This window comes from Streptomyces sp. NPDC016309 (assembly GCF_043077235.1).
Lineage (GTDB): Bacteria > Actinomycetota > Actinomycetes > Streptomycetales > Streptomycetaceae > Streptomyces.
In genome coordinates, this window is record NZ_JBIBSG010000001.1 from 344,391 (window position 1) to 399,521 (window position 55,131).

Annotated in this window: 57 protein-coding genes, 1 pseudogene and 1 riboswitch (2 of these 59 running past the window's edge); of the genes and pseudogenes, 29 read left to right on the forward strand and 29 right to left on the reverse strand. The window is 72.1% G+C overall.

Annotated features, from left to right (window positions below; genetic code table 11):
• On the reverse strand, window positions 1–74 hold the beginning of the coding sequence (locus tag ACF068_RS01485) for a zinc-binding dehydrogenase (protein WP_392272110.1). 892 nt of this gene lie to the left of the window's left edge; only the first 74 of its 966 coding nucleotides appear in the window; its start codon is at window positions 72–74; its stop codon lies beyond the left edge, outside the window.
• Between the two features lie 230 nt (window positions 75–304).
• Window positions 305–1,522, reverse strand: coding sequence for an NADP-dependent malic enzyme (locus ACF068_RS01490; protein WP_392272111.1), 1,218 nt, complete (start codon window positions 1,520–1,522; stop codon window positions 305–307).
• Between the two features lie 561 nt (window positions 1,523–2,083).
• Between ACF068_RS01490 and ACF068_RS01495 the strand changes: the two genes are divergently transcribed.
• The 3 genes from ACF068_RS01495 to ACF068_RS01505 all read left to right on the forward strand — a co-directional run bounded on the left by ACF068_RS01495 (window position 2,084) and on the right by ACF068_RS01505 (window position 5,377).
• The gene (locus ACF068_RS01495; RefSeq protein ID WP_392272112.1) at window positions 2,084–3,064 is read left to right on the forward strand and encodes an ABC transporter substrate-binding protein; all 981 of its coding nucleotides are present in this window, start codon (window positions 2,084–2,086) and stop codon (window positions 3,062–3,064) included.
• Window positions 3,065–3,713: 649 nt separating this feature from the next.
• Window positions 3,714–4,619 (forward strand): amino acid ABC transporter permease, encoded by a 906-nt coding sequence (locus tag ACF068_RS01500; protein ID WP_392272670.1) that lies wholly within the window; start codon window positions 3,714–3,716, stop codon window positions 4,617–4,619.
• Complete coding sequence (locus tag ACF068_RS01505) at window positions 4,616–5,377, forward strand: amino acid ABC transporter ATP-binding protein (protein ID WP_392272113.1); 762 nt, start codon at window positions 4,616–4,618, stop codon at window positions 5,375–5,377. Before ACF068_RS01500 ends, ACF068_RS01505 begins: the two co-directional genes overlap by 4 nt.
• Before the next feature lie 58 nt (window positions 5,378–5,435).
• Here ACF068_RS01505 and ACF068_RS01510 read toward each other — a convergent pair whose 3' ends face one another.
• On the reverse strand, window positions 5,436–6,197 hold the full coding sequence (locus tag ACF068_RS01510; RefSeq protein WP_392272671.1) for a class I SAM-dependent methyltransferase: 762 nt from the start codon (window positions 6,195–6,197) through the stop codon (window positions 5,436–5,438).
• Window positions 6,198–6,276: 79 nt separating this feature from the next.
• On the opposite strand from ACF068_RS01510, the gene ACF068_RS01515 reads away from it, so the two are divergent.
• Entirely contained in the window at window positions 6,277–6,906 is a 630-nt protein-coding gene (locus ACF068_RS01515; protein ID WP_392272114.1) for a CGNR zinc finger domain-containing protein, read from the forward strand.
• Here the strand turns inward: ACF068_RS01515 and sodX are convergent.
• Window positions 6,810–7,247: a nickel-type superoxide dismutase maturation protease gene (gene sodX, locus ACF068_RS01520; RefSeq protein WP_392272115.1), complete on the reverse strand. Its 438-nt coding sequence runs from the start codon at window positions 7,245–7,247 to the stop codon at window positions 6,810–6,812. The genes ACF068_RS01515 and sodX overlap by 97 nt on opposite strands.
• Before the next feature lie 173 nt (window positions 7,248–7,420).
• Here sodX and sodN point away from each other — a divergent pair, with 173 nt between their 5' ends.
• The gene (gene sodN / locus ACF068_RS01525) at window positions 7,421–7,816 is read left to right on the forward strand and encodes a superoxide dismutase, Ni (RefSeq protein WP_392272116.1); all 396 of its coding nucleotides are present in this window, start codon (window positions 7,421–7,423) and stop codon (window positions 7,814–7,816) included.
• An 84-nt stretch (window positions 7,817–7,900) separates the two neighbouring features.
• Here sodN and ACF068_RS01530 read toward each other — a convergent pair whose 3' ends face one another.
• Entirely contained in the window at window positions 7,901–8,428 is a 528-nt protein-coding gene (locus ACF068_RS01530) for a GNAT family N-acetyltransferase (protein WP_392272117.1), read from the reverse strand.
• A gap of 15 nt (window positions 8,429–8,443) precedes the next feature.
• Window positions 8,444–9,433 (reverse strand): LysR family transcriptional regulator, encoded by a 990-nt coding sequence (locus tag ACF068_RS01535; protein ID WP_392272118.1) that lies wholly within the window; start codon window positions 9,431–9,433, stop codon window positions 8,444–8,446.
• Between the two features lie 174 nt (window positions 9,434–9,607).
• Here ACF068_RS01535 and snpA point away from each other — a divergent pair, with 174 nt between their 5' ends.
• Window positions 9,608–10,279, forward strand: coding sequence for a snapalysin (gene snpA, locus ACF068_RS01540; protein WP_392272119.1), 672 nt, complete (start codon window positions 9,608–9,610; stop codon window positions 10,277–10,279).
• Between the two features lie 69 nt (window positions 10,280–10,348).
• Here snpA and ACF068_RS01545 read toward each other — a convergent pair whose 3' ends face one another.
• Window positions 10,349–10,807, reverse strand: a complete 459-nt coding sequence (locus ACF068_RS01545) for a DUF6304 family protein (RefSeq protein ID WP_392272120.1) — start codon at window positions 10,805–10,807, stop codon at window positions 10,349–10,351.
• A gap of 495 nt (window positions 10,808–11,302) precedes the next feature.
• Window positions 11,303–12,718 carry a family 2B encapsulin nanocompartment shell protein gene (locus tag ACF068_RS01550; protein ID WP_392272121.1) on the reverse strand — a complete coding sequence of 472 codons (1,416 nt, stop codon included), beginning with the start codon at window positions 12,716–12,718 and terminating at the stop codon, window positions 11,303–11,305.
• 253 nt (window positions 12,719–12,971) lie between these two features.
• Between ACF068_RS01550 and ACF068_RS01555 the strand changes: the two genes are divergently transcribed.
• Both ACF068_RS01555 and ACF068_RS01560 read left to right on the forward strand, forming a co-directional pair.
• Window positions 12,972–13,562 (forward strand): N-acetylmuramoyl-L-alanine amidase, encoded by a 591-nt coding sequence (locus ACF068_RS01555; RefSeq protein ID WP_392272122.1) that lies wholly within the window; start codon window positions 12,972–12,974, stop codon window positions 13,560–13,562.
• Between the two features lie 10 nt (window positions 13,563–13,572).
• Window positions 13,573–14,496 carry a 1-aminocyclopropane-1-carboxylate deaminase/D-cysteine desulfhydrase gene (locus ACF068_RS01560; RefSeq protein ID WP_392272123.1) on the forward strand — a complete coding sequence of 308 codons (924 nt, stop codon included), beginning with the start codon at window positions 13,573–13,575 and terminating at the stop codon, window positions 14,494–14,496.
• Here the strand turns inward: ACF068_RS01560 and ACF068_RS01565 are convergent.
• The gene (locus ACF068_RS01565) at window positions 14,472–16,070 is read right to left on the reverse strand and encodes a Na+/H+ antiporter (protein ID WP_392272124.1); all 1,599 of its coding nucleotides are present in this window, start codon (window positions 16,068–16,070) and stop codon (window positions 14,472–14,474) included. The genes ACF068_RS01560 and ACF068_RS01565 overlap by 25 nt on opposite strands.
• A gap of 98 nt (window positions 16,071–16,168) precedes the next feature.
• Between ACF068_RS01565 and ACF068_RS01570 the strand changes: the two genes are divergently transcribed.
• The 3 genes from ACF068_RS01570 (at window position 16,169) to ACF068_RS01580 (ending at window position 17,989) form a co-directional block, all read left to right on the forward strand.
• Window positions 16,169–16,429, forward strand: a complete 261-nt coding sequence (locus ACF068_RS01570; protein WP_392272125.1) for a UBP-type zinc finger domain-containing protein — start codon at window positions 16,169–16,171, stop codon at window positions 16,427–16,429.
• 241 nt (window positions 16,430–16,670) lie between these two features.
• Window positions 16,671–17,084 (forward strand): hypothetical protein, encoded by a 414-nt coding sequence (locus ACF068_RS01575; RefSeq protein WP_064068524.1) that lies wholly within the window; start codon window positions 16,671–16,673, stop codon window positions 17,082–17,084.
• A gap of 17 nt (window positions 17,085–17,101) precedes the next feature.
• Window positions 17,102–17,989 (forward strand): RNA polymerase sigma factor SigF, encoded by an 888-nt coding sequence (locus ACF068_RS01580; protein ID WP_392272126.1) that lies wholly within the window; start codon window positions 17,102–17,104, stop codon window positions 17,987–17,989.
• Between the two features lie 56 nt (window positions 17,990–18,045).
• Here the strand turns inward: ACF068_RS01580 and ACF068_RS01585 are convergent, their stop codons facing one another.
• The gene (locus tag ACF068_RS01585) at window positions 18,046–18,477 is read right to left on the reverse strand and encodes a hypothetical protein (protein WP_392272127.1); all 432 of its coding nucleotides are present in this window, start codon (window positions 18,475–18,477) and stop codon (window positions 18,046–18,048) included.
• A 92-nt stretch (window positions 18,478–18,569) separates the two neighbouring features.
• Here ACF068_RS01585 and ACF068_RS01590 point away from each other — a divergent pair, with 92 nt between their 5' ends.
• Window positions 18,570–19,538: a diacylglycerol/lipid kinase family protein gene (locus ACF068_RS01590; protein ID WP_392272128.1), complete on the forward strand. Its 969-nt coding sequence runs from the start codon at window positions 18,570–18,572 to the stop codon at window positions 19,536–19,538.
• 318 nt (window positions 19,539–19,856) lie between these two features.
• Entirely contained in the window at window positions 19,857–20,114 is a 258-nt protein-coding gene (locus ACF068_RS01595) for a WhiB family transcriptional regulator (protein WP_003953983.1), read from the forward strand.
• A 192-nt stretch (window positions 20,115–20,306) separates the two neighbouring features.
• Here ACF068_RS01595 and ACF068_RS01600 read toward each other — a convergent pair whose 3' ends face one another.
• Both ACF068_RS01600 and ACF068_RS01605 read right to left on the reverse strand, forming a co-directional pair.
• Window positions 20,307–21,776, reverse strand: coding sequence for a sensor histidine kinase (locus ACF068_RS01600; RefSeq protein ID WP_392272672.1), 1,470 nt, complete (start codon window positions 21,774–21,776; stop codon window positions 20,307–20,309).
• A gap of 378 nt (window positions 21,777–22,154) precedes the next feature.
• Entirely contained in the window at window positions 22,155–22,772 is a 618-nt protein-coding gene (locus ACF068_RS01605; RefSeq protein WP_392272129.1) for a TetR/AcrR family transcriptional regulator, read from the reverse strand.
• Window positions 22,773–22,859: 87 nt separating this feature from the next.
• Between ACF068_RS01605 and ACF068_RS01610 the strand changes: the two genes are divergently transcribed.
• Window positions 22,860–23,612, forward strand: coding sequence for an SDR family oxidoreductase (locus tag ACF068_RS01610; RefSeq protein ID WP_392272130.1), 753 nt, complete (start codon window positions 22,860–22,862; stop codon window positions 23,610–23,612).
• 15 nt (window positions 23,613–23,627) lie between these two features.
• Here ACF068_RS01610 and ACF068_RS01615 read toward each other — a convergent pair whose 3' ends face one another.
• Window positions 23,628–24,677 (reverse strand): SIS domain-containing protein, encoded by a 1,050-nt coding sequence (locus tag ACF068_RS01615; RefSeq protein ID WP_392272131.1) that lies wholly within the window; start codon window positions 24,675–24,677, stop codon window positions 23,628–23,630.
• Between the two features lie 101 nt (window positions 24,678–24,778).
• Here ACF068_RS01615 and nagB point away from each other — a divergent pair, with 101 nt between their 5' ends.
• Window positions 24,779–25,564: a glucosamine-6-phosphate deaminase gene (gene nagB / locus ACF068_RS01620; RefSeq protein ID WP_392272132.1), complete on the forward strand. Its 786-nt coding sequence runs from the start codon at window positions 24,779–24,781 to the stop codon at window positions 25,562–25,564.
• A gap of 87 nt (window positions 25,565–25,651) precedes the next feature.
• On the opposite strand, the gene ACF068_RS01625 is transcribed toward nagB, so the two are convergent.
• From ACF068_RS01625 to ACF068_RS01640, 4 genes are all read right to left on the reverse strand, one after another.
• On the reverse strand, window positions 25,652–27,166 hold the full coding sequence (locus ACF068_RS01625) for a glycoside hydrolase family 3 protein (protein WP_392272133.1): 1,515 nt from the start codon (window positions 27,164–27,166) through the stop codon (window positions 25,652–25,654).
• A 9-nt stretch (window positions 27,167–27,175) separates the two neighbouring features.
• Window positions 27,176–27,952, reverse strand: a complete 777-nt coding sequence (locus tag ACF068_RS01630) for a carbohydrate ABC transporter permease (RefSeq protein ID WP_392272673.1) — start codon at window positions 27,950–27,952, stop codon at window positions 27,176–27,178.
• A 107-nt stretch (window positions 27,953–28,059) separates the two neighbouring features.
• Window positions 28,060–29,082 (reverse strand): carbohydrate ABC transporter permease, encoded by a 1,023-nt coding sequence (locus ACF068_RS01635; protein WP_392272134.1) that lies wholly within the window; start codon window positions 29,080–29,082, stop codon window positions 28,060–28,062.
• A gap of 136 nt (window positions 29,083–29,218) precedes the next feature.
• On the reverse strand, window positions 29,219–30,505 hold the full coding sequence (locus ACF068_RS01640; RefSeq protein ID WP_392272135.1) for an extracellular solute-binding protein: 1,287 nt from the start codon (window positions 30,503–30,505) through the stop codon (window positions 29,219–29,221).
• A 294-nt stretch (window positions 30,506–30,799) separates the two neighbouring features.
• Here ACF068_RS01640 and ACF068_RS01645 point away from each other — a divergent pair, with 294 nt between their 5' ends.
• The 6 genes from ACF068_RS01645 (at window position 30,800) to ACF068_RS01670 (ending at window position 37,856) form a co-directional block, all read left to right on the forward strand.
• Window positions 30,800–31,564 (forward strand): GntR family transcriptional regulator, encoded by a 765-nt coding sequence (locus tag ACF068_RS01645; protein ID WP_366127527.1) that lies wholly within the window; start codon window positions 30,800–30,802, stop codon window positions 31,562–31,564.
• A 120-nt stretch (window positions 31,565–31,684) separates the two neighbouring features.
• Window positions 31,685–31,963 carry a DUF3311 domain-containing protein gene (locus ACF068_RS01650; RefSeq protein ID WP_392272136.1) on the forward strand — a complete coding sequence of 93 codons (279 nt, stop codon included), beginning with the start codon at window positions 31,685–31,687 and terminating at the stop codon, window positions 31,961–31,963.
• Entirely contained in the window at window positions 31,960–33,588 is a 1,629-nt protein-coding gene (gene mctP, locus ACF068_RS01655) for a monocarboxylate uptake permease MctP (protein ID WP_392272137.1), read from the forward strand. The genes ACF068_RS01650 and mctP overlap by 4 nt, the downstream gene beginning before the upstream one ends.
• 75 nt (window positions 33,589–33,663) lie before the next feature.
• A complete protein-coding gene (locus ACF068_RS01660) occupies window positions 33,664–34,167 on the forward strand; it encodes a GNAT family N-acetyltransferase (protein WP_392272138.1) in 504 nt (167 codons plus the stop codon).
• Between the two features lie 19 nt (window positions 34,168–34,186).
• A riboswitch (cobalamin riboswitch) is annotated at window positions 34,187–34,344 on the forward strand.
• Window positions 34,345–34,482: 138 nt separating this feature from the next.
• A complete protein-coding gene (locus tag ACF068_RS01665) occupies window positions 34,483–36,840 on the forward strand; it encodes a ribonucleoside-diphosphate reductase subunit alpha (protein WP_392272139.1) in 2,358 nt (785 codons plus the stop codon).
• Window positions 36,840–37,856 (forward strand): ribonucleotide-diphosphate reductase subunit beta, encoded by a 1,017-nt coding sequence (locus ACF068_RS01670; RefSeq protein WP_392272140.1) that lies wholly within the window; start codon window positions 36,840–36,842, stop codon window positions 37,854–37,856. Before ACF068_RS01665 ends, ACF068_RS01670 begins: the two co-directional genes overlap by 1 nt.
• 13 nt (window positions 37,857–37,869) lie before the next feature.
• Here the strand turns inward: ACF068_RS01670 and ACF068_RS01675 are convergent, their stop codons facing one another.
• Window positions 37,870–38,058, reverse strand: a complete 189-nt coding sequence (locus ACF068_RS01675) for a hypothetical protein (RefSeq protein ID WP_392272141.1) — start codon at window positions 38,056–38,058, stop codon at window positions 37,870–37,872.
• 93 nt (window positions 38,059–38,151) lie between these two features.
• Here ACF068_RS01675 and ACF068_RS01680 point away from each other — a divergent pair, with 93 nt between their 5' ends.
• Window positions 38,152–39,117: a helix-turn-helix domain-containing protein gene (locus ACF068_RS01680; protein ID WP_392272142.1), complete on the forward strand. Its 966-nt coding sequence runs from the start codon at window positions 38,152–38,154 to the stop codon at window positions 39,115–39,117.
• A gap of 4 nt (window positions 39,118–39,121) precedes the next feature.
• On the opposite strand, the pseudogene ACF068_RS01685 reads toward ACF068_RS01680, so the two are convergent.
• The 9 genes and pseudogenes from ACF068_RS01685 to ACF068_RS01725 all read right to left on the reverse strand — a co-directional run.
• Window positions 39,122–39,696, reverse strand: a pseudogene (locus tag ACF068_RS01685) (D-Ala-D-Ala carboxypeptidase family metallohydrolase); the annotation flags it as partial.
• A gap of 57 nt (window positions 39,697–39,753) precedes the next feature.
• The gene (gene def, locus ACF068_RS01690) at window positions 39,754–40,386 is read right to left on the reverse strand and encodes a peptide deformylase (RefSeq protein ID WP_392272143.1); all 633 of its coding nucleotides are present in this window, start codon (window positions 40,384–40,386) and stop codon (window positions 39,754–39,756) included.
• A 99-nt stretch (window positions 40,387–40,485) separates the two neighbouring features.
• Window positions 40,486–41,466, reverse strand: coding sequence for a hypothetical protein (locus ACF068_RS01695; RefSeq protein ID WP_189553039.1), 981 nt, complete (start codon window positions 41,464–41,466; stop codon window positions 40,486–40,488).
• 105 nt (window positions 41,467–41,571) lie between these two features.
• Window positions 41,572–42,855 (reverse strand): HD-GYP domain-containing protein, encoded by a 1,284-nt coding sequence (locus tag ACF068_RS01700; protein ID WP_392272144.1) that lies wholly within the window; start codon window positions 42,853–42,855, stop codon window positions 41,572–41,574.
• Between the two features lie 17 nt (window positions 42,856–42,872).
• Window positions 42,873–44,429, reverse strand: coding sequence for an HD-GYP domain-containing protein (locus tag ACF068_RS01705; protein ID WP_392272145.1), 1,557 nt, complete (start codon window positions 44,427–44,429; stop codon window positions 42,873–42,875).
• A 233-nt stretch (window positions 44,430–44,662) separates the two neighbouring features.
• Window positions 44,663–44,962 (reverse strand): mycothiol system anti-sigma-R factor, encoded by a 300-nt coding sequence (gene rsrA / locus ACF068_RS01710; protein WP_392272146.1) that lies wholly within the window; start codon window positions 44,960–44,962, stop codon window positions 44,663–44,665.
• A complete protein-coding gene (locus tag ACF068_RS01715) occupies window positions 44,959–45,615 on the reverse strand; it encodes a sigma-70 family RNA polymerase sigma factor (protein ID WP_198944053.1) in 657 nt (218 codons plus the stop codon). Before ACF068_RS01715 ends, rsrA begins: the two co-directional genes overlap by 4 nt.
• A 293-nt stretch (window positions 45,616–45,908) precedes the next feature.
• A complete protein-coding gene (locus tag ACF068_RS01720; RefSeq protein ID WP_392272147.1) occupies window positions 45,909–46,547 on the reverse strand; it encodes an alpha/beta family hydrolase in 639 nt (212 codons plus the stop codon).
• A 25-nt stretch (window positions 46,548–46,572) separates the two neighbouring features.
• Window positions 46,573–47,394: an SOS response-associated peptidase gene (locus ACF068_RS01725; RefSeq protein WP_392272148.1), complete on the reverse strand. Its 822-nt coding sequence runs from the start codon at window positions 47,392–47,394 to the stop codon at window positions 46,573–46,575.
• A gap of 52 nt (window positions 47,395–47,446) precedes the next feature.
• Here ACF068_RS01725 and ACF068_RS01730 point away from each other — a divergent pair, with 52 nt between their 5' ends.
• From ACF068_RS01730 to ACF068_RS01745, 4 genes are all read left to right on the forward strand, one after another.
• Window positions 47,447–48,139, forward strand: a complete 693-nt coding sequence (locus tag ACF068_RS01730) for a M50 family metallopeptidase (RefSeq protein ID WP_392272149.1) — start codon at window positions 47,447–47,449, stop codon at window positions 48,137–48,139.
• Window positions 48,140–48,176: 37 nt separating this feature from the next.
• Window positions 48,177–49,493: a 3-phosphoshikimate 1-carboxyvinyltransferase gene (gene aroA, locus ACF068_RS01735; protein ID WP_392272150.1), complete on the forward strand. Its 1,317-nt coding sequence runs from the start codon at window positions 48,177–48,179 to the stop codon at window positions 49,491–49,493.
• A 4-nt stretch (window positions 49,494–49,497) separates the two neighbouring features.
• Window positions 49,498–50,511 carry a ribosome small subunit-dependent GTPase A gene (gene rsgA, locus ACF068_RS01740; RefSeq protein ID WP_392272151.1) on the forward strand — a complete coding sequence of 338 codons (1,014 nt, stop codon included), beginning with the start codon at window positions 49,498–49,500 and terminating at the stop codon, window positions 50,509–50,511.
• 188 nt (window positions 50,512–50,699) lie between these two features.
• Entirely contained in the window at window positions 50,700–51,023 is a 324-nt protein-coding gene (locus ACF068_RS01745) for a DMT family transporter (RefSeq protein ID WP_392272152.1), read from the forward strand.
• On the opposite strand, the gene ACF068_RS01750 is transcribed toward ACF068_RS01745, so the two are convergent.
• Entirely contained in the window at window positions 50,989–51,639 is a 651-nt protein-coding gene (locus ACF068_RS01750; RefSeq protein WP_392272153.1) for a TetR/AcrR family transcriptional regulator, read from the reverse strand. The two genes, ACF068_RS01745 and ACF068_RS01750, sit on opposite strands and share 35 nt — an antisense overlap.
• Before the next feature lie 109 nt (window positions 51,640–51,748).
• Here ACF068_RS01750 and hisN point away from each other — a divergent pair, with 109 nt between their 5' ends.
• A complete protein-coding gene (gene hisN / locus ACF068_RS01755; RefSeq protein ID WP_392272154.1) occupies window positions 51,749–52,549 on the forward strand; it encodes a histidinol-phosphatase in 801 nt (266 codons plus the stop codon).
• Window positions 52,550–52,769: 220 nt separating this feature from the next.
• Window positions 52,770–53,174, forward strand: coding sequence for a cyclic nucleotide-binding/CBS domain-containing protein (locus ACF068_RS01760; RefSeq protein ID WP_392272155.1), 405 nt, complete (start codon window positions 52,770–52,772; stop codon window positions 53,172–53,174).
• Window positions 53,175–53,249: 75 nt separating this feature from the next.
• On the opposite strand, the gene ACF068_RS01765 is transcribed toward ACF068_RS01760, so the two are convergent.
• On the reverse strand, window positions 53,250–54,701 hold the full coding sequence (locus ACF068_RS01765; RefSeq protein ID WP_392272156.1) for a catalase: 1,452 nt from the start codon (window positions 54,699–54,701) through the stop codon (window positions 53,250–53,252).
• A gap of 153 nt (window positions 54,702–54,854) precedes the next feature.
• Here ACF068_RS01765 and ACF068_RS01770 point away from each other — a divergent pair, with 153 nt between their 5' ends.
• A protein-coding gene (locus ACF068_RS01770; RefSeq protein WP_392272157.1) for a Fur family transcriptional regulator crosses the window boundary here: on the forward strand, window positions 54,855–55,131 show its 5' portion. It continues 140 nt past the right edge of the window; 277 of the gene's 417 nt are visible here — the first part of the coding sequence; it begins with the start codon at window positions 54,855–54,857; its stop codon lies beyond the right edge, outside the window.

Consider the following 55,131-nt stretch of genomic DNA (forward strand, 5'->3'; position numbering starts at 1 on the left):
GCGGGGCGTTCGCCCAGCTCAAGGCCGTTCAGGGGCTGGTCGCGGTCGATTCGGGCGGCATAGGCAGCGAACATGACCTTGACCATAGGGCGGGGCGGTGCGCGGCGGTACCGGGCGCCGGTGTGACGTCAGTCCCGTCCCCCGTCCGTCCGGTGGGCGCGGCCGGCCGCCGCCCGCCCACCTTCCCGGACGCGGGTGCGTCCCGGGGGCGACCCCGGGTGCCGGGCGGACGCCGAAGGGCCCCGCTCCGTTCCCCGGGGGGCGACGGAGCGGGGCCCTCGTCCGTACGGGCACCCGCCGGGTGTCAGCGGCGCGCGACGCCCTCCGCACGGGCGGCGGCGGCGACGGCGGCCGTGACGGCGGGGGCGACCCGCTCGTCGAACGGCGACGGGATCACGTAGTCGGCGGCAAGCTGGTCACCGACGACGTCCGCCAGCGCGTTGGCGGCGGCGATCTTCATGCCCTCGGTGATCCGGGAGGCCCGGACCTGGAGCGCGCCCGCGAAGATGCCGGGGAACGCGAGCACGTTGTTGATCTGGTTCGGGTAGTCCGACCGGCCGGTGGCCACGACGGCCGCGTACTTGTGCGCGACGTCGGGGTGGACCTCCGGGTTCGGGTTGGCCATCGCGAAGACGAAGGCGCCCGGCGCCATCGACGCGACCGCCGGCTCCGGCACCGTACCGCCGGAGACGCCGATGAAGACGTCCGCGCCGGCCAGCGCGCTCTCCAGCGAGCCGGAGAGCCCGGCCCGGTTGGTGAGCTCGGCCAGCTCGCGCTTGACCGGGGTGAGGTCCTCGCGGTCCCGGCTGACGATGCCCTTGCGGTCGGCGACCGCCACGTCGCCGAGTCCGGCCTCCAGCAGGAACTTGGCGATGGCCACACCGGCCGCGCCGGCGCCGGAGATCACGGCGCGCAGGTCGCCGAGGCCCCGTCCGGTCAGCTTCGCGGCGTTCCGGAGGGCGGCCAGGGTGACCACGGCGGTGCCGTGCTGGTCGTCGTGGAAGACCGGGATGTCGAGCCGCTCCTGGAGCTTGCGCTCGATCTCGAAGCACCGGGGCGCCGAGATGTCCTCCAGGTTCACGCCGCCGAAGGACGGGGCGAGGCGGACGACGGTCTCGACGATCTCGTCCGTGTCGGTCGTGGCGAGCGCGATGGGCACCGCGTCCACGCCGCCGAACTGCTTGAAGAGGATCGCCTTCCCCTCCATGACCGGGAGGGAGGCCTCCGGGCCGATGTCACCGAGTCCGAGCACGGCCGTACCGTCCGTCACGACGGCGACGACCTGGGACTTCCAGGTGTAGTCGTGCACGAGCTCGGGCTGCTCGGCGATGGCGCTGCACACCTTGGCGACGCCGGGCGTGTACGCGAGGGACAGGTCGTCCTTGTCGCGGATCGGCACCGTGGCCTGCACGGCCATCTTGCCGCCGCGATGCAGCGCGAACGCCGGATCGAAGGGCTCGTCGGCGGCACCTTCGGTGCTGTTGTCGCTGTCGCTGCGAGGATTGACGATCTCCGCTGCCATTGTGTTGACCCCTTAAGTCATTTCGTTCGAGGGTGGCCACTCCTGGTTGAGGAGGGGTGGGCGGGCACCGCGTCCGTGCCTGCGCCAGGTGGTTGGCCCGCCCGGGCAGGGGAGGTACGTACGCGTCGGGCGCGCCGCACACGCGCCCTGAGCCCCGGATGAGGGGTGTAAGGATCCTTCTTACCGGACGGACCGCTCTGACGACGAGTCGGTATCTCATATGAGCCTCGACACGGACCACAGCCCGGATCCGGTGACATGACTCATAGCTGAATTTCTGGACAAGTCCGTACGCAACCCGCTTTGCGGCCGCTATCGCGTCCGAATGACGAGATCAACCGGAGATTTTCCGGCCGGAAGAAGGCAACCCCGTAGAAGGTCCGGCCTTGATGTACCGGCCTGTTGGGGTTCGGGGGTCTCCCGTTATCCGATTTTGACATGCGGGCCCCCCTGTTTGGGCTAGTCCGAATGGCAAGATGCCGTAATCACACGCGGTCGAAGCACCCGATGGTGCGTGCGCGACCGTTTGGCAACTCCCTCACCCGCCGGAGGAACCCGACCATGACCGCAAGCACCACCCGCTGTACGACCGCCGCGAAGTCCGGGTCGCTCCGGACGTCCCGGATAGCCGCGGTCGCCGCGATCGCGGTCGCCGGCTCCATGCTGCTGACCGCCTGCGGCGACCAGACCGAAGCCGGCAAGGCGAAGGACTCGGGCGCCGTCTCCCAGGGCAGCTCGGCCCCGCTGTTCGCGAAGCTGCCGGAGAAGTACAAGAAGTCCGGTGTCATCAAGGTCGGCACGGACGCCGCCTACGCCCCCATGGAGTCCATGGAGGGCAACAAGGTCGTCGGCATCGACCCGGAGATCGGTGAGGCGCTCGGCAAGAAGCTGGGTGTGACCTTCACGTTCGAGAACGGCAAGTTCGACGGTCTGGTCGGCTCCCTGTACTCGGGCCGCGTCGACATCGTGATGTCCGGCATGACGGACAACAAGGACCGGCAGCAGGGCCTGGACGAGGGCAAGAAGACCGGCAAGGGCGTCGACTTCGTCGACTACTTCCAGTCCGGCACGGCCATCCTGGTCAAGAAGGGCAACCCCAAGGGGATCAAGACCCTCGACGACCTGTGCGGCAAGAAGGTCGCGGTCCAGCTCGGCACGACGTACGCGGACGCCGCCAAGGCGCAGTCCGCGAAGTGCGAGAAGGACGGCAAGCCCAAGATCGCCATCGAGACGCCGGACACGGACGCCGAGGCGCAGGTGCGCGTGAAGGCGGGCGGCGCGGACGCGGACCTGAACGACTACCCGGTCGCCGTCCACGTCGCGAAGACCGCGGACGCCGGCAAGGCCTTCGAGGTCGCCGGCGACCCGGTCGACGCGGGTCCGTTCGGCATCGCCGTGGACAAGGGCAACACCCAGCTCCGTGACGCGATCAAGGAAGCGCTGGACGCGATCATCGCGGACGGTTCGTACCAGAAGATCCTGGACAAGTGGGGCGCTTCGCAGAGTGCGATCGACAAGGCCGTCATCAACGGCGGCAAGTGATCCACCCCGCGCTCTGTGAAAGGCAGTCATCGTGACTGAAAAGCTCAACCCGGGATCCTCCGACACCCCGTCGGAGGAGCCCGGCAGCGGCCCGGCGAAGGCCGCTGCCGCGAAGAAGACCTCGACCCCGAGGAAGACGGCGGCCAAGAAGACGGCCACTCCCCGTAAGGCGGCCGCCGCGAAGACCACCACCGCGCGCAAGACGACGCCGGCCAAGAAGGCCCCCGCCAAGCGCGCCACGGCCGCCGCCAAGGCGACCGAGGCGGCCGAGGCCACCGCGACCGCCGCCACCGCGGCCGACGCGGTGAAGACGGCCGAGGCCACCGGGACCGCCGGGGCCACCGGCGCCCCGGAGACCGCCCCGGCCGCCGCCGAGGCGACCGAGGCCATGACCGAGACTGCGGCCGAGGCCGGTACGGCCCCGGCCGGCGACGCCACCGAGGCCGCCGCCAAGGCGACCGAGGCGGCCGAGGCCACCGCGACCGCCGCCACCGCGGCCGACGCCGTGGCGACCGTCAAGGACTCCCCGGCCGACGAGCCCGCGGCCACCCCCGCCGCGGCCCCCGAGGACGCCCGTCCCGCGACGCTCACCAAGGAGCCCGCCACCGGCGACGCCGGGAACGCGGGCGGGTCCGGGGGCACCCCCCGGATCGCCAAGGAGGACGGCGACGCCGCCGAGCCGATCCGGGCGATCCCCGTCCGTCACTACGGCCGCTACGTCAGCGGCGCCCTCGTGCTGGCCGTCCTGGTCTGGCTGGTGTCCGCCTTCGCCGGCGGCAACGTCCGCTGGGCGACCGTCGGCGACTACATCACCGACGGCGACATCCTGGCCGGCGCCGGCCGGACCCTGATGATCAGCGTCATCTCGATGGTCATCGGTCTGGTGCTCGGCGTCGTCCTGGCCGTGATGCGGATGTCCAAGAACCCGGTCACCGGTAGTGTCTCCTGGCTCTTCATCTGGTTCTTCCGGGGCACCCCGGTCTACGTCCAGCTACTGCTCTGGTACAGCCTGTCGCTGATCTTCCCCTACTTCGAGATCCCGTTCATCTACAAGGACGAGATGTCGGACGTCATGACCCCGCTGGTCGTGGCGCTGCTGGGCCTGGGCCTCAACGAGGGCGCCTACATGGCGGAGATCGTCCGCGCCGGTATCCAGTCGGTCGACGAGGGCCAGACGGAGGCCGCGCACGCGCTCGGCATGACCCAGGCGCAGACCATGCGCCGCGTGGTGCTGCCGCAGGCCATGCGGGTGATCATCCCGCCGACCGGCAACGAGTTCATCAACCTGCTGAAGACCTCGTCGCTGGTGGCCGTGGTCTCGTACCCCGACCTGCTGCGCAGCGCGCAGATCATCTCGGGCCGTACGTACGCGGTGATGGAGATGCTGTTCGTGGCCTCCTTCTGGTACCTGACGCTGACCAGCATCTTCAGCGTCGGCCAGTACTACCTGGAGCGGCGTTACGCCCGCGGCTCGCTGCGTGACCTCCCCCAGACCCCATGGCAGAAGGTCAAGGCCAATCTGTCCACCCTGCGACGCCCGGAGGTGGCGCGATGACCGCCATGGTGAAGGCCGAGGGCGTGCACAAGTCCTACGGCGCGGCCCACATCCTCAAGGGGATCGACCTGGAGGTGGCGCCCGGTGAGGTGTTCTGCCTCATCGGCCCGTCCGGGTCCGGCAAGTCGACCTTCCTGCGGTGCATCAACCACCTGGAGAAGGTCAACGCCGGCCGGCTGTACGTCGACGGCGAGCTGGTCGGCTACCGCCAGAAGGGCGACAAGCTGTACGAGCTGAAGGACAGCGAGGTCGCGCTCAAGCGCCGGGACATCGGCATGGTCTTCCAGCGCTTCAACCTGTTCCCGCACATGACGGCTGTCGAGAACGTCATGGAGGCTCCGGTCCAGGTCAAGGGCGAGTCCAAGGCCGTGGCCCGCGAGCGGGCGCTGAAGCTGCTGGACCGGGTGGGGCTGGGCGACAAGTCCGGCAACTTCCCCTCCCAGCTCTCCGGCGGCCAGCAGCAGCGGGTGGCCATCGCCCGGGCGCTGGCGATGGAGCCGAAGCTGATGCTCTTCGACGAGCCGACGTCGGCGCTCGACCCGGAGCTGGTGGGCGACGTGCTGGACGTGATGCGGGACCTGGCCGAGTCGGGCATGACGATGGTCGTCGTCACGCACGAGATGGGCTTCGCCCGTGAGGTCGGCGACTCGCTGGTCTTCATGGACGGCGGGGTGGTGGTCGAGTCCGGTCACCCGCGGGACGTCCTGACCAACCCGCAGCAGGACCGGACGAAGGCGTTCCTGTCGAAGGTGCTGTAAGGACGGGGGAAGGGGCGGTACGGGACTCCTCCCGTACCGCCCCTTCCCGTGCTCCCGGCTACCTCAGCGCCAGCACCAGCGCGTCCGACGGCGAGGACCACACGGCCCGCGCCTCGGCGAACCCGGCCTCCCGGAGGGTGCGCGCGTGCCATTCCAGGGAGGGCGTGTCGCCCTCGGCGTGCTCGCCGTAGAGGGCGAAGCGCTCGGCGGTCGGCGCGGCCAGGACCGGGTCCTCGGCGGCCAGCTCCCACCAGGCGGCCCAGTCGAGCGCGCCGGCCTCCCTGGCGCGGTCCATGGCGGCGTGCCGGTGGGCGCGCTCGGCGGCGTTGATGCGGGGCGTGGTCGCGTCGCGCATGTGGTCGGCGTTCATGAACACGCCGCCCTCCCGGACGAGCCCGCCGAGCTGTCCGTACAGCGCGGCCAGGGGCTCGGTGCGGAGCCAGTGCAGGGCGGTGGCGGTGAGGACGGCGTCGTACGCGTCGTACGGCAGGGCCGCGGTCCAGCGCGGATCGGTGAGGTCGGCCCGTACGAAGGTCACCCGCTCGTCCCCGGCGAAGTACCCCTCGGCGATGGTGAGCAGGGCCGGGTCGAGGTCCACGCCCGTGCTCACGGCGTCCGGGAACCGGTCGAACAGCCGCTTGGTGATGCTGCCCGTGCCGCACGCGAGGTCGAGGACCCTCGGCGCGGGGCCGACGAGCGCCTCGACCATGTCGAGCATGACCCGGAACCGCTCCTCGCGGTCGGGCATGTACCACTCCTGCTGCCGGTCCCAGCTGTCCTGCCAGGCCTGCCAGTCGGTTCCCGCCGCCGTCTCCGTCACCACGACCTCCGCCCTCCGTAATACCCTCGTATCAGACCCGTCTCTTACTGAGCCTAAATCGTCGCCGTAAGGACTACAAGTGGAACTGGCCTATTACTCGGACTACGCCGTACGTCTGGTCAACACCGAGGAGCCGGCGCGCAACAAGGACTCCCTGACCTCCGTGGAGGTGGTCCGCGATCTGTTCGGCGAGGCCTCGCAGATGGCGCGGCGCGCCACCGACGCGGACGTCACCCGGTTCCGCTCGGTGCGGGCGCGGCTGCGGGCGGTCTTCACCGCGGCCGACGCGGGCGACCAGACGCGGGCCGTGGACCTGCTCAACTCACTGCTGCTGGAGTTCCCGGTCAGCCCGCAGATCTCCGGCCACGACTTCCTCGACGACGAGGGCCGGCCGCGCTGGCACATGCACCTCGCCGACCACCCGTCCAACGCGACCGCCGGGTACGCGGCGATCGCCGCCATGGGCCTGGCCTTCCACCTGACCGAGTTCGGCGCCGACCGGCTCGGGCTGTGCCAGGCGGCGCCGTGCCGCAACGCGTACCTGGACACCTCCACCAACCGGTCCCGGCGCTACTGCTCGGACCGCTGCGCCACGCGCGCGAACGTCGCCGCCTACCGGGCCCGCAAGCGCCTGGAGACGGAGCGGTCGGCGAGCACCGGCCGCACCGCCGAGACCAGCCAGGAGAGCACCACCCCGGCCGACCGCTGACGCCCCGGCCGTATCCCCCGGTACCGCGCCCGCACCCGTCCCAGCACCAGGTCCGGCGGGACGGGGCCGAAGGCACGGCTGTCCACGGCCTCGACGGCCCGGTTGTCCCCCAGCACCCACCAGCCGCCGTCGCGCCGCTCCACCAGGCGCTTGACGATCAGCAGGTCCTGCTGGAGGGGATGCCGCAGCACGGCCACGTCCCCGGCCCGCAGCGGCGCCCCGTAGTGCACCAGCAGCTGGTCGCCGTGGTGCAAGGTGGGCACCATCGACGGCCCCGTCACCTCGGCGATCCCGAACGCCACCTTCGGCCCCCGCCCCTGCTCGGGGCCCCGCTCCGTCATCCGGCACACCTCCCGTACCTTCGTGGACCTTCGTGGACCTTCCTGGACCTTCCTCCACGAGTCCCATGGTCACCCTGGACTTTTGTCGTAAGCCCATGGGGGCACCCGCGAAAAGCCGTCTGTCACGGAGTAATGTCCCACCTGAGAAGACGATCACGAGGAAGGACAGCTCAATGCTCTCCCGCCTGTTTGCCCCGAAGGTGAAGGTCAGCGCGCACTGCGACCTCCCCTGCGGTGTCTACGACCCCGCCCAGGCCCGTATCGAGGCCGAGTCGGTCAAGGCCACCCAGGAGAAGATGCAGGCGAACGACGACCCGCACTTCCAGGCCCGCGCCACGGTCATCAAGGAGCAGCGCGCGGAGCTCGCCAAGCACCACGTCTCGGTGCTCTGGAGCGACTACTTCAAGCCCCCGCACTTCGAGAAGTACCCGGAGCTGCACCAGCTGGTCAACGACGCCCTGAAGGCCCTCTCGGCCGCCAAGGCGTCCACCGACCCGGCGACGGGGCAGAAGGCGCTGGACCACATCGCTCAGATCGACAAGATCTTCTGGGAGACCAAGAAGGCCTGAGCCGCTCCTCCAGCGGCACAGCGCGATCCAGCGACGGCCCGGCCCGGGCGGCGACTCCGGGGCCGGGCCGCCGTGCGTCCGGGCTCAGGACGCGGCGGGGGCGGTGTGGGCCCAGGTGAGGAGCGGGTGGGTGCGGCCGTTGCCGCGTACGGTCACGGGCGGCTCGGCGGTGAGGCGGAAGCCGGCCGCGCGGGCGACGGCCGCGCTCGCGGTGTTGTCCGGCTCGATCAGGAGGACCACCCGGGGCAGGCCCAGCACCTCGTGGGCGTGGCGGGTCAACAGGCGGGTGGCCCCGGCGGCGAGGCCCCGGCCGCGGTGGGCGGCGCCCACGGCGTACCCGATGGCGCCCTGGCCGACGCCGAGCAGGACCTCGCCCAGCGGGGGGCCGCCGTGCTCGGTGATCGCCAGATGGAGCCGGGTGCCGTCGGCGCGGGTGCGGCGGATCATCGCCAGGTAGGCGGTCGCCGCGGCCCGGTCGAAGGGGGAGGCGAGGGGCGTGCGCTGGGCGACGTCGGGCTCGTCGAACAGCTCGCTCATGGCGGGGAGGTCCGCGTCCGTCCATTCGCGCAGCACGAGGTGGCCGTCGGTGAGGGAGGCAGGGGTGGGGGGCACGGGCGGCTTCCGGGGTCAGGCGGCGTGGGTGAGGGGGCTGCCGTGGCGGAGGAGCCACTGGCGGTACGCCGAGGTGCGGAGTGCCGCTTCGCGGTAGGCGGCCGCGAGGTCGGCGTACAGCAGGTCGGTGCGGGCCGGTTCCCGGTACGCCGGGCCGCCGGCGTCATCGGGGTCCGGCCCGGGGCGGCTGTAGAGCAGCAGGCGCACCGCCAGCGGGTCGCCCCGTAACGGCCGTATCGCCATGTCGTCGCGCGGCCCCGACGTCGGCTGGCAGGGCGCCACGACCTCACCGGCCACGATGAGGGACGCGGCCGTGTGGTAGTCGCCGTGCAGGACGGGCGGGTCGATGCCGGCCGCCCCCAGTACCCGGCGCAGCCCGTCCCACTCGCCGTCCACGGTGGGGTCGACCATCCAGCGGTCACCGGCCAGGTCGGTGAGTTCGACGACGGGCGCGGCGGCGGCCGGGTGGTCCCGCGCCATGGAGATGAACTGCGGCTCCCGCTCGACCAGGACGCGCCGCTCCAGCCCGTCCGGTACGCGCAGCGGGCAGCCCTCGACCTCGTGGACGAACGCCACGTCGAGCCGCCCGGCCGCCAGGGCCCGCAGCAGGGCGCCCGCCGAGACGTCCATGTGCAGGGTGATGTCCGTGCCGGGCAGCCGGTCCCGCAGCCGCCGCAGCCAGCCCGCCAGCGCCCGGCTCGCGGTGGAGCCGACGCGCAGCCGGGCGCCGTCGGCGCGGGAGGCGGCCGCCCTGGTCTCGGTGACGAGCGCGGCCATCTGGGTCACCAGGGGGCGGGCGCGGCTGAGCACCGCGTGGCCCAGCGGGGTGGGCCGGCACCCGGTGCGCTCGCGCGCGAACAGTTCGGCGCCCAGGGCGTGTTCGATGCGCCGTAGCTGCGTCGTCAGGGACGGCTGGCTGACGCCGAGCAGGCGGGCGGCCTTGTGCAGACTGCCCGTGTCGGCGATGGCGCACAGCGCCCGCAGGTGCCTCACCTCCAGCTCCATGCCCCGAGAGTAAGGCGGTTGACGGCCGAACCACCAGATACGGAAGGGGACTTGGGGCCGGGTGATGCGCCGGTGCTATCGCCCGCTGACATCATCCGTACGGGACGCCGACTCCCCGACACTCTCCCCAACCGAACGGCCCACCCAGCCGTTCAGGATCACGAGGAGCCCCCCATGAGACACCCCAAGGCCGTGCTGTCGGCTGCCCTGAGCCTCGCCGCCGCCCTGGCCGCCGTACCGGCCGCGACCGCCACCGCCGCCCCCGCATCCGCGTCCGCCCCGGTGGCCGCCTCCGCCCCGGTGCCGTCGTCGTACGCGGCGTACGCCGGTTCCGCCGAGGAGGCCAGGGCCAACCGGGCCTTCTTCGAGGCGGTCATGGAGTCGGTCGCCGAGAAGCGCGCCGCGAACCCCGGCGCCCTGGCCGTCACCGTCGTCTACTCGTCGACAGGCGCCCCGAGTTTCCGCACCCAGATAGCCCGCTCCACCCAGATCTGGAACAGCTCCGTCAGCAACGTGAAGCTCCAGGAGGGCAGCAACCCGGACTTCCGGTACTACGAGGGCAACGACTCCCGCGGTTCGTACGCCAGCACCGACGGCCACGGCCGGGGCTACATCTTCCTCGACTACCGGCAGAACCAGCAGTACAACTCCACGCGCGTCACCGCCCACGAGACCGGTCACGTCCTCGGGCTGCCCGACCACTACTCCGGGCCGTGCAGCGAACTGATGTCCGGCGGCGGGCCCGGCACGTCCTGCCAGAACGCCCAGCCGAACACCCAGGAACGCGCCCGCGTCGACTACCTGTGGCGCAACGGCCTGGCGGCCGCCGTGGCCCCGGTGTCCTGACCCTCGCCACACCCCGGTGGGCCCGCGGCGAGCCGCCCCGGGCCCGCCTCCGGGGGCCGTACCGGAAGGTCAGGCCGCGGCCCCGGCGCCCTCCAGGAGGGTGCGGCCGAACCGGGTCCCCGGCGGCAACTGGCGCAGGATGCGGTCGAGGGCGTGGTCGACGTCCCCGCCGGCCAGGCCCGATTCGTACGCCGCTCCCCCGCAGTGCAGGGTGAGCTGGAGGTCCACCCGCTCGGGCGAGCCGTCGGACAGGGCTTCGCCCAGCGCCAACAGGCAACTGAGCGTGGCCCGTTGGGCGTCACCGTCGAGGAGGACCGGCAGCGGCAGGTCCCACTCCAGTACGCAGCCGGCCAGGGGCAGGCCGCCGTTCTCCTCCGCCGCGCTCAGCGCGTCCAGGCGCGCGCCCGCGTACTCCACGCCCCTGACGCGGGTGGCGATCCGCCGCCCATCCGCCGTGATCGCGATCGCTTCCGCACCGCGGCGGTCCCGGTACCAGCCGGTCCAGACTTCCGTCGACTCCGATGACATGGCGCGGACTGTAGCGCTACGACCGCCCCCGGCGTGCGCCGGTCACCCCAGGAGCCGGACTTCATCCGGTCTTGGCGCCCTTGCCCGGGTCGTCCTCCCTCTCCGCCGCGGTGTACCGCACGCACACGGGGTTGTGGCAGGGCCGTGGGCGCCACACCGGGACCCAGGCTCCGAGCACCTTGTGTCGTTCGATGGCCGTACCGACAGGCTGTCCGCAGGCCGGGCACACGGGCTCGCGCGCGGCCTGCGGGCGGCGGACGGTTCGGCGTCCTTCGCTGCCCATACCCCCAGGGTAGGACGGTTCCGGGATGCGGGACAGGCTCCGGTCACCGCTCGCGGCCGCACCGGCGGACCGGGGTGCGGGACAGGCCCCCGTCCCCGCTCGCGGCCGCACCGGCGGCCGGAGGCCACCCGGCGGCCCGCCCTCCGGGCCGGGCCGGCTCGTGCCCGCCCGGTGGGCATCCGCCACCGGGCGGGCACGGGGCACGGTCGGCCTCAGCGCCAGCGGCTGACCTCCACGTTCTCCAGGACGCCGAGGGCGTCCGGCACCAGGATGGCCGCCGAGTAGTAGGCGGTGACCAGGTAGGAGATGATCGCCTGCTCGTCGATGCCCATGAAGCGGACCGACATGCTGGGCTCGATCTCGTCCGGGATGCCGGTCTGGTGGAGGCCGATGACGCCCTGGTCCTCCTCGCCCGTACGCATGCAGAGGATGGAGGTCGTACGCGCCTCGGAGACCGGGATCTTGCTGCACGGGAAGATCGGCACGCCGCGCCAGGCCGGGATCTGGTGGCCCGCCACCTCCACCGAGCCGGGCACCAGCCCCCGCTTGTTGCACTCGCGGCCGAACGCGGCGATGGCGCGCGGGTGGGCGAGGAACATCTTGTTGCCGCGGCGGCGGGAGAGCAGCTCGTCCATGTCGTCCGGGCCGGGCACGCCGTCGTGCGGCTGGAGCCGCTGCCCGTAGTCGCAGTTGGCGAGCAGCCCGAACTCCTTGTTGTTGATGAGCTCGTGCTCCTGGCGCTCGCGCAGCGCCTCGACCGTGAGCCGCAACTGCTGCTCGGTCTGGTTCATCGGCTGGTTATAGAGGTCGGCGACCCGGCTGTGCACCTTCAGTACCGTCTGGGCCACGCTCAGTTCGTACTCGCGCGGCGAGGCCTCGTAGTCGACGTAGGTGTGCGGGACGACCGCCTCGCCGACGTGGCCGGCCGACAGGTCGATGGCCTTCTCGCCGTACTTGTTGGTGCGCTGGTGCGGCAGGGAGGCCAGCGCGGCCAGGTGCCCGGCCAGCGACTGGGCGCGCTCGGCCAGGTTGGTGACGTCGGCGCGGGTGAGCTCCAGCACGGTGCAGGCGGTCGCGGCGCGGGCCGTCCACTCCCAGGTGGCGTCCCGGTCGGCCAGGCACGCGTCGCCGAAGTACGCCCCGTCGGCGAGGACGCCGAGCACCGCCTCGTCCCCGTACGGCCCGGTGCCGACCTGCTCGACCCGGCCGTGCGCCAGCAGGAACACCCGGTCGGTCTGCGCGCCGGCCTCGGCGATCACCTGGCCGGGCGCGAACTCCCGCTGCGCGCAGCGCTGCGCCAGCTCCGTGAGCGCGGCGTCGTCCTCGTAGGAGCGGAGGGCCGGCAGTTCCCGCAGCTCGTTCGGGATCACGGCGACCTGCTCACCGGTCTGGACGAAGGTGACCCGGCCGTCACCCACCGCGTAACTGAGTCGCCGGTTCACCCGGTACGTACCACCCTGCACCTGCACCCACGGCAGCATCCGCAGCAGCCACCTGGAGGTGATCTCCTGCATCTGCGGCACCGACTTGGTGGTGGTCGCCAGGTTCCGCGCGGCGGCCGTGCCGAGACTCTGCTGCGGCCGCCCTACCTCGTCGCGGACTTCCTCGCCAACCGAACCAACCGACATGAACATCCCTCTCGACCATGAACCGACCTTCAGAGGAAAAGCCTTTCATCACGGTGTGTGGCGGCGCCATTACACAAAAGAGCGAGACTGGATCTTTCACCCACTGGGCATGACAGGGATTTCGCCCTCCCCAGCAGCCTCACCCGTCGCTGTCCGGATCGGCTCGCACGCCATCCGAACACCGCGAACACCCCATGACCCGTTCCCGCCGGCGGGGTAGCACCCCGGCACGGCACAACCAGAAGGAGGCGGCGTGGCCCCACCCATGTCCGCGAACGGCTTTCTCGACGCGCTGCGCGACGAAGGCCTCACGGTCGTCGAGGTCGGCGACTGGCGCACCCACAACCGCAACCACAAGGGCCCCTGGGGGCCGGTGCACGGTGTGATGATCCACCACAGCGTCACCGAGGGCAGCGACCACACCGTGGATCTCTGCCGCAAGGGCCGCCCGGGCCTCCCGGGCCCGCTCTGCCACGGCGTGATCACCAAGGACGGCCGCGTCCACCTGGTCGGCTACGGCCGTGCCAACCACGCCGGTCCGGGCGACCGGGACGTGCTGCGCGCCGTGATCGCCGAGAAGGCGCTGCCGCACGACAACCAGACGAACGCCGACGGCAACACCCACTTCTACGGCTTCGAGTGCGAGAACCTCGGCGACGGCGAGGACCCGTGGCCCGAGGCGCAGCTGCTGGCCATCGAGAAGGTGGCGGCGGCCATCTGCCGCCGGCACGGCTGGACGGCCCGCTCGGTCATCGGCCACCTGGAGTGGCAGCCGGGCAAGGTCGATCCGCGCGGCTTCTCCATGAACACCATGCGGGCACGCGTCGAGGAACGGCTGAAGTGACAATGGCCGGGTGAACGCGCTGCCCCCGTCCTCCCTCGGTCCCCGGCTCCCCTCCCCCCTGGAGCCGGTGGAGGACGAGCGCTTCACCCGGCACGGCGTGCGGCTGCTGCTCAAGCGCGACGACCTGATCCACCCGGACCTGCCCGGCAACAAGTGGCGCAAGCTCGCACCCAACCTGACCGCCGCGGCCGGGCGCCCGGTGCTCACCTTCGGCGGCGCCTACTCCAACCACCTGCGCGCCACGGCCGCCGCCGGCCGGCTGCTGGGCTTCCCCACCACCGGGGTGGTGCGCGGCGAGGAGCTCGCGGACCGGCCCCTGAACCCGTCGCTCGCGCGGTGCGCGGCGGACGGGATGCGGTTGCTGTTCGTGGACCGCGCCACGTATCGCGCGAAGGGCGATCCGGAGGTGCTGGCGCGCCTCCTGGGCGAGGCCCCGCCGGACAGCGTCGTCGTCCCCGAGGGCGGCAGCAACGCGCTCGCGGTGCGCGGCTGCGCCGAACTGGGGCGCGAGCTGGCCGCGCGGGGCGTGGACGTGGCGGCGGTCGCGTGCGGGACGGGCGGCACGCTCGCCGGGCTGGCGGCGGGGCTGGGCGCCGGCCGCCGCGCGCTCGGCGTACCGGTCCTCCGGGGCGGGTTCCTGGGCGGAGAGATACGGGCCCTCCAGGAGGCGGCGTTCGGCGGGCCGGCGGGCGACTGGAGCCTGGACGAGCGGTTCCACTTCGGTGGCTACGCCCGTACCGCGCCGGCCCTGGAGGCGTTCGCCGCCGACTTCGGGGCGCGGCACGGGGTCGCCGTCGAGCGCATATATGTCGCCAAAATGCTGTACGGGCTCGTCACGCTCGCCGGGGAGGGAGCCTTCCCACCGGGGACCGTCCTCGCCGCGGTCGTCACCGGCCGTCCGGACCCCGTTCAGCCGTCGGCGGCCTCGCGGTAGGCGGCCGCCTCCTCCAGGTCCAGCCGGCGCAGCAGGGTGCGCATCATCTCGTCGTCGATGCGCCGCTCGTCGCGCAGCCGGACGAAGACCTCGCGTTCCGCTTCGATCATCTCGCGGGCGAGCCGCCGGTAGGTGTCGTCCGCCGACTCGCCGGTGACCGGGTTGGCCGCGCCGAGCCGCTCCCAGACCGCGTTGCGGCGCCGCTCCAGGACGGTGCGGAGCCGGTCGGCGAGCGGCTGCGGCAGGGCGTTGTGCTCGTCGGTCAGGAGCTGCTCCAGGCGCTCCTCGGCCGCCCGGGACGCCTCGCTCTGCGCCTGGGCCTCGGCGAGCGTCTCGGCCTGGGTGTCCCGGCCGGGCAGCTTCAGCGCCCGGAGCAGCGGCGGCAGGGTGAGGCCCTGTACGACCAGGGTGCCGATGACCGTGGTGAACGTCAGGAACAGCACCAGGTTCCGGGCCGGGAAGGCCTCCCCCGCCGTACTGACGGGAATGGAGAAGGCGATCGCCAGGGACACCACGCCCCGCATCCCGGCCCAGCCGACGATCACCGGTGCGGTCCGGTCGACGGCGGGCTCACGCTCCCGCACCCGGCGCGACAGCGCCCGCGGCAGGTAGGTGGCGGGGAAGACCCAGACGAACCGGACGACGACCACCGCGGCGAACACACCGGCCGCGTAGAGGGCGGCCTCCCCCGTCCCGTACGTGCCGAGCTCCCGCACCACGTGGGGCAGCTGGAGCCCGATCAGCGCGAAGACGGACGTCTCCAGCACGAAGGCGACCATCTTCCACACGGCCTCCTCCTGGAGGCGGGTGGCGAAGTCGACCTGCCAGGAGCGGTGCCCCAGGTAGAGGGCCACCACGACGACGGCGAGGACGCCGGAGGCGTGGACGCGTTCGGCGGCCGCGTAGGCGACGAACGGGATCAGCAAGGACAGGGTGTTCTGCAGCAGCGGTTCGCGCAGCCAGCGGCGCAGCCAGTGGATGGGCACCATCAGCACCAGGCCGACGCCGATCCCGCCGAGCGCCGCGAGGGCGAACTCACCGATCCCGCCGGCCCAGCTCACGCCCTCCCCGACGGCCGCCGCGAGCGCCACCTTGTACGCGGTGATCGCGGTCGCGTCGTTCACCAGGGACTCGCCCTGGAGGATCGTGGTGATCCGGCCGGGCAGTCCCAGGCGGCGGGCGATGGCGGTGGCGGCCACCGCGTCCGGCGGGGCGATCACCGCGCCCAGCACCAGGGCGGCGGTCAGCGGCAGGTCGGGCACCATCAGGTGGGCGAGCCAGCCGACGGCGAGGGTCGCGAACAGCACGTACCCGACCGACAGCAGGGCGACCGGACGGATGTTGGCCCGCAGGTCCAGGTAGGAGGAGTCCAGGGCGGCGGTGTGCAGCAGCGGCGGCAGCACCAGCGGCAGCACGACGTGCGGGTCCAGGGTGTAGTCCGGCACCCCGGGCACGTACGAGGCGGCCAGCCCGGCGGCGACCAGCAGCAGCGGTGCCGGAACCGGCGTCAGCCGGGCCGCGCCGGCGATCACGGCGCTCACCGCGACCAGGGCCACCAGTGACAGTACGTCCATCGTCTCCCCACTCCCGGGCGGGACGGCCGTGCGCGTTCCGCCCCGGCTCCACCCGTGATCACCGACCACCGAGGCCCCGCCTCGGTACCCTGGCCATCATGCGTGAGTGTCTGCACCTGGCCGAACTGCCACGTCCCGAGCCCGTCCCGCTGTCGGACACCTGTCCGGAGTGCGCCGCCGACGGCACGCACCCGGTGCAGCTCCGGCTGTGCCTGCTGTGCGGGCACGTCGGGTGCTGCGACTCCTCGGCCGGCCGGCACGCGACGGGGCACTTCGAGGAGACCGGTCATCCGGTGATGCGGACGTACGAACCCGGTGAGAAGTGGCGTTGGTGCTTCGTCGACGGTTCGATCGTGTGACGTCTGGGTACGTCAACCCTCCGCCGGTTTCTCGCGATTGGGCCCCGCACGACACTAGCCACTGAGCGTACCCATGTGCTTACCATGAGTGACAGGCGCCGGACCGGGGGTCCCGGCGACACGGCACCATGGATCGCGATAGCGTCACGGCGGACTACGCACACCTGCGTACCGCACCGGTTCCGCGGAGGATCTGCCTTCCCGGAGCCCCGAAAGAGCTTGTGCCACCTTGGAGGTGAGGGTGTCCCAGATCGCAGGCGAGCCCGGGACCCAGGACTTCGTGGAAGTCCGGCTGCCCGCTGCGGGTGCCTACCTGTCCGTGCTGCGTACGGCCACGGCCGGTCTCGCGGCGCGTTTGGACTTCACCCTCGACGAGATCGAGGACTTGCGCATCGCGGTCGACGAGGCATGCGCGATCCTGCTCCAGCAAGCGGTGCCCGGCTCGGTCCTGAGCTGCGTGTTCCGCCTCGTCGACGACTCCCTGGACGTCACGGTCTCGGCGCCCACCACCGACGGCAGGGCGCCGGAGCGGGACACGTTCGCCTGGACGGTGCTCTCGGCGCTGGCCGGCAAGGTCGACTCGTCCGTCGCCGACGACCGGACGGTCTCCATCAGCCTGTACAAACAGCGCGGCGCGGGACCCGGGCCGGCGTGAGGAACGGGGACGGTCCGGTGCGAGACGAGGAGCGCGGCCCACGGGCACTGAGCTCGGTCCCGGAACAGCAGGCGCGGCCGCACCCGGTGGACGGTCTTTTGGATGAGCGGGCGGACCGGATGAACGAGCAGCAGCAGAACCACCACGATCCGAACGACCGCAGTGGCGCGAAGGCCCTGTTCGTGCGGCTGCGCTCACTGCCGGACGGTTCGCCCGAGCGGGCCGAGCTGCGCAACCGGCTCGTGCGGATGCATCTGCCGCTGGTCGAGCATCTGGCGCGCCGGTTCCGCAACCGCGGTGAGCCGCTGGACGACCTGACGCAGGTCGCCACGATCGGCCTGATCAAGTCCGTCGACCGCTTCGACCCCGACCGGGGCGTGGAGTTCTCCACGTACGCGACCCCGACCGTGGTCGGCGAGATCAAGCGCCACTTCCGCGACAAGGGCTGGGCGGTGCGGGTGCCCCGCCGCCTCCAGGAGCTGCGCCTCTCCCTGACCACGGCCACCGCGGAGCTCTCGCAGCAGCACGGCCGCTCCCCGACCGTGCACGAGCTCGCCGAGCGCCTCGGGATCTCGGAGGAGGAGGTCCTGGAGGGCCTGGAGTCGGCGAACGCGTACTCGACGCTCTCGCTGGACGTCCCGGACACGGACGACGAGTCCCCGGCGGTCGCCGACACCCTCGGGGCGGAGGACGAGGCGCTGGAGGGAGTCGAGTACCGCGAGTCGCTCAAGCCGCTGCTGGAGGACCTGCCGCCGCGCGAGAAGCGCATCCTGCTGCTGCGGTTCTTCGGCAACATGACCCAGTCGCAGATCGCCCAGGAGGTCGGCATCTCGCAGATGCACGTCTCGCGTCTGCTGGCCCGCACGCTGGCGCAGCTGCGCGAGAAGCTCCTCGTGGAGGAGTGACCTCCGGCTCCGGCACCCGGGTTCCCTCGGCGGCCCGGCCCCGCGATGCCCCGGGGTCAGGCGCGGGGCCGGATGCCCAGGGCCCGGGTGGTGGCCGGGTGGACCAGCAGGACCAGTCCGGTGACCGCGGCGGCCGCCAGGGCGATGCCGGCCGGGACGGCGGCGCCGGAGGACCGGAGGAGCGTCCAGGCCACCGGCACGGCCATGAGCTGGGTGATGATCGCCGGCCCGCGGCTCCAGCTACGGCAGCGCAGCAGCCCGCGGGCGGCGGCGAGCGGGATCAGGCCGAGCGCGACGAGCGTGGCGCCGCCGGTGAGCGCCTGCGTCAGGTCGTCCGGCCGGCCCGTGAGGCTCGTCACGAGCAGGTAGGCGCCGCCCGCGAGCAGGGCGAGCGCCTCCAGCGCGGCCACGGCCGCGGCGCCGGTCACCCGGCCCGGGCGGGAGGCGGAAGGGGAGGGGGTGGCGGGGGTCTGCTCCGTACTGCTCACCCCCGCAGGGTAGCCCGCCGGGCGCGTCCGGCCCGTGGACAGGGGCGGGGACCCACTGCGCCGGGTACCGCGCGGTAGGTAACCTGGCGGGCATGCGCGCACTCCTCGTGGTCAATCCGGCAGCCACCACCACCAGTGCCCGCACCCGTGACGTACTGATCCACGCGCTGGCCAGCGAGATGAAGCTGGAGGCGGTCACGACGGAGTACCGTGGGCACGCCCGTGACCTCGCGCGCCGGGCCGCCGACTCCCAGGACATCGAGCTGGTCGTCGCCCTCGGCGGTGACGGCACGGTCAACGAGGTCGTCAACGGTCTGCTGCACCACGGCCCCGATCCCGACCGGCTTCCGCACCTGGCGGTGGTGCCCGGCGGGTCCACCAATGTCTTCGCCCGCGCGCTGGGCCTGCCCAACGACGCGGTCGAGGCGACGGGCGTGCTGCTGGACGCGTTGCGCGAGCGCCGCGACCGGACGGTCGGTCTGGGGCTGGCGGCGGGGACGCCCGGTACCGAGGACGAGTCCGTTCCGGCCCGCTGGTTCACGTTCTGTGCCGGTTTCGGATTCGACGCCGGTGTGATCGGCCGGGTCGAGCAGCAGCGGGAGCGCGGCAAGAGATCGACCCACGCGCTCTACATCCGGCAGGCCGTCCGTCAGTTCCTGGACGAGCCGCGCCGGGGCCGCGGTGCGATCACGCTGGAGCGCCCGGGCCACGACCCGGTCCACGACCTCTCGCTGTCCATAGTCTGCAACACCGCCCCCTGGACCTACCTGGGGAATCGTCCCGTGTACGCGTCGCCCGGGGCGTCCTTCGACACCGCGCTCGACGTGCTCGCGCTGAGCCGGCTGTCGACCGCTTCGGTGGCGCGGTACGCGACCCAGTTGCTGACGTCCAGCCCGGAGCGCGGACCCCAGGGCAAGCACGCCCTCTCCCTGCACGACCTGACCGACTTCACCTTGCATTCGAAGGTGCCGCTGCCCTTCCAGATGGACGGAGACCACCTGGGTCTGCGCAGCAGCGTGACGTTCACAGGCGTTCGTCGTGCACTGCGTGTGATTGTGTGAGTGGAAGGGCCCTTGGTCCTTTATCTCGAACGTATGGGCCAGGGTCCACCCCATAGAAGTACGGCTGTGACCTAGCCGACACCGAGGAATCAAAAAAAACTTTCCAGAAGGGGTTGTATCCGCAGCCGAGGTTTGCGAATCTCTACATGGCGATCGGGACGGCCCGCAAGACCGGCCTCCAGTGAGAGCCAGAACCCCTCCTCAAATCCAGGACCACACCAGTTCATCTGGCGTTCGGCCCTTCACTTGTTGGGGGATTCGTGAAAGCGTTCACATTCACAAGCACCGTGCATGCAACACCAAGGAGAGGTAGCAGCCATGGACTGGCGTCACAACGCCGTTTGTCGTGAGGAAGACCCCGAGCTGTTCTTCCCCATCGGCAACACCGGTCCTGCGCTGCTGCAGATCGAGGAAGCCAAGGCTGTCTGCCGACGCTGCCCCGTCATGGAGCAGTGCCTGCAGTGGGCGCTCGAGTCCGGCCAGGACTCCGGCGTCTGGGGTGGCCTCAGCGAGGACGAGCGTCGCGCCATGAAGCGCCGCGCCGCCCGCAACCGGGCGCGTAACGCCAGCGCCTGAGCGACGCCACCGCTACGAGCCTGAGCCAGGCGGCGCGTACAGCGTGTACGCACTGACCCGCCTCCCGAGCCGCAGCGCGCAGCAGTAACCCAAAGCGTTCGAGCCCCGGACCGTTTTCCACGGTCCGGGGCTCGCTGCTGTCCTCCCGCCCGGCCCCGGCCGGCCTCGCCGGCCGCCCGGCCGCGTCCGCCGCTACTTCTGCGTCCGGACCGGGACGTCGAGCACGACCCGGGTGCCGCCTCCCGGGGCGGGCTGCATGTCGAACGTGCCGCCCAACTCCCCCTCCACCAGGGTCCTTACGATCTGGAGGCCCAGGTTGCCGGCGCGCTGCGGGTCGAAGCCCTCGGGCAGGCCGCGGCCGTCGTCCTGGACGGTGATCAGCAGGCGGGCGTCGCGGGCGCGCGGGTCGCCGCGTACCGCCGAGACCTCGACCGTGCCGCGTTCGGCCGGGGCGAAGGCGTGCTCCAGGGCGTTCTGGAGGATCTCGGTGAGGACCATCGAGAGCGGGGTGGCGACCTCGGCGTCGAGGATGCCGAAGCGGCCGTTGCGGCGGCAGGTGACCTTGCCGGGCGAGATCTCGGCGACCATCGAGATCACCCGGTCGGCGATCTCGTCGAACTCGACCCGCTCGTCGAGGTTCTGCGACAGCGTCTCGTGCACGATGGCGATCGAGCCGACGCGCCGCACCGCCTCGTTGAGCGCCTCGCGGCCGTGGTCGGAGTCCATCCGGCGGGCCTGGAGGCGCAACAGGGCGGCCACGGTCTGGAGGTTGTTCTTCACCCGGTGGTGGATCTCCCGGATGGTGGCGTCCTTGGTGATCAACTCACGCTCGCGGCGCCGCAGTTCGGTGACGTCCCGGAGCAGGACCAGGGAACCGATCCGGGTCCCCTTGGGCTTGAGCGGGATGGCCCGTAGCTGGATGACGCCGCCGTTGCCCTCGACCTCCGCCTCCCGCGGGGCGTACCCGCTGGCCAGCTTGACCAGGGCCTCGTCCACCGGGCCCCGGGAGGGGGCGAGTTCGGCGGTGATCTGGCCGAGGTGCTGGCCGACGAGGTCGGCGGCGAGGCCGAGGCGGTGGTAGGCGGAGAGCGCGTTGGGCGAGGCGTACTGCACGACGCCGTCCGCGTCGAGCCGGATCAGGCCGTCACCGGCGCGCGGCGAGGCATCCATGTCGACTTGTTGACCGGGGAAGGGGAAGGTCCCGGCGGCGATCATCTGCGCCAGGTCGGAGGCGGACTGGAGGTAGGTCAGCTCCAGCCGGCTGGGGGTGCGGACGGTGAGCAGGTTGGTGTTGCGGGCGATCACTCCCAGTACCCGGCCCTCGCGGCGTACGGGGATGGACTCGACGCGCACCGGGACCTCCTCGCGCCACTCCGGGTCGCCCTCGCGCACGATCCGGCCCTCGTCGAGCGCGGCGTCGAGCAGCGGACGGCGGCCGCGCGGGACGAGGTGGCCGACCATGTCGTCCTGGTAGGAGGTGGGTCCGGTGTTGGGCCGCATCTGGGCGACCGAGACGTACCGGGTGCCGTCGAGGGTGGGGACCCACAGGACGAGGTCGGCGAAGGAGAGGTCGGAGAGCAGCTGCCACTCCGACACCAGCAGGTGGAGCCATTCGAGGTCGGACTCGCTGAGTGCGGTGTGCTGGCGTACGAGATCGTTCATGGAGGGCACGTGTGCGAGCGTACCCGCGGTCCCGAGCCTGGTGTTCTGCCGGTCGGTGAGGGAGTATGGGTGATGGATTATCGATCGCGGCCCGATGGACAGACCGGATTGGTCTAGTCCACAATGCGACAACACATGCTTCCGCCCTCCCCGCACAGGAGGGTGGATCGAGGTACCCGGCGCTCTCTGCCCTGACTGCGCCGAGTCCTCCACACGGCCGGGGGACCGCACACCCACGGCCGGGAAACTCCGGGCTGCGGTGCCGGACGGGTTGAGGGTCCCGTCCTGGCGCCGCGGCCCGCGGGTGTTTCCGGGGGCGGGAGCCGCCGGCTGCGGGCGCGTCACGGAGCGGGAGCCGCCGCCGGACACCCAGGTGCGTCACGGGGCGGGAGCCGCCGCCTCCCGTCCGGGCCACGCCCGCATGGCCGCCTCGGCCACCGCCTCCAGCTCCTCCTTGGTCGCGCCGTCCCGCGCCTGCTGGGACATGCCCTGGAGGACCGCCCCGCTGAAGCGGGCCAGCGCCCGGGCGTCCGTGTCCGGCGGGAGCAGACCGGCCGCCATGTCGGCGCGGATCCGGGACTCGACGGCCGCCAGGTTCGCGTTGCGGCGGTCGCGGAGGGAGTCGGCCACCTCGGGGGTACCGCAGTTGAGCGCCGCCGAGATCATCAGGCAGCCGCGCGGGTGCGCCGGGTCGGTGAACTCCGTCGCCGCCTCGCGCAGCATCCGGGCGACGCCCGCCCGGGTCGTGGGCTCACCGTCCAGCGCGCGCCGCGCGTAGGAGCCGTACGACTCCGCGTACACGGTCACGACCTCGTCGAAGAGCGCCCGCTTGTCACCGAAGGCGGCGTAGAGGCTCGGCGCGCCGATGCCCATGACCCGGGTCAGGTCGGCCACCGACGTCGTCTCGTAGCCGTGCTCCCAGAAGGCCATCGTCGCCCGCTCCAGGGCCGTGGCACGGTCGAAGGAGCGGGGGCGGCCGCGTCGTGTCGTCGCCATGGGAAGCATTTTATAGCGCCCGCTAAAAAATCTCTGCTACGGTCTTTCTGTAACGATCACTAGAGAAAAAAGGGGGGGGCGTTTTCCATGGGCGCGCTCACGGGCAGGACGGCACTGGTCACCGGCGGCAGCCGGGGCATCGGGCGGGGCATCGCGGAGCGGCTCGGGCGCGACGGGGCGCTCGTCGCCGTCCACTACGGCAGCAACGAGACGGCCGCGAAGGAGACCGTCGCCGCGATCGAGGAGGCCGGCGGCTCGGCGTTCGCGATCGGGCAGGAGCTGGGCGTGCCGGGGGACGCGGAGGGGCTGTGGGCCGCGTTCGACCGGCATGCGGAAGGGCTGGACATCCTCGTCAACAACGCGGGCATCACGGCTCCGGCGCCGTTCGCGGAGATCGACGAGGCGGGGTTCGACCAGGTCTTCGCGGTCAACACCAAGGCGCCGTTCTTCGTGACCCGGGAGGGGCTCGGGCGGCTGCGGGACGGCGGCCGGATCATCAACATCTCGACGGGGCTCTCACGGGCGGCGCTGATGCCGGAGCACCTGACGTACGCGATGAGCAAGGGTGCGCTGGACCTGTTCACGTCGTACCTGGCGAAGGTGCTCGGGCCCCGGGGGATCACGGTCAACACCGTGGCGCCCGGCATCGTCGACACGGACATCAACGCGGGCTGGCTGCGGGGCGACGACGAGGCGCGGGCGCGGGCGGCGGCGTACTCCGCCCTGGGGAAGGTCGGCACACCGTCGGACATCGCGGACGTGGTGGCGTTCCTGGCGTCGGACGGGGCGCGGGCGGTGACGGGGCACTGGATCGACGCGACGAACGGCTCCCTGCCGTAACCCCGGCCGGGGCGCTCAGCGCGTCTCGGTGACCTTGGCGAGGGCGCGGGGCGCGTCGGGGTCCTGGCCGCGGGCGATGGTGACCTCATGGGCCAGGAGCTGGAGCGGCAGGATCTCCAGGATGGGCTGGAGCTCCTCCGGGAGCCCTTCCGTGGGCAGGACGAAGCCGGCGGAGGCGGCCTCGACCTGGGGGGCGGGGCCGATGACCACCAGGTCGGCGCCGCGGCCGCGGAGGCGGTCCAGGACGGGCTGGAGGGCGGCGCCGCCCTTGCCGTCGGGGACGACCGCGATGACCGGGGAGATGTTGTCCACCATGGCGAGCGGGCCGTGCAGCAGGTCGGCGCCGGAGTAGGCGAGGGCGGGGATGTAGCTGGTCTCCATCAGCTTCAGCGCGGCTTCCTTGGCCGTGGGGTAGCCGTAGCCGCGCGAGGTGATCACCATGCGTTCGGCGAAGCGGTAGCGGCCGGCCAGGGCCTGGACCTCCGGGCGGCGCTCCAGGACGCGGGCCGCCAGGTCGGGGACGGCACGGGCGGTGGTCTCGCCGGCGCCGCCGCGCAGCCCCTCGACCAGCAGGTAGAGGGCCAGCAGCGAGGCGGTGTACGTCTTGGTCGCGGGCAGCGCCTTCTCGGGGCCGGCCAGGATGTCGATGTGGTGCTCGGAGACGGCCGCGAGGGGCGAGTCGGCGTTGTTGGTGACGGCGAGCGTGATCGCGCCGGCCTCACGGGCCGCCTTGGTGGAGGCGACGAGGTCGGGTGAGCCGCCGGACTGGCTGACCGTGATGACCAGGACGTCGGTGAGGTCGGGCCGGGCCCCGTAGGCGGTGGTCGTCGACATGGAGGTCAGCCCGCAGGGCAGGCCGAGCCGGATCTCCAGCAGGTACTTGGCGTACAGGGCGGCGTTGTCGGACGTCCCGCGCGCGGTCAGCAGGACGAACCGGGGGCGGCGGGCGGCGATCGCCCCGGCCACGGAGCGGATCGCCGGCGCGCCCCGCTCCAGGATCCGGCGCAGCACGGCAGGCTGCTCCGCCATCTCACCCGACATGATCCGGCCCGGCTGCTCGCTCATGCGCACCAGTCGAGCACGGACGCTCCGGAAGCCGCCAGTCGGAGGGCCCGTTCTGCTAGATTGGTCTATACCACATACGTTCTCGAGAGGGCAGGCCCAGCGTGGAAGTTGTCATCGTCCAGGACGCCGAGGCGGGCGGCGAGCTCATCGCCGAAGGCATCGCCGCTCTTCTGCGCCGCAAGCCGGACGCGCTGCTCGGCGTGGCCACCGGCTCCACCCCGCTGCCCATCTACGACGCGCTGACCGCCAAGGTCCGGTCGGGAGCGGTGGACGTCTCCCGCGCCCGGATCGCCCAGCTCGACGAGTACGTGGGGCTGCCGGCCGGGCACCCGGAGTCGTACCGCTCCACCGTGCTGCGCCAGGTCGTCGAGCCGCTGGGCCTGGGCCCCGAGGCCTTCCTGGGCCCGGACGGCTCGGCCGAGGACGTACAGGCGGCGTGCGAGGCGTACGACAGGGCGCTGGCCGAGGCAGGCGGCGTCGACCTCCAGATACTGGGCATCGGCACCGACGGGCACATCGGATTCAACGAGCCCTGCTCCTCGCTCGCCTCCCGTACCCGGATCAAGACGCTGACCGAGCAGACCCGCGTCGACAACGCGCGGTTCTTCGAGGGCGACATCGACCAGGTGCCCCACCACGTCATCACGCAGGGCATCGGCACCATCCTGGAGGCCCGCCACCTGGTCCTCCTCGCCACCGGCGAGGGCAAGGCCGAGGCCGTCGCCCAGACCGTCGAGGGCCCGGTCGCCGCGGTGGTGCCCGCCTCCGCGCTCCAGCTCCACCCGCACGCCACGGTGGTGGTCGACGAGGCGGCCGCCGCCAAGCTGAAGCTCGCGGACTACTTCCGCCACACCTACGCCAACAAGCCCTCCTGGCAGGGCATCTGAGCGCTCCCCCGGCGGGCGCGCCGGCGCGCCCGCCGCGTACACGGAAGGGCCGGTACCCGCTCGGGTACCGGCCCTTCCCCATGGGTCTCACACCCCGGCGACGACCTCCGCCGCGGCGGTGCCGCACACCCGCGCCGCCCCGTGCGTCGCGATGTGCAGGGCCCCGCGTGCCGGCGCCTGGTTCACGCCCATCTCGACGACCACGGTGTCCGGGCGGGCGGCCAGCAGCCCGTCCAGGGCGGCCGCCATCCACGGGTGGCGGTGGGCGTCCCGTACGACCGCGACGACCCGCCGCTCCCCCGCGTCCCGCAGCACCCGGTCCACGGCGGCGTCGGCGGCGTACGTCCCCGTCGTGGTGCCCGGCAGGAGCCGCGCCAGCTCGGGGCCGACGCCCCAGGGGGTCTCGTCGCCGACCGCGATGTTGGCGACCGGGGCGAAGACGGCGACATGGGCGGGGCCGGTGAGCGGCTCGCGCCGGCCGGTGACGGTCAGCGCGCGGCGCGCGGCCACCAGACCGATGCCGGTGCCGGGCGCGCTCCCCTCCTCGATGGGCGCGCCCGGCTCCGTCGTGGGCCCCCCGGCCCGGTGCGCCCGGGTCCAGGACGCGAGGGCGCGCACCCGCGCCGCCGCGTCGGCCAGCCGCTCCTCGGCCAGTTCGCCGGTTCGTACCGCGTCGACCAGCGCGTCGCGCAGGCGCAGGACGGTCTCCTCGTCGGCCAGGCCGCCGCCGACGCAGATGGCGTCGGCGCCCGCCGCGAGCGCGAGGACGGAGCCGCGCTCGATGCCGTACGTCGAGGCGATGGCCTGCATCTCCATGCCGTCGGTGACGATCAGGCCCTCGAAGCCCAGCTCCTGGCGCAGCAGACCGGTGAGGATCCGCGGGCTCAGGGTCGCCGGGCGGTCCGGGTCGAGCGCGGGAAGCAGGATATGCGCGCTCATCACCGATTTGGTACCCGCCGCGATCGCGGCGCGGAAGGGCACCAGCTCACGGGCGTGCAGTGTGTCGAGGTCCACATCGACGCGGGGCATGGCGAGGTGGGAGTCGACATTGGTGTCGCCGTGGCCGGGGAAGTGCTTGGTGCACGCGACGACGCCCACGGACTGGAGGCCCTCGACGTAAGCCACGGTGTGGCGGGCGGCCAGTTCCGGGTCGGAGCCGAAGGACCGTACGCCGATGACCGGGTTGTCCGGGTCGGAGTTGACGTCCGCGGAGGGCGCCCAGTTGAAGTCGACGCCGCAGGCGGCCAGGCGGCGGCCGAGCTCCGCCGCGACGGCCCTGGTCAGGCCGGTGTCGTCGACCGTGCCGAGGGCGAGGTTGCCGGGGAAGGAGGAGCCGGTGCGGACCTCCAGCCGGGTGACGTCCCCGCCCTCCTCGTCGATGGCGACCAGGACGTCGTCCCGCTCGGCCCGCAGCCGGGCGGTGAGCGCCGCCAGTTGGGCGTCGTCGCTGATGTTCCGCCCGAACAGGCCCACCGCGGACAGGCCTTCGCCGATGCGCCGCAGCAGCCAGTCGGGCGGGGTGGTGCCGGTGAAGCCGGGCTGGAGCACGGTGAGCGCGTCCCTGACCAGGGTCGGGGAGGCGCCGCGTACGAGAGTCGTCATGGGGTGCCGTTATCCCTTCACTGCGCCGGCGGTCATACCGCCGACGGCCCGGCGCTGGAGGAAGAGGAACACGATGAGGACGGGCAGGGCGAAGAGCGAGGAGGCGGCCATGGTGGCGCCCCAGTCGTTGCCGAAGGCCGTCTGGAACTGGGTGAGCCACAGGGGCAGGGTCTGCGCGGTCTTCTCCTTGTTCAGGATCAGGACCATCGCGAACTCGTTCCAGGCCGTGATGAAGCCGAAGAGCGAGGTCGACATCAGGCCGGGCGCCAGCAGCGGGAAGATCACCTTGCGGAAGGCCTGGCCGCGGGTGCAGCCGTCGATCTGGGCCGCCTCCTCCAGCTCCACCGGGACGGCGGCGATGAAGCCGCGCAGGGTCCAGATGGTGAAGGGCAGCACCATGACGAAGTAGATCGCGGTCAGCAGCGGGATGCTGTTCAGCATGTCGCCGTCCCGGGCGATCATGTACATCACGATGACCATGACCTCCCAGGGGGCCATCTGCGCCATCATCACGCCCAGCACCAGGCCCTTGCGGCCGCGGAACTTCATCCGGGCGACGGCGAAGCTCGCCGCCAGGGCGACGACCAGGGCCAGCAGGACGGCTCCGATCGTGACGGTGAGGCTGTTGCCCACGTACGTCCAGAACAGGTCGACGCCGGTGGCGGTCGGGTAGTTCTCGAACGTCGGGACGAAGAGGAACACCGGGTCCTTGCTGAGGATCTCCGACTGCGGCTTCAGCGAGGAGCTGAGCATCCAGTAGACGGGGAAGACGAACAGCGCGGCCAGGACGAGCGCGGCGGCGTTCTTGGCGACCGTCCCCGGCCGGAGCGGCTTCCTGCGGCGGAGGACCTGCGGGGTGGGGGCGGCGGCCTCGGTGGTGGCGGTGGTGGTGCTCACTGCTCCTCCTCCTGCTTCAGGATCAGGCGGAAGTAGAAGGACATGGCCGCGATCAGCATCACGATGGTCAGTACGGAGATGGCGGCGGCGACCCCGTAGTGGAACTGCCCCTGGCCCTCGATGTAGGCGAACACGGGCAGGGTCTCCGACCCCCGGTCGGGGCCGCCGAGGTTCATCGCGTACACCTGGGCGAACGCCTTGAAGATCCAGATGATCTCCAGGAACGTGGTGATCAGGAAGAACGGCTTGAGGTTGGGGAAGACCACGGACCAGAACGTCCGCCAGCCGTTCGCGCCGTCCATCTTCGCCGCCTCGTACAGCTCGCCGCCGACGGTGGTGAGGGCCGCGTACATGTTGAGCGCGACGAACGGGATCGAGCCCCAGACCAGCAGGATCATCACGATCACGAGGGTGGAGAAGCCGGTCTCGAACCAGTTGTGCTGTTCGTAGCCCGCGAAGCCGAGGGTGCGCAGCAGCCAGTTGACGACGCCGAACTGCTCGTCGAACAGCCACCGGAAGACGGTGACGGAGGCGACGATCGGCATGGCCCAGGCGAGCATCAGCGACAGGGACAGCACCAGGCGCATCTTGGTGCCGAGCCGGTTGAGCAGCAGGCCGATCAGGGTGCCGAGGAGCATGATCAGGGCGACGTTGGCCGCCGTGAAGACGACGCTGCGGACCACGACGGTCCAGAACTGGGAGTCCCCCAGCAGCTCGGTGTAGTTCTCGACGCCGTTCCACTCGGGCTTCCGGGTGATCAGTTCCCTCCGGCCGACCTGCTGGAAGGAGAGGATCACGTTGCGGACGAGCGGGTAGAGCAGGAGCACCGCCATGGACAGGACGGCGGGGGCGATCAGCAGGTAGGGCAGCACCCCGCCGGGCAGGGAGCGCCTGCCGCGAGGAGGCTTCGGGGCGTTCTTCGAGCCGGCCGGGGGTGGCGGGGTCTTCGGCGTCCCCGCCGCGCTCCCGGGCGCGTCCTGGGGGGCGGCGCTCACCGCTCCCTGGGAGTCCACGGTCATGGTCTTCTTCCTCGCGGTTCTGTGCTGACCGGGTCATGGACCCGGTGGTGCGACCGGCATGGGGTCACCGGTCGCACCACCGGGGGGCTGGCGACCGCCGCGGGCCGCACCCCTGGGGCGACCCGCGGCGGTGCGGTCACTGCTGGTTGACGCGCTCGGTGATCACCTTGTCGGCCGCCTCGCCGGCCTTCTTGGCGTCCTCGCCCTTCAGGACCTTGGTCATGTAGTCCTTGATCGGGTTGGGAGCGGTCTCGACGTTCGCCCAGCCCGGGGTGACCGGGGTGATCTTGCCGACGGGCGCGGCCTTGGCCATCGCCTCGGCGAAGGAGCCGGCGGCCGGCTTGAACTGCGCCGCGTCGTTGTTGGGGAGCAGCGCGCCCTGGGTGGCCTCGGCGTACTTGGCCATGTGCTCCTTGCCGGCGGCGAGCGCCAGCCACTCCTTGGCCAGGTCCTTGTTCCGCGAGCGCTCGGACACCGCGAGGTTCGAGCCGCCGAAGAAGACGGAGCCGGGCTTGTCGGCGGTCTTGCCCGGGATGGGGAAGTAGCCGAAGTCGGCGGTCTTGCCGGCCTTCTTCATGGCGTCGATCGCGCCGCCGGCCTCCCAGCCGAGGCCGATCCAGGACGCCACGCCGCCCTTGGGGACGATGTCGGTGGACTGCTGGGGGGTCGCCTCGTCCTTGTCCTTGGGAGCGGTCGAGTACGACTGGAGCTCCTTGTAGAAGTTCATGGCGGCCACGGCCTCGGGGGAGGACAGGTTGCCCTTCCACTTGTCGCCGTCCTTGACGGCGAGGTCGCCGCCCTCGTCCCAGACGAAGCCCGCGTAGACGTACCAGCTCTGGCCGGGCAGGTAGATCGGCTGGGTCTTGGCGTCGGACGCCTTGAGCTTCTTGAGGCCGTCGATCCACTCGGCGCGGGTCTTCGGCGGGGTCACGCCGGCCTTCTTGTAGGCGGCCTTGTCGTAGACGACGACACGGTTGGCGGCGTACCAGGGGGCGGAGTAGAGCTTGCCGTCCAGCTCGTTGGAGGCGAGCATGCCCTTGTTCCAGCCGTCGGCCCCGAGCTCGGCCTTGTCCTCGGTGAGGTCGGCGAGGCCACCGGTGGCGGCGTAGCCGGCGGTCTGGGTGTTGCCGAGCTCGATGACGTCCGGCGGGGCGTCCTCGGAGAGGGCCGTGGTGACCTTCTCCTGGATGCCGTTCCACTGCTGGATCTCGACCTTGACCTTGACGCCCTTGTGCTTGGCCTCGAACTCCTTGTTGACGTTCTTGATCCACGCGTCGGGAGCCGAGCCGTCCATCACCCAGACGGTCAGGGTCTTGTCGCCACCGGCGTCGGAGCCGCCCCCCTTGCCGTCGTCCGAGCCACACGCGGCAATACCGACCATCATGCCCGCGACGCCTATCGCCGCGATGAGCTTGCGCTTCACGCCACCCTCCTCAGGGATGCCTGCAAACCCTGCCCCCACCGCGAAGCCATACCGGTGTACTGCCCGTGCTGCCCGTGGGACTGGGACCTGGTCTTTAATGGTTTAGACCAGTAACCCGGAGCTTGGCCTAGACCTTTAGGGGTGTCAAGGGTGTATAAGAAGGGCAGTCGGGTCCGTTACCGGACCGACACCTGAGGGAGGGCGACGACCCGTGACCGGTCCGTGCCACCATGTGAGCCGCAATAGACGGAGGAGCCGGTGACGGCAACAGCACAGGAGTCGGGAAGGCGGGTCATGGCCACGGATGGAGGCGGCACCGAGACCGAGGGCGGGGCAGCCACCCGCACCGCGCGCGTGCCCAAGTACTACCGCCTCAAGCGGCACCTGCTGGACATGACGGAGACCATGCCCCCCGGTACGCCCGTACCGCCGGAGCGGACGCTCGCCGCCGAGTTCGACACGTCCCGCACGACCGTCCGGCAGGCGCTCCAGGAACTGGTCGTCGAGGGACGGCTGGAGCGCATCCAGGGCAAGGGCACGTTCGTCGCCAAGCCCAAGGTCTCGCAGGCGCTCCAGCTCACCTCGTACACCGAGGACATGCGCGCGCAGGGCCTGGAGCCCACCTCGCAGCTCCTCGACATCGGGTACGTGACGGCGGACGACACCCTCGCCGGGCTGCTCGACATCTCCCCCGGCGGCCGGGTGCTGCGCATCGAGCGGCTGCGGCTGGCGAGCGGCGAGCCGATGGCCATCGAGACGACCCACCTGTCGGCCAAGCGCTTCCCGGCGCTGCGGCGGTCGCTGGTCAAGTACACCTCGCTCTACACGGCGCTGGCCGAGGTGTACGACGTCCACCTCGCCGAGGCGGAGGAGACCATCGAGACCTCCCTGGCGACGCCCCGGGAGGCGGGCCTGCTCGGGACCGACGTGGGCCTGCCGATGCTGATGCTCTCCCGGCACTCGCTGGACGAGAACGGCGAACCGGTGGAATGGGTGCGCTCGGTGTACCGGGGCGACCGGTACAAGTTCGTGGCCCGTCTCAAGCGGCCCAACGGCTGACGCCACCGAGATCCTTACGAGACCCGTCCGTTATCCGGACCGGGGTTCCGCGCGGCGGACCGGTCCCCTAGATTGCGTGCGCATTACGCCATGTGATCAGCGAGGGGACGGAGTCGCCGTATGACACAGGAGAAACAACCAGCAATCACCCCGGTGCGGGTGGTGGTGGCGCTCTGTCTGTTCGCGCCCTTCGTGGCGATGCTGTGGGTCGGCTCGTACGCGAAGGTCGAGCCGACCCTCGCCGGGATCCCGTTCTTCTACTGGTACCAGATGGCCTGGGTCGTCATATCGACCGTGCTGACGATGGTCGCGTACCAGCTCTGGCACCGTGACCAGCGGGCCCGCGCGGCGGCGCGCGGGTCCTCGGCCCCCTCCGCCCAGGGGGGTGCGTCGCGGTGAACGACGGCGTGAACGGCGTCGCGCTCGCCGTCTTCATCTTCTTCTTCCTGGCCGTCACGGTCATGGGCTTCATGGCCTCGCGCTGGCGCAAGGCCGAGAACGAGCACAGCCTCGACGAATGGGGCCTGGGCGGCCGCTCGTTCGGCACCTGGATCACCTGGTTCCTGCTGGGCGGCGACCTCTACACGGCGTACACCTTCGTCGCCGTCCCGGCGGCGATCTACGCGGCCGGCGCGGCCGGCTTCTTCGCCGTCCCCTACACGATCCTCGTCTACCCGCTGATCTTCACCTTCCTGCCGCGCCTGTGGTCGGTGTCCCACAAGCACGGGTACGTCACCACCTCCGACTTCGTCCGGGGACGGTTCGGCTCGAAGGGCCTGTCGCTGGCGGTGGCCGTGACCGGCATCCTCGCCACCATGCCGTACATCGCGCTCCAGCTCGTCGGCATCCAGGCGGTGCTCGACGTGATGGGCGTGGGCGGTGGCGAGACCACCCACTGGTTCGTCAAGGACCTGCCGCTGCTCATCGCCTTCGGTGTCCTCGCGGCGTACACCTACTCCTCCGGGCTGCGGGCGCCGGCGATGATCGCCTTCGTCAAGGACACGCTCATCTACATCGTCATCGCGGTGGCGATCATCTACATCCCCATCAAGCTCGGCGGCTTCGACGAGATCTTCAGCAAGGCGGGCGAGGCCTACGCGCAGATCAACCCGGCGACCGACAAGCCGCGCGGCGCGCTGGTGCCCGGGGAGATGGGCCAGTGGGGGTACGCGACGCTCGCGCTCGGCTCGGCGCTGGCGCTGTTCATGTACCCGCACTCCATCACGGCGACGCTGTCCTCGCGCAGCCGTGACGTGATCCGCCGCAACACCACCATCCTGCCGCTGTACTCGCTGATGCTGGGCCTGCTGGCCCTGCTGGGCTTCATGGCGATCGCGGCCGGCGTGAAGGTGCAGAACGGCCAGCTCGCCATCCCGCAGCTGTTCGAGGACATGTTCCCGGACTGGTTCACGGGCGTCGCCTTCGCGGCCATCGGCATCGGCGCGCTGGTCCCGGCGGCCATCATGTCGATCGCCGCCGCCAACCTGTTCACCCGCAACATCTACAAGGACTTCCTGAAGCCGGACGCCACGCCGGAGCAGGAGACCAAGGTGTCCAAGCTGGTGTCGCTGCTGGTCAAGGTGGGCGCGCTGGCCTTCGTGCTCACCATGGACAAGACGGTCGCCATCAACTTCCAGCTCCTCGGCGGCATCTGGATCCTCCAGACCCTGCCGGCGCTGGTGGGCGGCCTGTTCACCCGGTGGTTCCACCGCTGGGCGCTGCTGGCCGGCTGGGCGGTCGGCATGGTCTACGGCACGGCGGCGGCGTACGGCGTCGCCAGCCCGACCCAGAAGCACTTCGGCGGCTCGTCCGCCGAGATCCCGGGCATCGGCGAGATCGGCTACATCGGTCTGACGGCGTTCGTCCTCAACGCCCTGGTCGTGGTGGTCCTGACGTTCGTGCTCCGGGCGACCAACGCGCCGGACGGCGTCGACGAGACGTCCCCCGGGGACTACACGGCCGACGCGGGCGACCCGGGCGTGAAGGTGGAGCTCCCTCCGGCCACGGCGGGCGCCGGGCACTGACCCATCCGCGTACGAGGGCCGTCGTGCCTCCCCCGGTGGGGGCACGGCGGCCCGTTCGTTGTGCACTCTGGCCCCATGGACATCACCATCAGGGCGGTACGGCCGGAAGAACACGAGACGCTCGCCGACGTCACGGCCCAGGCCTACCTCGGCGACGGGTTGCTGGCCTTCGGGGAGAGCGACGAGTACCTGATCGAGCTGCGGGACGTGGCCGGGCGCGCCGCGCGGGCCGAGGTGCTGGTCGCGGTCGCGGAGGACGAACGGGTGCTCGGGGGCGTGACGTTCGTCCCCCGGGGCGGCGGTCCGTGGGGCGGGCACGCGCGGGACGGGGAGGCGGAGTTCCGGATGCTGGCGGTGGCGCGGGCGGCCCGGCGGCGCGGCGCGGGCGAGGCGCTCGTACGGGCGTGCGTGGAGCGGGCGCGGGAGGTGGAGGGGTGCCGGCGGCTGGTGGTGTCCTCGTGGCAGTCCATGCGGGCGGCGCACCGGATCTGTGAGCGGCTGGGGTTCGACCGGACCCCGGAACGGGACTGGCAGGCCGCTCCGGGCGTCACGCTCCGCACCTACGCCGTGGAACTCTGAGCCCCGGTCGACACAACATGTGGGGGGTGCCTCAATCGGCGCCCCCCACATGTATGCTCGTCCTCGCTGTCGCCGCAGGGGAATCCGGTGCAATTCCGGAACTGTCCCGCAACGGTGTGTTGGTGTGCCTCTGGGTACGTACGAGTCCGAAGACCTGCCGACAGCGCGCCCGGACCGTCCGGCCCGGGTGCCCAGACGTCCGGGCCTCGCGGAGTGGGCCGGTGGACGCGGTGCCCTGCGCCCCCGTACCCGGGCGTGCCCGCTCCCCTGCCCGCGCCGCCGGTGGCCCCGAGCCGAGCGAGGGAGAGCCCCCACGTGACCATCGCGCCAGCCGATCCGGTTTCAGCGATCGAGAGCGACGGAAACGACGGACCCGGGACCGTACTGCTGCGGACCCTGACCGACCTCACCGCCGATCTGCCCGACACCGACCCCGGCCGGGTCGCCGCCGCCGCGCTGCGCGGCCGGCACGCCGGGTCCGACGAGGCGGAGCTCCGGGAGCTCGCCACCGAGGCGGCCGCCGGTCTGATCGCCGAGGACCCGGCGTACTCCCGGCTCGCGGCGCGGCTGCTGGCCCGGACCATCGCGGAGGAGGCGGCGGGGCAGGGCGCGGTGGCGTTCTCGGCGTCGGTGGCCGTCGGGCACCGGGAGGGCCTGATCGCGGACCGCACGGCCGCGTTCGTCTCGCTCCACGCGGACCGGATGGACGCGCTGGTCGACCCGGCCGGGGACGACCGGTTCGGCTACTTCGGGCTGCGGACGCTGTACTCGCGCTACCTGCTCCGCCACCCGCTCACCCGCAAGGTGATCGAGACGCCCCAGCACTTCATGCTGCGGGTGGCGGCGGGCCTCGCCGAGGACGACTCGGTGCGCGCCCTGGACGAGGTCGCGGCGCTGTACGGGCTGATGAGCCGGCTGGACTACCTGCCCTCCTCCCCCACGCTGTTCAACTCCGGCACGCGACACCCGCAGATGTCCTCGTGCTACCTGCTGGACTCCCCGCTGGACGAGCTGGACTCCATCTACGACCGCTACCACCAGGTCGCGCGGCTGTCGAAGCACGCGGGCGGCATCGGCCTGTCGTACTCCCGCATCCGGGCGCGCGGTTCGCTGATCCGGGGCACCAACGGGCACTCCAACGGCATCGTGCCGTTCCTGAAGACGCTGGACGCCTCGGTGGCGGCAGTGAACCAGGGCGGGCGGCGCAAGGGCGCGGCGGCGGTGTACCTGGAGACGTGGCACGCCGACATCGAGGAGTTCCTGGAGCTTCGGGACAACACCGGTGAGGACGCCCGGCGCACCCACAACCTGAACCTGGCGCACTGGGTCCCCGACGAGTTCATGCGCCGGGTCGACGCCGACGCCGAGTGGTCGCTGTTCTCGCCGGCCGACGTGCCGGAACTGGTCGACCTGTGGGGCGAGGCGTTCGACGCCGCCTACCGCGCCGCCGAAGCGAAGGGCCTGGCCCGCAAGACCATGCCCGCCCGGGACCTGTACGGCCGGATGATGCGGACCCTGGCGCAGACCGGCAACGGCTGGATGACGTTCAAGGACGCCTCCAACCGCACGGCCAACCAGACGGCGCAGCCGGGCCACACGGTCCACTCCTCGAACCTGTGCACCGAGATCCTGGAGGTCACGGACGACGGGGAGACCGCCGTCTGCAACCTGGGCTCGGTGAACCTCGGCGCGTTCGTCAGCGGCGGCGACCTCGACTGGGAGCGGCTGGACGCGACCGTCCGCACGGCCGTCACGTTCCTGGACCGGGTCGTCGACATCAACTTCTACCCGACCGAGCAGGCCGGGCGCTCCAACGCGAAGTGGCGGCCGGTGGGCCTGGGCGCGATGGGCCTCCAGGACGTGTTCTTCCAGCTCGGGCTGCCGTTCGACTCGCCCGCGGCCAGGGCCCTGTCGACGCGTATCGCCGAGCGGATCATGCTGGCCGCGTACGAGGCGTCCGCCGACCTCGCCGAGCGCAACGGCCCGCTGCCGGCCTGGAAGAAGACCCGTACCGCGCGCGGGGTGCTGCACCCCGACCACTACGACGTCGAGCTGAACTGGCCGGAGCGGTGGGAGGCGCTGCGCGCCCGCATCGCCGAGGTCGGCATGCGCAACTCGCTGCTGCTGGCCATCGCGCCGACGGCGACGATCGCCTCGATCGCGGGCGTGTACGAGTGCATCGAGCCGCAGGTGTCCAACCTGTTCAAGCGCGAGACGCTGTCGGGCGAGTTCCTCCAGGTCAACTCCTACCTGGTGGCCGAGCTGAAGCGGCTCGGCGTGTGGGACGCGAAGACCCGTGAGGCGCTGCGCGAGTCCAGCGGCTCGGTCCAGGGCTTCACCTGGATCCCGGCCGAGGTGCGCGAGCTGTACCGGACGGCGTGGGAGATCCCGCAGCGCGGCCTGATCGACATGGCGGCGGCCCGTACGCCGTTCCTGGACCAGTCGCAGTCGCTGAACCTGTTCCTGGAGACGCCGACCATCGGCAAGCTGTCGTCGATGTACGCGTACGCCTGGAAGCAGGGCCTGAAGACGACGTACTACCTGCGCTCGCGCCCGGCGACCCGGATCGCCCGCGCGGCCCGGGCGTCCGTCCCCGTCCCCGCGCAGGTGACCCCGGAGGACGCGGTCGCCTGCTCCCTTGAGAACCCCGAGTCCTGCGAGGCCTGCCAGTGATGTCCGCTTCCCCCGAGAAGAACCTGCTCGACCCGGGTTTCGAACTGACCCTCCGCCCGATGCGCTACCCGGACTTCTACGAGCGCTACCGGGACGCCATCAAGAACACCTGGACGGTGGAGGAGGTCGACCTCCACTCCGACGTGGCGGACCTCGCCAAGCTGACGCCCGGTGAGCAGCACCTGATCGGCCGGCTGGTCGCGTTCTTCGCGACCGGTGACTCGATCGTGGCGAACAACCTGGTGCTGACGCTGTACAAGCACATCAACTCCCCCGAGGCGCGGCTGTACCTGTCGCGGCAGCTCTTCGAGGAGGCCGTGCACGTCCAGTTCTACCTGACGCTGCTGGACACCTACCTGCCCGATCCGAAGGACCGGGCGGCGGCGTTCGACGCCGTGGAGAACATCCCCTCCATCCGGGAGAAGGCGCAGTTCTGCTTCCGCTGGATGGACTCGGTGGAGAAGATCGAGCGGCTGGAGACGAAGGCCGACCGGCGCCGCTTCCTGCTGAACCTGATCTGCTTCGCCGCCTGCATCGAGGGTCTGTTCTTCTACGGCGCCTTCGCGTACGTGTACTGGTTCCGCTCGCGCGGTCTGCTGCACGGCCTGGCGACCGGCACCAACTGGGTGTTCCGCGACGAGACGATGCACATGAACTTCGCGTTCGAGGTCGTGGACACCGTCCGCAAGGAGGAGCCGGACCTCTTCGACGATGCGCTCCAGCAGCAGGTCACCGACATGCTGCGGGAGGCCGTCGAGGCGGAGCTCCAGTTCGGCCGCGACCTGTGCGGTGACGGCCTGCCGGGCATGAACACCGAGTCGATGCGGCAGTACCTGGAGTGCGTGGCCGACCAGCGCCTGACGCGTCTGGGCTTCGCCCCGGTGTACGGCTCGGAGAACCCGTTCTCCTTCATGGAGCTCCAGGGCGTCCAGGAGCTGACGAACTTCTTCGAGCGCCGCCCGTCCGCCTACCAGGTGGCGGTGGAGGGCTCGGTCGACCTCGACGAGGACTTCTAGGAGGTCTTGTCGATCAGACCGGTCGTGCGCCGAGCGTCGCCGCGGGCCCGGGTGAGGGTCCGCGGCGACGGGTGTCCGCCGGGCGCCGCGGCCCGCGCAACTGGCGGTCGACGGCGCGCTCCCGGGCGTGCCCGACGAGCGAGGGCAGGGCGAGAAGGACGAAGAGGGCGACGGGGACGAAGGCGTTCAGGACCGTTGTCATGTCTTCCACTGTCGTCCTCGCGGCGGGAAAAGATCAGTGGCAGGACTGTCACCGACCATCGAATTACTGCCAGGGCCGTGCCATGCTCGTCGCATGCTGAGGAATGTGGCGGCCGTCCTGCTGGACGGCGTGAACCCCTTCGAACTCGGGGTGGTCTGCGAGGTCTTCGGCCTCGACCGGAGCGACGACGGGCTGCCCGTCCACGACTTCGCCGTGGTGTCCGCCGAGGGCCCCCGGCTGCGCACGCACGCCGGTTTCACGATCGGGACGGAGCACGGTCTCGAACGGCTGGCGGAGGCGGACCTGGTCGCGGTTCCCGCGGGCGGCCGCTATGCGCAGCGCCCCTACCCCGAGCCCCTGCTCGCGGCCCTGCGCGACGCCGTCGACCGCGGGGCGCGGGTGCTGTCCGTCTGCACCGGCGCCTTCGTGCTGGGCGCGGCCGGGCTGCTCGACGGCCGCCGCTGCACGACGCACTGGCGGCACGCGGCCGAGCTGGCCCGGCGCCACCCGCGGGCGCTGGTGGACCCCGACGTGCTGTACGTCGACGACGGCCCGGTCATCACCTCGGCGGGTACGGCCGCCGGAGTCGACGCCTGTCTGCACCTGGTGCGCCAGGAGTACGGGCACGAGGTGGCCAACACCATCGCCCGCCGCATGGTGGTGCCCCCGCACCGGGCCGGCGGCCAGGCCCAGTACGTCGACCGGCCCCTGCCGCGCACCCGCTGCGACACGGTCGGGGACGTCCTGGACTGGATGGAGCGGCACCTGGACCGGGAGATCACCGTGGAGCAGCTGGCGGCGCGGGCCCACATGTCCCCGCGCACGTTCGCCCGCCGGTTCCAGCAGGAGACCGGGACGACGCCCTACCGCTGGCTCCTGCGCCAGCGGGTGCTGCTGGCACAGGAGTTGCTGGAGGCCACGGACGACACGGTGGACGCGATCGCGGGCCGGTCGGGGTTCGGGAACGCGGCCGCGCTGCGGCACCACTTCCTGCGCACCCTGGGGACGACCCCGAACACGTACCGCCGCACCTTCCGCGGGCCGGCGCGGGTGGCCTGAGCCGTCAGACGCCGCAGGCGGAGGCGGACCAGAAGCGGCTCGCGCGGTGGTCGAGGTGGGTGTGGTCGCCGTGCCCGGCATAGCCGGGGCCGAGGATGCCGTGGAAGCCGTGGTTGTGGGCCTGCCGGGCGAGCCTGCACAGGGAGCGCGGGCCCGCGCCCAGGTCGGCGGCGTCCCCGTACAGGTGGCGGCTGCCGGACGCCCCGCCGACCGCGTCGTTGCAGGCGTGGGAGCGGAAGCCGCTGGTCACGGTGATGGGCTGGTCGCCGAGCGCGTGCCGCAGCGCCTCCAGCTTCCACATGGTGCGCAGCGCGCTGGCGTTGGCGGTGGCGGCGCTCATGGCTCCGCCGGCCCAGGTGGTGTCGCAGTCGTTCAGTTCGGCGTAGGTGAAGTGGACGGCGTGCAGTCGTCGTCCTGGAGTGCGTAGAGCTTGCCGAAGGTGGCCGGGCCCGCGACGCCGTCGGCCGTGAGTCCGTAGGCGGCCTGGAAGCGCTTGACCGCCGCGGTGGTCGCCGGGCCGTAGAACCCGTCGACGGCGAGGACGCCTCCGTAGCCGGGGTGGCCGGCGACGCGGATCCAGTGGCGGACGCGCGACGGCCCCGTCCCGGTCACCGGAACGGGGCCGCGGCGGAGCGGTCAGTCGTTGGGGACGACCGGGTAGCGGGGCGTCCCCTCGGCCATCTGCTTCAGCGCGTCCTTGCGGTCGCGCTTCGACAGGCGGTCGATGTACAGGTACCCGTACAGGTGGTCCGTCTCGTGCTGGAGGCAGCGGGCGAAGTAGCCGGTGCCCCGCACCTTGATGGGGTTGCCCTGGACGTCCTGGCCGCGCACCACCGCGTAGTCGGGGCGGGCCAGCGAGGCGTACGCGCCCGGCACGGACAGGCATCCCTCGTTGGAGTCGTCCAGGAGCCGCCGCTCCGGGGCCAGTTCCTCCAGCACCGGGTTGCACACCACGCCCACGTGCCGGACGCCCTCGTCGTCCATGCAGTCGTAGACGAAGACCTTCAGGTCGACGCCGATCTGGTTGGCGGCCAGGCCCACGCCCTCCGCCGTCCGCTGGCTGGCGAACATGTCGTCCACGAGCCGCGCCAGTTCGTCACCGAAGTCGGTGACGTCCTTGCACTCCTTGTGCAGCACCGGGTTGCCGACCACCGTGATCGGGCGGGAGGTGCCGCGCTCGCGGTACGCGCGCTCGCGCTCCTCGCAGTCCTCCGTGTCGACGATGAAGCCCTCGTCGTCGACCTGCTGAGCCGTCTCCTGCTGCGCCATGTCCGCTTCTGCGCCTTCCTGAGTACCCGATGCCCGCGCCGTGCCCGTACGGCACGCCGCGTTGTGCCCGTACAGCCTACGGGCCGCGAGCGACAGGGGTCAGCAGACTTCTTCGAGATCCCGCCACTCACGGCTGTCCGGGCTGTCCGCCACCCAGCCGTCCAGCAGCCCCCGCACCAGCCCGGCGGGCGCCGCGATGCCGCACTCCCGCTCGGGCACCCACAGCTCGCCCGGCGACCGGTGGCCCAGCGGCCCCGGATGCCCCGGCTCACTGTGGTCGTGCGGGTCCAGGTGCTCGCCCTCGCCCTCGGCGCTGGGCATCCGCGACTCGGAGCACGCCCGGCACAGCAGCCGCACCGACGACGACCAGTCCTCGGCGGCGAACCCGGCGTCCGCCGCCAGCCGCTCCAGGGCGTCCCGGTCGGCCTCGGTGGCCGCCTCCAGCAGCACCACCCAGGTGGGCACCGGGGACGGCGCCCACAGTTCGATCTCGTCGAACACCGGGAAGCTGTGCCCCGCCGACGTCGTCCGTTCACCGTTCGGGACCCCGTCGTGCAGCACGACCTCGCCCCAGCGCCGGCCCGAGGACGGCAGCGGGATGGACAGCACCTCCACCCGGGCCGGGTCCAGCCGGCGGCCCCACACCACTTCGGCCTCGCCCTCCGGCGACAGCCGCACGGCGGCGCTGCCCAGCTCCATCCCGGTCGGCTCCCCGCCGGCCGCGGCCGCCCCGGGCACCTTCAGCCCGTAGGCCTGCCAGGCTCGGCGGGCCAGCGGCCAGTCCTGGAGGGCGGTGGCGGCGATGCCCACGTTCCACCAGTCGGGCGCACCGGTCTCCTTGTCGAGCAGCGCGACGGCCCGCAGCCCCGCGGTGCGCGCCTGCTCCCAGTCGTGCCGGAACTTGTGCAGCAGCGCCAGGTTGAACCAGGACTCCGAGAGCCAGGGCTCCAGGTCCGCCGCACGCGTCAGCAACGCACCCGCGTCCTCGTACCGCCCGTCCCCGATCAGCGTGAACGCGCGGTCGGTGGCCTGCCGCCACGAGGCGGAGGGCCGATGCCGTACCTTCCCGAAGATCCTCACGATTCCCGCCTGCCGGTCTGCCGGTCGCTGAAGGTCTCTGCCCCCGGACACCCTCTTGTTCGCATCCAACCATGCCGGGTCGCACGCCCGCTCATTACCCATGGGTTACCCCGGGGCCGACCCCGTGACGCCGCCGCGGGCGAGGACTCTGGCGAGTGACTCCACCACTTTCGGGTGATAGTCCCGCGCGGTGCCCAGCCGCAGCCGCTCCAGGGCGCTCAGCGCCCCGTCCGCGTTCCCCGCGCCTTCCCGGAACAGCTCGTCGTACGCGTTCACGGCGCGGACGATCCGGGCGGGCAGCGGCTGCTCCCGGTACGGGTCGGCCTGCCGCTCCACGACGACGGCGACGGCCGCCGGGGCGCCGGTCCGGCGCACCACGGCCCCGCCCAGCAGCGCGATGCGGCGCTGCTCGGCCTCCGGGAGGCGGGCCGTGGCTCCTTCCGGTACGGGATCGATCAGGGACAGCTGTCCGATGTCGTGCATCAGCGCGGCGTACTCCAGAACGGTCAGATCGGGCTCCGACAGTCCCAGCTCGCGTCCTACCGCACGGCTGAGCGCCGCCACCCGGTGGGCGTGTCCGGGGCGCGTGTACCCGGCGATCTCGGTGGCACGCGCGAGGGAGGCGATGGTCTGCCGGTAGGTGTCCCGGACGGACGCGTACCGGCGGAAGGAGAGCTGGGTGAGCAGCAGCGGCACGCAGAACACCGGCAGCGCCCACAGCCCGGCGACCGCCACCGCCAGGGCCATCACCGCGCCGGTGGCGCACACGGCGGACCCGATGCCGAGCCGGGCGCGCAGTTCGTCGCGCAGGAGCGGGCCGTACGGATGGCCGGTGCGCGAGCGCAGCAGCAGGGCGGCCAGCACCGCGTCGCACAGGGTGGTGAGCACCAGGAGGACCAGCAGGAACAGGACGTAGCCGTGTCCCCGTCCGACGGTCCGCAGCAGCTCGCCCGAGTTGTACAGGGGCTGGAAGCACAGGGCGGCGAAGCCGGCGGTGAGCACCCGGCGGGCCACGTGGTCGAGCGCGCGCCCCCGCCCCCGGGCCACCTGCGGTACGGCGCCGACGAGGGCGCCCGCGACGACCACGGCGACGATCTGGGCGACCCCGTGGGTGGTGGCCCGCCCGGCGGACTCGCCGAGCAGGGCGTACGCCAGGGCCCCGGCGGCCCCGAGGGGGGCGGGCTCCCTGCCCCGCGGGTCGTCCGGCGCCGGGGGCGGGCCGGCGTCCGGGCGGGCGCCCCGCCGGGCGAGTTCGCCCACGGTGACCAGGACCCCGAAGGCCAGCGCGGTTCCCGGCTCGGCGACCCCGTGCCAGAGCGTCCAGGCGAGTCCGGCCACCGCGACCGTCCCGGCGGCCGTGCGGAGCAGCGCGCCGGCCGTGGCCGGCACCCCCCACGACCGCGCCCTCACCGGGCGCCGCCCCAGGCCTGGCCGTGGCCCGGGCCGGGTGCCGGGCGCCGCCCGGGCAGCGCGCCGCGGCGTGCCCGCGCCGGGGTCCCGGGGCGCGCGCCCGCCCGGGGCGAGCCGCCGGCCCCGGCCCCCGGGGCCCCGGCCGGGGAGGCGCCGGGCGCCGGCGCACCGGGCGCCGGGGCCCCGCCCTGTCCGCCCTGTCGGCCCGGCCCCGCACCCGCACCCGCACCGGCCTCCGTGCCCGCACCGGTGCCCTCGGGCTCGTCGGCGGTGACCGCCGTCGTCCAGCCGTACCGGTCCAGCGCCCGCGTCAGCGCCCGCACCATCCGCGGGTCGAACTGTCGCCCCGCGCACCGCTCCAGCTCCGCGACAGCGGTCGCCACGGGCCTGGCCCTCCGGTAGGAGCGGGTCGAGGTCATGGCGTCGAACGCGTCGGCCACGGCGACCACCCGGGCCGCCTCCGGGATCCGGTCGCCGCTCAGCCCGTACGGGTAGCCGCTGCCGTCCATCCGCTCGTGGTGGTGGAGGATCGCGGCGCGCGCCTCGCCCAGGAAGCCGATGCCGCGCACGATCTCGTGCCCGTACTCCGGGTGCAGCTCGATCACCCGCCGCTCCTGCGGGGTCAGCGGCCCGTCCTTGCGGAGCACCCGGGTCGGGACGCCGAGCTTGCCGACGTCATGGAGGATCCCGGCGAACCGGATCACGTCCAGCCGGTCCTCTTCCATGCCCAGCTCGCGGGCGATCAGTACGGAGGCCCGGCCGACCCGCTCGCTGTGCCCGCGGGTGTAGGCGTCCTTGATGTCCACCGCCTGGACCAGGGCCCGGATCGTCGCCTGGTGGGCGGCGCGCTCCCGGTGGTACTGGCCGTACATCCAGCAGGAGACGTACATCGGCAGCAGCACGAACAGGGCCGCCGACCATCCGTACGGACTGCGCCACAGCACGGCCATCATCAGCCCGGCGAGCCCGTGCACGGCGTGCGGGAGGAGCGACCGGGTGAGCAGACCGGGCCAGGCGTCGCGCACCGGCACCGGCTCCGCGGTGGCGAGGATGCCGCCGTCGAGGGCGGTGAGCACCAGGCAGAAGGCGAGCGCGCCGCAGCCGGCCGGCAGCAGGACGTACGGGAAGTCGGAGGCGGCCACCGCGGCGGGACCGCCGAGCAGCACCGCCGTGTACGCGGCGGCCCACGCGGCCAGGGCGAGCCGCGCGGCCCGCCAGATCCGGCGCGGCAGGGCGGGCCGCTCCTCGACCCCGGACAGCAGGGCGCCCGGGACGGCGGCCAGCGCTGCGGCGGCGGGCGGCAGCAGCAGGGTGGCGGCGAGCAGCACGGGGAGGAACGATCCGGCACCCATCGGGACGGCGCCGGCGCCGAGCGCCCTGCCGGTCAGGGGGCAGCGGACGGGCCACTCGCAGAAGGCGTAGAGCGCGGCGAGGAGCGTGAGCGCGCGCCACGGGGTCCCCGCACCGGGGAGGAGCGCCGGGAGCGCGCAGGCCGCGGCACAGACCACGGCTCCCGCGATGTACGCGCGTGCCGTCACCGGAATCCCCACCACGTCTCCCCACCGTCTCCCGCCGCCTCGCCGGCCTCTCGCCGGCTCCTCGGCTCTCGTCGACCAAGTGGAGCGTCAGGCTAGCGAGTTGGGGGTGGCGCGGCGGGGTGAAGAGGGCGATTAGCACCTTTGGGTGAAGACAGGCATGACGACGGAAAAACGGGGTCCGCCGTGAGGGCGGACCCCGTTCCCCGGGCTCGGCCGGCGCTCCGTGCGGCATCCCGCACGGGCGGAGGTCACTCCTGGGTGGCGGCGGTGATGTCGTGGTCCGGCACGGTCTCGCCCGACCGGATCAGCTCGATGCGGCCCATGACCTTGGCCCGCAGGTCGGCGGGGACGTCGTCATGTCCGCAGCACCGCTTGACCAGCTTCTTCACGGCCTGCTCCAGCCCGTACTTCTCCAGGCACGGGGAGCACTCCTCGAAGTGCACCTCGAACTTGGTGCAGTCGCTGTCGGGCATCTCGTGATCCAGGAACTCGTAGAGGTGGTCCAGCACCTCCGAGCAGTCCGTCTCGTGCGGCTCTCCGCAGCTCATGAGCCCGAGCCTTTCCCGTTGTTCGACGACTCTCCGGCCCCCGCCGGGACCAGTCCGCGTTCGCGGGCGTAGTCCTCGAGCATGCCGCGCAACTGGCGACGGCCACGGTGCAGTCGGGACATCACCGTACCGATGGGCGTACCCATGATGTCCGCGATCTCCTTGTACGCAAAGCCCTCGACATCGGCCAGGTAAACGGCGATGCGGAACTCCTCGGGGATCGCCTGGAGGGCTTCCTTCACGTCGGAGTCGGGCAGGTGGTCCAGCGCCTGGGACTCGGCGGACCGCAGACCGGTGGACATGTGCGACTCGGCACGGGCGAGCTGCCAGTCCTCGATCTCCTCGGCGGCGCTGCGCTGGGGTTCGCGCTGCTTCTTGCGGTACGAGTTGATGAAGGTGTTGGTGAGGATGCGGTACAGCCACGCCTTGAGGTTGGTGCCCTCGCGGAACTGGTGGAACGACCCGTACGCCTTCGCGTACGTCTCCTGCACCAGGTCCTCGGCGTCGGCGGGGTTGCGCGTCATGCGCAGGGCCGCCGAGTACATCTGGTCGAGGTACTCCAGCGCGTCCCGCTCGAAGCGCGCGTTGCGCTCGGCGGTCGTCTCCTCGTGGCCGTCGTCGGTCCCTGTGTCGGTCCCAGTGACCGGACCCACCTCCTCCAGCGCTGCGGCGGCGAGACCGAGTGCGGACCCGCTCGAATCGGAGAATAGTCGACCTTCCACGGACAGGTCCTTCCGATTCTTCCCGCCCGGGGTGCGGCCTGTCAGGCCGGGGGCGGTCCTGGCAGCCGGCAGCACGGTCCAGTCCAGCTCGCCGGCTGACTGCGACCGGCTCGGGCAGATGGTCGAACCCATGCGACGGACTCCCTCTCCTGGCTCTGTTCTCTCACCGACGCCCGTCACAACACCGGGCGCCCCGTCCCGCATTCCCGCCCCGGCGGCCGGGTTCACAGCAGGCCGGCGGCCCAGGTGCCGACCGCCCCGGTGATGACCTCCAGGGCGTCCGCCTGGGTGACGGGCGCCCGCTTCGGCACGGCGAACCCGTGGTCGCCGAAGGGCACCCCGACCAGCTCGTGGTCCCCGGCCGGGAACTCCTCCGGGCGGCCGAACGGGTCGTTGCCGCCCTGCACGACGAGCGTGGGCACGCCGGCGCCGAGCAGTTCGTCCGCCCGGGAGCGGTCCGGCCTGCCGGGCGGGTGCAGCGGGAAGGAGAGCGCCAGTACGGCCAGGGCGCCCAGCTCGCGGGCGGTGCGGCAGGCCACGCGGGCGCCGGCGCTGCGCCCGCCGGCCACCACGGGCGGGCCGGCGGCGCGGAGCGCCGGCCACAGGTCGCGCCAGGCCTCGTCCAGCCGCTTGGGCGCGGGGGCCAGCTTCTTCCCGGCGACCCGCCAGGGCTGCTCGACCAGCGCGACGGTCACTCCGGCGGGCGGCAGGCTCGCGGCCAGCGCCCGGAGATCGCGCGCCTCGATGCCGCCGCCGGCTCCGTGGCCGAGGGCCATCACGAGGCGGGCGGGTCGCCCTTCGGCCTCGTACCAGGTGATGCGGGCGTCCCCGGTGCCGGTGGGGACGGTCTCGGTGGTGGTCACCGGCCCATCCTGCCGTGCGCCGGGCTCAGAAGAGGGTTCCCTCCTCGGGGGCGGCGATTTCCTCCAGCAGCTCGGGGCCGTTGTTGCGGACGTTGCTGACGGCGGTGGCCACCGGATACGCCCGCATCAGTCCGGTGGGCGGCGGGGTCAGCAGGGAGCGCAGGTCCTCCGGGTCGGTGCGGGCCGGGTCCAGCCAGGCGTCCCACCGGTCGGGCGTCAGCATCAGCGGCATGCGCGGGTGGATGTCGGCCAGCGAGTGCGGACCCTCCTCGGGGGCCACCCCGAGCGGTTCCTTGTCGGCCTCGGTGGTGATCACCGAGCAGGTGGCCCACCAGGCCCGCGGGTGCTCGGGCGGCAGGGTGGGGTCGCGCCAGAACTCGTACAGCCCGGCCATGGCGAAGACCGAGCCGTCGGCGGGGGTGACGAAGTACGGCTGCTTGCGGGGGCGCTTCCTCCTGCCCTGCTCCTCGAGCTGCCGCTCGTCGGCGCCGGTCACCCACTCGTAATAGCCGTCGGCGGGCAGGATGCAGCGGCGCTGGGCGAAGGCCCGGCGGAAGGACGGCTTGTCCGGCACGGTCTCCGCGCGGGCGTTGATCATGCGGGCGGCGCCCTCCGGCGTCTTGGACCAGGACGGCACGAGACCCCACTTCAGGACGCGTAGCTGCCGAACCGGACGGCCCGGATCCGCGTCCTTGTCCTTGAGGGGGCGTTCGAGGACCGCGTACACCTCTTTGGTCGGGGCCACGTTCCAGTCGGGCTCCAGGGTCTCCTCCGGCTCCCACTTCTCCACCTGGAAGAGTCCGGTCAGGTCCTCGGGCCTACGACTCGCCGAATAACGTCCGCACATACTTGCCCACACTGCCACGAGCCACCGACACCATGAGGAGCCGTCCGAGAAAATGGCCAGCACCGGATTCCTCGGTACCCAGCCCGCCCCGGACCTGTGGCTCGTCGTCGTCACCGCGGTGGCCGCCCTCGCGGTGACCGTCCCGCACCGGGTGTGGCGGGTGTCGCGCAACGCCGTGACCATCGCGCACGAGGGCGGCCACGGGCTGGTCGCCCTGCTCACCGGGCGCCGTCTCGACGGCATCCGGCTCCACTCCGACACCAGTGGCCTCACCGTCAGCCGCGGGAAGCCCACCGGCATGGGGATGATCCTCACCGCGGCGGCCGGGTACACCGCGCCGTCCCTGCTGGGCCTGGGCGGCGCCTGGCTGCTCGCCGCGCACCGGGTCACGCTGCTGCTGTGGGTGGCCACCGCGCTGCTGCTCGCCATGCTGGTGATGATCCGCAACGCGTACGGGGCGCTCACCGTCCTGGTGACGGGTGCGGCGTTCGTCCTCGTGTCGTGGCTGGCGGAGCCGGACGTCCGGTCGGGGTTCGCGTACGCGGCCGTGTGGTTCCTGCTGTTGGGCGGGGTACGCCCGGTCTTCGAGCTCCAGGCCAAGCGGCGGCACGGCGGGGCGCCGGACTCGGACGCCGACCAGCTCTCGCGGCTCACCCACGTACCGGCGGCACTGTGGCTGTTCCTGTTCCACGCCGTCTCCCTCTGCTCCCTGATCGGCGGGGGGCGCTGGCTGCTCGGCCTGTGATCGGCCGTGACCATCTGCCCCGTCTAAAGTGAGGGGCATGACCGAAACCCCCGCACAGCTCGATCTCTGGCCGGCCCCGTACGCGAGTGGAGCCGTGGACGCGACCGTCACCGTGCCCGGGTCCAAGTCGGTCACCAACCGTGCCCTGGTGCTCGCCGCCCTCGCCTCCGAGCCGGGCTGGCTGCGGCACCCGCTGCGCTCGCGCGACACCCTGCTGATGGCCGAGGCGCTGCGCACGATGGGCGTCGGCATCGAGGAGGGCGTGGGCCCCGACGGCACGGGCGAGCGGTGGCGGGTCATCCCGGCGGGCCTGCACGGTCCCGCCGCGATCGACGTGGGCAACGCGGGAACGGTCATGCGCTTCCTCCCGCCGGTCGCGACCCTGGCCACCGGCCCGGTCCGGTTCGACGGCGACCCGCGCTCCTACGAGCGGCCGCTGCACGGCGTGATCGACGCCCTGCGCGCCCTCGGCGCCCGGATCGACGACGACGCCCGGGGCTCGCTGCCGATGACGGTGCACGGGGCGGGGGCCCTGGAGGGCGGCCCGGTCGAGATCGACGCCTCGTCGTCGTCCCAGTTCGTCAGCGCCCTGCTGCTGTCCGCGCCCCGCTTCAACCAGGGCGTGGAGGTGCGCCACACGGGCGCGAAGCTGCCGTCGATGCCGCACATCCGGATGACCGTCGACATGCTCCGCGCGGTGGGGGCCCAGGTCGACGAGCCGGAGACGGGCGGCGAGCCGAACGTGTGGCGGGTCTCCCCCTCGGCGCTCCTCGGCCGCGACCTGACGATCGAGCCGGACCTGTCCAACGCGCAGCCGTTCCTGGCCGCCGCGCTGGTCACCGGTGGGCGGGTCACCATCCCCGACTGGCCCGGGCGGACCACCCAACCCGGTGACGCGCTGCGGGAGATCTTCACCGAGATGGGTGGCTCCTGCGAGCTCACCGAGCAGGGCCTGACCTTCACCGGTACGGGCACGATCCACGGCATCGACGTGGACCTGGGCGAGGTCGGCGAGCTGACGCCCGGCATCGCGGCGGTCGCGGCCCTGGCCGATTCGCCGTCCACGCTGCGCGGGGTGGCCCATCTGCGCCTGCACGAGACGGACCGGCTGGCGGCGCTCACCAAGGAGATCAACGGGCTGGGCGGGGACGTCACCGAGACCGCCGACGGACTGCACATCCGCCCCCGCCCGCTGCACAAGGGCGTGTTCCACACCTACGACGACCACCGGATGGCGACCGCCGGGTCGGTCATCGGCCTCGCCGTCGAGGGCGTGGTGATCGAGAACGTCGGGACGACCGCCAAGACCCTGCCGGACTTCCCCCGGATGTGGACCGGAATGCTCGAGGCCTGACGACATGCGCCGCTACGGCAAGCACACCGACGAGGACGACATCCGGTCCCGCCCCAACCGCAAGGGCAACCGTCCCCGCACCAGCATCCGCCCCAAGCACGAGGGCGCGGCCGAGGGCATGGTCCTCACCGTGGACCGCGGCCGGCTGACCTGTCTGGTCGACGGCCGGGTCGTCATGGCGATGAAGGCCCGCGAGCTGGGCCGCAAGGCGGCGGTCGTCGGCGACCGGGTCTCCCTGGTGGGCGACCTCTCCGGCAAGAAGGACACCCTCGCGCGGATCGTGCGGATCGAGCCGCGCGCCTCGGTGCTGCGCCGCACCGCCGACGACGACGACCCGTACGAGCGGGTGGTCGTCGCCAACGCCGACCAGCTCGCCATCGTCACCGCCCTGGCGGACCCCGAGCCGCGCCCCCGGCTGATCGACCGGTGCCTGGTGGCGGCGTTCGACGGCGGCCTGGAGCCGCTGCTCGTGCTCACCAAGTCGGACCTGGCCCCGCCGTCGATGCTGCTGGACCTGTACGGCGCGCTCGACATCCCGTACGTGGTGACGAGCCAGGAGGAGCTGTACGACGGGCACACGGCCGCCGACCGGGTGCGGGAGTACCTGTCCGGCCGGACCACCGCGTTCGTGGGCCACTCGGGCGTCGGCAAGACGACCCTGGTGAACGCCCTCGTGCCGGAGGACCGGCGACGGCTGACGGGTGACGTCAACGCCGTCACGGGGCGGGGCCGGCACACCACCACCTCGGCGCTGGCGCTGCCGCTCGACCGGGCCGAGGGCTGGGTGATCGACACCCCGGGCGTGCGGTCGTTCGGGCTGCACCACGTCGACCCGTCCCGGGTGATCCTGGCCTTCCCGGACCTGGTGGCGGGCACCGGGCAGTGCCCGCGGGCGTGCGGCCACGACGAGCCGGACTGCGGGCTGGACGCCTGGGTGGCCGAGGGGCACGCCGATCCGGCGCGGCTGTACTCGCTGCGGCGGCTGCTGGCGACGCGCGAGCGCCGCGAGGGCGACTGAGACGGAACTTCCGGCACATGCCCCAGGGGGAGCGGCGGCCGGGACGGGGACGCCGCGACGCGTGGGCCGTGGGGCGGCGCGCGTGCACGGTGGGTGCCGGTCGGTAAGTGCATAATCGCACCGAGTGACAGAAGGCAGTCACCGACATCCCTCACTCACCGAGGTCACGGACGCGGGAGGCACGGACGATGGCGTGGCTGCTGGTGATTGTCGCCGGGTTTCTGGAGACGGGTTTCGCCGTCTGCCTCAAGCTGTCGCACGGCTTCACCCGGCTGTGGCCCACCGTGGCCTTCTCCTGTTTCGCCCTCGGCAGCTTCGGCCTGCTGACGCTGTCGCTGCGGAAGCTGGACGTGGGCCCGGCGTACGCGGTGTGGACGGGTATCGGCGCGGCGGGCACGGCGATCTACGGGATGATCTTCCTGGGCGAGCTGGTGTCCACCATGAAGATCATCTCGATCTCGCTGGTGATCGTCGGAGTCATCGGTCTCCAGCTCTCCGGTTCGTCGCACTGAGGGCGTGCCGGAGCAGCGCGCCGAGGTCCCCTTCCGGCATCCCGGAGCCCGCCGGGGCCGGCGCGACCAGGTACGACAGGGCCAGCCGCGCCGCCAGTTCGCACGCCTCCCCGCCCGGGTCGTCGCCCTCGCGCCGCAGGGCGGCGCGGGAGCGGTCCCGTACGGCCGCCAGCAGCTCGCCGGGGTCCGGGGCACCGGCGTCGGCGCGGCGCTGCGCCGCGGAGCCGGCGAGCACCCGGGAGCGGGCGGGGGCGGGCCGGGGCGCGGGCAGCCGGTCGTCCCAGCAGCCGGTGAGCAGCGCCCGCAGCAGCGGCCGGGCGGCCGCCTCGCCGACGGTCCACTCGGCGACCGGGACGAGCCGGTCGACGGCCGGGGCGGCCGGGCCGGCGGGGTGGTCCGTGGCCCGCAGGGCGCGCTCGACCCCGTACAGATAGGCGTCGGCCTCCCGCCGCAGCAGAGCGCGGGCGAGCCCTTCCTTGCTGCCGAACTCGTTGTAGAGGGTCTGCCGGGAGACTCCCGCCGCCGCTGCCACGTCGACCATGCGGACCGCGGTCCAGGGCAGTTCCCCGAGCGCCGCCAGGGCGGCGTCCAGCAGTGCCTCGCGCGTGGTGGGCATCGTCGCCTCCCGGGCCGGTCCCTCGGCTCTGCGCTCAGCGTTGACGGACGACCACGCACTGTCAAGAGGCCCTGCCGGGGCGGCCGGTGCCCCGGGATAGAGTCGGGCCATGGCCGATTACCACGATGACCTGCGTCTCGCCCACGTCCTCGCGGACGCCGCCGACGCCGCCACGATGGACCGGTTCCGGGCGCTGGACCTCAAGGTCGAGACGAAGCCGGACATGACGCCGGTGAGCGAGGCGGACAAGGCGGCCGAGGAGCTGCTGCGGGGCCAGCTCCAGCGGGCGCGGCCGCGGGACGCGATCCTGGGCGAGGAGTACGGCGTCGAGGGCACCGGTCCGCGCCGCTGGGTCATCGACCCGATCGACGGCACCAAGAACTACGTGCGCGGGGTGCCCGTGTGGGCGACGCTGATCGCGCTCATGGAGGCGGGCCCGGGCGGGTTCCAGCCGGTCGTGGGCGTGGTGTCGGCACCGGCGCTGGGCCGCCGCTGGTGGGCGGCGAAGGGGCTGGGCGCGTACACGGGGCGGAGCCTGACGTCGGCGACCCGGATCCAGGTGTCGAAGGTGGCCGAGCTGTCCGACGCCTCTTTCGCGTACTCCTCGCTGAGCGGCTGGGAGGAGCAGGGGCGGCTGGAAGGGTTCCTGGACCTCACGCGCGCGTGCTGGCGGACGCGGGGGTACGGCGACTTCTGGCCGTACATGATGGTGGCGGAGGGGTCGGTGGACATCTGCGCGGAGCCGGAGCTGTCCCTGTGGGACATGGCGGCCCCCGCGATCGTGGTCCAGGAGGCGGGCGGTTCGTACACCGGGCTGGACGGGAAGCCGGGCCCGCACAGCGGCAACGCGGCGGCGTCCAACGGCCTGCTCCACGAGGAACTGCTGGGCTACCTGAACCCCGCCTCCTGAGCGGGCGGGGCCCGGCAGGCCGGGGCCGCCCGGCGAGGCCGGTCCGGCACGGTGCGTAGTGGCGTGCGTGCGCCACGTGGCGCACACCCCTTGTTGACGCGCGCAATCACTGCCACTCTAGGAGTCCCCCCGCTTGTGAACTTGTGAATCCCTTCTCGTACGGTCGCGTGCGGTCTCGCGCGGGCCCGTGCGGGGATTCCTCAAGGAGGTGGCTCCGTCCATGTTCGTCCGTGACGCCATGAGCACCGTGGTCCTCACCATCGGCCCCGCACACACCCTCCGTCAGGCAGCAGCACTGATGGCCGCGCGCCGCGTCGGCGCGGCCGTGGTCCTGGACCACGACACCAGCGGCCTCGGCATCCTCACCGAACGCGACATCCTCGTGGCCGTCGGATCCGGCCAGAACCCCGACCTGGAGACGGCCGGCGCGCACACCACCACCGACGTCGTCTTCGCGGCACCCGGCTGGACCCTGGAGGAGGCCGCCCGGGCCATGGCCCACGGCGGTTTCCGGCACCTGATCGTGCTGGAGGACGGCGGACCGGTCGGCATCGTCTCGGTCCGCGACATCATCCGTTGCTGGGCCCCGGTGCGGCTGCGGCCGGCCACCCTGACGGCCGGGTAGCGGACGCGCGAGAGGGCCGGCCCCCGGACACGTCCGGGAGCCGGCCCTCCGCTCACGACAAGCGATCCAGTGCTGTCAGCCGCGCAGGGCCTGGACCGCGGCCTCCAGCCGCTTGCCGTAGTCCGCGTCCGCCTGGCGGAAGTTGTTGATCGCCCGCTCGGCGATGTCGTCGCGCGAGACCTTGGCGATGAAGCCCGCCAGGTTGGCGATCAGGCGGTCCTTCTCCTCCTCCGTCATCAGGCGGTAGAGGTTCCCCGCCTGGACGAAGTCGTTGTCCTCGGAGTGGACCGGAGCCTCGTGGTCGCCGGTCACCCCGGTGACGGACACCGGCTGCCACAGCGGGCGACCGGTCTGGGCCGGACCGCCGAAGCTGTTGGGCTCGTAGTTCTTGGCCCCCGCGTGGCGGCCGTCGTAGAGCAAGCCGTCCCGGCTGTTCGTGCGCGCCTCGGTGGCGTGCGGACGGTTCACCGGCAGGTGGTCGGCGTTGATCCCGACGCGGTAGCGATGGGCGTCGCCGTACGCGAACAGCCGCCCCTGGAGCATCTTGTCGGGCGAGGGGCCGATGCCGGGCACGAAGTGCGCCGGGGAGAAGATCGACTGCTCGACCTCGGCGAAGACGTTCTGCGGGTTGCGGTTGAGCTCCAGCTTGCCGATCTCGACGACCGGGTAGTCCGCGTGCGGCCACACCTTGGTGAGGTCGAACGGGTTGAAGCGGTACGTGGCGGCCTCGGCGGCGGGCATGATCTGCACGCCGACGGTCCAGGACGGGTAGTCACCGCGCTCGATGGACTCGCGCAGGTCGCGCTGGTGGGAGTCGGGGTCCTCACCGGCGAGCTTGTTGGCCTCGTCCTGCGTGAGGCACTTGATGCCCTGGTCGGTCTTGAAGTGGTACTTGACCCAGAAGACCTCGCCGGCCTCGTTGTTCCACTGGTACGTGTGGGAACCGAAGCCGTCCATGTGACGGTAGCTGGCCGGTATGCCGCGGTCGCCGAACAGCCAGGTCACCTGGTGCGTCGACTCCGGCGACAGGCCCCAGAAGTCCCAGACGTTGTCCGCCTCCTGGGAGCCGGTGTACGGGTCGCGCTTCTGGGTGTGGATGAAGTCGGGGAACTTGATGGCGTCCTTGATGAAGAACACCGGGGTGTTGTTGCCGACGAGGTCGTAGTTGCCCTCTTCGGTGTAGAACTTCAGCGCGAAGCCGCGCGGGTCGCGGACCGCGTCGGCCGCGCCGAGGTTGCCCGCCACGGTCGAGAAGCGGAGAAACGTTTCCGTCTGCTTGCCGACCTCGGACAGGAATGCCGCCCGGGTGTACTGCGTGACGTCCGCGGTCACCGTGAAGGTGCCGTACGCACCGGCGCCGCGCGCGTGGACCACGCGCTCCGGGATGCGCTCGCGGTTGAAGTGCGCGAGCTTCTCCAGCAGCAGCTGGTCCTGGACCAGAACGGGACCACCGACGCCCGCGGTCTCGCTGTTCTGGTTGTCGGCGACCGGCGCTCCGGCCTCCGTGGTGAGCGGTCCCTGCGTCACGTGCGCCTCCTGCGTGAATCCTGCGGTGTCCTGCAAGTCCTGTCCCTTGGCTAATGCCGTCCCCGATCCTACAATGGACATTGTCTAAGTCAAGCCCGCTTCCAAAGCCACACCGATTCGGGACTTGGGTCCCCTGCTGTTAGGCTGGTTTTCATGAGTGACCTGTTGGAACGACTGCGCGGACGCGGCTGGCGCATGACCGCCCAGCGACGTGTCGTGGCCGAGGTCCTCGACGGGGACCACGTCCACCTGACCGCCGACGAGGTGCACGCGCGCGCGGTGGAGCGGCTGCCCGAGATCTCCCGCGCCACGGTGTACAACACGCTGGGTGAGCTGGTGACGCTGGGTGAGGTCCTGGAGGTCTCCACCGACCGTCGCGCCAAGCGGTACGACCCGAACGCCCACCGGCCGCATCACCACCTGGTGTGCG

Coding starts and splice junctions, on each gene's coding strand:
- ACF068_RS01590 (WP_392272128.1), top strand. CDS start 18,570: ATGCGCGCACTCCTCGTGGTCAATCCGGCAGCCACCACCACCAGTGCC.
- ACF068_RS01565 (WP_392272124.1), bottom strand. CDS start 16,070: ATGGACGTACTGTCACTGGTGGCCCTGGTCGCGGTGAGCGCCGTGATC.
- ACF068_RS01670 (WP_392272140.1), top strand. CDS start 36,840: ATGTCCGCTTCCCCCGAGAAGAACCTGCTCGACCCGGGTTTCGAACTG.
- sodN (WP_392272116.1), top strand. CDS start 7,421: ATGCTCTCCCGCCTGTTTGCCCCGAAGGTGAAGGTCAGCGCGCACTGC.
- rsrA (WP_392272146.1), bottom strand. CDS start 44,962: ATGAGCTGCGGAGAGCCGCACGAGACGGACTGCTCGGAGGTGCTGGAC.
- ACF068_RS01535 (WP_392272118.1), bottom strand. CDS start 9,433: ATGGAGCTGGAGGTGAGGCACCTGCGGGCGCTGTGCGCCATCGCCGAC.
- ACF068_RS01745 (WP_392272152.1), top strand. CDS start 50,700: ATGGCGTGGCTGCTGGTGATTGTCGCCGGGTTTCTGGAGACGGGTTTC.
- ACF068_RS01730 (WP_392272149.1), top strand. CDS start 47,447: ATGGCCAGCACCGGATTCCTCGGTACCCAGCCCGCCCCGGACCTGTGG.
- ACF068_RS01495 (WP_392272112.1), top strand. CDS start 2,084: ATGACCGCAAGCACCACCCGCTGTACGACCGCCGCGAAGTCCGGGTCG.
- ACF068_RS01600 (WP_392272672.1), bottom strand. CDS start 21,776: ATGAACGATCTCGTACGCCAGCACACCGCACTCAGCGAGTCCGACCTC.
- ACF068_RS01595 (WP_003953983.1), top strand. CDS start 19,857: ATGGACTGGCGTCACAACGCCGTTTGTCGTGAGGAAGACCCCGAGCTG.
- ACF068_RS01645 (WP_366127527.1), top strand. CDS start 30,800: ATGGCCACGGATGGAGGCGGCACCGAGACCGAGGGCGGGGCAGCCACC.
- ACF068_RS01610 (WP_392272130.1), top strand. CDS start 22,860: ATGGGCGCGCTCACGGGCAGGACGGCACTGGTCACCGGCGGCAGCCGG.
- def (WP_392272143.1), bottom strand. CDS start 40,386: ATGGCGCAGCAGGAGACGGCTCAGCAGGTCGACGACGAGGGCTTCATC.
- hisN (WP_392272154.1), top strand. CDS start 51,749: ATGGCCGATTACCACGATGACCTGCGTCTCGCCCACGTCCTCGCGGAC.
- ACF068_RS01625 (WP_392272133.1), bottom strand. CDS start 27,166: ATGACGACTCTCGTACGCGGCGCCTCCCCGACCCTGGTCAGGGACGCG.
- ACF068_RS01650 (WP_392272136.1), top strand. CDS start 31,685: ATGACACAGGAGAAACAACCAGCAATCACCCCGGTGCGGGTGGTGGTG.
- ACF068_RS01570 (WP_392272125.1), top strand. CDS start 16,169: ATGCGTGAGTGTCTGCACCTGGCCGAACTGCCACGTCCCGAGCCCGTC.
- sodX (WP_392272115.1), bottom strand. CDS start 7,247: ATGACGGAGCGGGGCCCCGAGCAGGGGCGGGGGCCGAAGGTGGCGTTC.
- ACF068_RS01725 (WP_392272148.1), bottom strand. CDS start 47,394: ATGTGCGGACGTTATTCGGCGAGTCGTAGGCCCGAGGACCTGACCGGA.
- ACF068_RS01680 (WP_392272142.1), top strand. CDS start 38,152: ATGCTGAGGAATGTGGCGGCCGTCCTGCTGGACGGCGTGAACCCCTTC.
- ACF068_RS01550 (WP_392272121.1), bottom strand. CDS start 12,718: ATGTCGGTTGGTTCGGTTGGCGAGGAAGTCCGCGACGAGGTAGGGCGG.
- ACF068_RS01605 (WP_392272129.1), bottom strand. CDS start 22,772: ATGGCGACGACACGACGCGGCCGCCCCCGCTCCTTCGACCGTGCCACG.
- ACF068_RS01760 (WP_392272155.1), top strand. CDS start 52,770: ATGTTCGTCCGTGACGCCATGAGCACCGTGGTCCTCACCATCGGCCCC.
- ACF068_RS01750 (WP_392272153.1), bottom strand. CDS start 51,639: ATGCCCACCACGCGCGAGGCACTGCTGGACGCCGCCCTGGCGGCGCTC.
- ACF068_RS01505 (WP_392272113.1), top strand. CDS start 4,616: ATGACCGCCATGGTGAAGGCCGAGGGCGTGCACAAGTCCTACGGCGCG.
- ACF068_RS01615 (WP_392272131.1), bottom strand. CDS start 24,677: ATGAGCGAGCAGCCGGGCCGGATCATGTCGGGTGAGATGGCGGAGCAG.
- ACF068_RS01545 (WP_392272120.1), bottom strand. CDS start 10,807: ATGTCATCGGAGTCGACGGAAGTCTGGACCGGCTGGTACCGGGACCGC.
- aroA (WP_392272150.1), top strand. CDS start 48,177: ATGACCGAAACCCCCGCACAGCTCGATCTCTGGCCGGCCCCGTACGCG.
- snpA (WP_392272119.1), top strand. CDS start 9,608: ATGAGACACCCCAAGGCCGTGCTGTCGGCTGCCCTGAGCCTCGCCGCC.
- ACF068_RS01635 (WP_392272134.1), bottom strand. CDS start 29,082: ATGACCGTGGACTCCCAGGGAGCGGTGAGCGCCGCCCCCCAGGACGCG.
- ACF068_RS01490 (WP_392272111.1), bottom strand. CDS start 1,522: ATGGCAGCGGAGATCGTCAATCCTCGCAGCGACAGCGACAACAGCACC.
- rsgA (WP_392272151.1), top strand. CDS start 49,498: ATGCGCCGCTACGGCAAGCACACCGACGAGGACGACATCCGGTCCCGC.
- ACF068_RS01660 (WP_392272138.1), top strand. CDS start 33,664: ATGGACATCACCATCAGGGCGGTACGGCCGGAAGAACACGAGACGCTC.
- ACF068_RS01675 (WP_392272141.1), bottom strand. CDS start 38,058: ATGACAACGGTCCTGAACGCCTTCGTCCCCGTCGCCCTCTTCGTCCTT.